Source organism: Bacillus sp. 196mf (genome assembly GCF_003217275.1).
GTDB classification, from domain to species: Bacteria; Bacillota; Bacilli; order Bacillales; family Bacillaceae_G; genus Bacillus_A; species Bacillus_A thuringiensis_S.
In genome coordinates this window covers 1-48,805 of sequence record NZ_QJTG01000029.1, presented here as the reverse complement: position 1 = coordinate 48,805, position 48,805 = coordinate 1, and the positions used below count along the sequence as shown (strand labels likewise).

Below are 48,805 nucleotides of genomic sequence, written 5' to 3'. Positions count from 1 at the left end.
ATCCATAAGTGACAGCCGAAGCCGCCTTTCAATTTCGAACCATGCAGTTCAAAATGTTATCCGGTATTAGCCCCGGTTTCCCGGAGTTATCCCAGTCTTATGGGCAGGTTACCCACGTGTTACTCACCCGTCCGCCGCTAACTTCTTGAGAGCAAGCTCTCAATCCATTCGCTCGACTTGCATGTATTAGGCACGCCGCCAGCGTTCATCCTGAGCCAGGATCAAACTCTCCAATAAAGTTAGTTTGTCTAGCATCTAAAAATAAAAATTGACGTTTCACGTTGTTTGTTTCGTTCAGTTTTCAAAGAACTACGTTTTCGCTCACAAGCGACTTTATCAATATAACATTTTGTTATATTTTCGTCAACAACTTTTTCAATAAGTTGTTTTTCGTTTGTTTTGCTTGTTACCTTTCGTGGCAACGGATATAAATATACCAGTTTAATTATTAAAATGCAATAGTTTTTCTAATAAAATTTTTAACTTAGTAAAAAAGTATAAAAACAGCACATTTCTTCTATATAAATATAATTTCTCGCACCAGCAAGATCTATTATACCCACGCAACTCATACTCAAATAAAAAAAGCTTTGGAGAAATCTCCAAAGCTTAGTCTTGTTTATGACGCATAGCAGGGAATAATAATACATCACGAATAGATGGTGCATTTGTTAATAACATAACTAGACGATCAATACCGATTCCTAATCCACCCGTAGGAGGCATACCGTACTCAAGAGCTTCGATATAATCATCATCCATCATGTGAGCTTCGTCATTACCTTGCTCACGCTCTTTTAATTGAGCTTCAAAACGTTCTTTTTGATCAATTGGATCGTTTAACTCAGTGAATGCATTTGCATGTTCACGTGCAACGATAAATAACTCGAAACGATCTGTGAATCGTGGATCTTCGTCATTCTTTTTCGCAAGTGGCGAAATTTCTACCGGATGACCGTAAATAAATGTTGGTTGAATTAATTTATCTTCTACTTTTTGCTCGAAGAACTCATTAATGATATGACCAACTTCCATTGTATCCTTAATTTCTACATTATGTTCTTTTGCAAGCTCACGCGCTTCTTCTACACTCATCGGAGTCCAGAAATCCGCTCCAGAGTGTTGCTTAATTGCATCTACCATATGAAGACGTGTCCATTCTGGTTCTAGATTAATTTCATAATCACCATATTGGATCGTTGTTGTACCCAATACTTTTTTCGCAATATGAGCAACCATATTTTCTGTTAGTTTCATAATATCATTATAATCAGCGTACGCTTCATATAATTCAATCATCGTAAACTCAGGATTATGACGAGTTGATACACCCTCATTACGGAATACACGGCCGATCTCATAGACTTTTTCTAATCCGCCCACAATAAGACGTTTTAAATGAAGTTCAATTGCGATACGCATATATAATTCCATATCTAACGCATTATGATGCGTAGTGAAAGGACGAGCAGATGCTCCACCCGCAATCGCGTGCATCATAGGCGTTTCTACTTCAAGATAACCGTTGTCATCTAAATATCTTCTCATTTCACGAATGATTTTACTACGAGTAACAAATGTTTCACGACTTTCCATACTTGTAATTAAGTCTAAGTAACGTTGACGGTATCTTTGTTCAACATCTTTTAATCCATGGTATTTATCCGGCAATGGACGAAGAGATTTCGTTAAAAGCGTAAATCCTGTTGCTTTTACTGAAAGTTCTCCAACGTTTGTTTTGAACACTTTACCTTCAATACCTACTAAGTCACCTAAATCTGCTGTCGTAAATAACTCGTACTCTTCATCTCCAACAGTATCTTTACGAACGTAAATTTGAACTTGTCCGTGTAAATCTTGAATGTGTGCGAATCCAGCTTTTCCTTTACCGCGTTTTGTCATAATACGACCAGCGATAGAAACCGTGATTTCCTTCTCTTCTAATTCTTCTTTAGAGAATTCTCCATATAGACTTACTAAGTCGGTTGTTGAATTTGTGCGTTCAAATCGTTTACCGAACGGATCGATTCCTTGCTCACGTAAATTATGTAGCTTTTCACGACGAACAAGCAATTGGTCGTTTAATTCTTCGTGGTTCATGTTATCCATGATATTGATATCACTCCAGCTCTATTAATTTTTACAATATATACAGTATAGCATTTTCTACTCAACTAGAAAAACTGCCAGCAACTAACTGGCAGTTCTTCTTTCTTTCACGTAATTATAGGAAGTGTGTAGAAGAATGTCAATCTTCTCCGTCCTCCTTATTAACCAACGTAAATTGTTTGTTGTTTCGCCTCTACTTCTTCTACAAATGCACCTAATACATTCGCAAGGTCTTCACGCGTGTTGCAAGTATTGATACCATTACGCACACTCGCATTACCACGAACACCTTTTAAATACCAAGCCGCATGCTTTCTCATCTCTCTTACAGCAACATTTTCGTTCTTTAAATCGATAAGACGATCTAGATGCAACATACATACATCAATTTTCTCACGGACTGTTGGTTCCGGCATTAATTCACCTGTCTCTAAATACTTTACCGTACGATAAATCATCCATGGATCCCCAAGAGCTGCACGACCAATCATAACACCATCTACACCAATCTCATCAAGCATACGCTTCGCATCTTGCGGTGTTTCGACATCACCATTTCCGATAACCGGGATATTCACAGCTTGCTTTACTTGTTTAATGATATCCCAATCTGCTTTCCCTTCATACATTTGCACTCGCGTACGTCCGTGAACCGCCACAGCTTGTCCGCCAGCACGCTCAACAGCTCTAGCATTTTCTATTGCGAAAATATGTTCTTCATCCCAACCGATACGCATTTTAGCCGTAACCGGCTTTTCAACAGCATCTACAACCGCTGCTACCATTTCGTATATTTTATTTGGATCTAGAAGCCACCTTGCCCCCGCATCACATTTAACGATTTTCGGTACTGGGCAACCCATATTAATATCAATAATGTCTGCTGTCGTATATTTATCTACGTATTTCGCAGCATCTACAAGCTTTTCTTTCTCTCCACCGAAAATTTGTAAACTTAATGGTTTTTCTCTCTCATCAATATATAACATATCTAATGTTCTTTTGTTATTCAGTAATATTGCCTTATCACTTACCATTTCAGCACAAACTAAACCTGCACCAAATTCTTTAACTGTTAAACGGAATGCAGAGTTACACACTCCCGCCATCGGTGCTAATACAACCGGATTTTTCATCTCAATATTTGCAATCTTTAACAATCAACCTACTCCTTCCCGCACAGTCACTTTGGCATTAATTCATCTATCGAAACATTTAACGCCTTAGCAACTTCTACTACAAAATCTTGAGAAGGCGATCGATTCCCTCTCTCAACTTCACCTAAAACAGATACTGATACCCCTAATTCTTTAGCAAAACCTTCTTGCGTGTAGCCTTTTAGCTTTCGAAAAGCACGAATGCGTCTTCCCCATTTTTCTGCTTCCATACCGTTACTCCCTCTCGCCTTTTCATTTCTTCTACTTGTGAACGTGAAATGTTTTGTTTTATATCCTGATTAATCTCTAACAACGGAACGATAACAAAAGCTCTTTCGAACATCCGCGGATGCGGAACAATAAGATTCTCTGCTTCAATATTCTCTTGATTATAAAGTAAAATGTCAAGGTCGATAGTCCTCGGCCCCCACCTAATTTCCCTTTTTCTTCCTAGGTCATTTTCTACTTTTTGTGTTACTTTCAATAATTCTTGCGGTGATAAATTGGTAGAAATTTTTATAACTAAATTTAAAAAACAACTTTGGTCAGTATAGCCAACTGGATCAGTTTCATACACTGACGAAACATCATCAACTTGAATATACGGACTTTTATTTAAAAACTGAATGGCTTCAGTTAAATACGTATAACGCTCTCCAATATTTGACCCTAATGCAATGTACGCTATATTATTCATGGACGTTCTCTCGTAATTTCTACTGCTACAGCGCGATAATGGCCCGGTATCGGCGGATCTGGTTTAATCACCTTAATTGTACACCGTGAAATACTTTTATATTGCTTTAATATATCTGCAGCAATATTTTCAGCGATACTCTCCACAAGCTTATACTTTCTATCCTCAACAACTTTTCTACATAATTCGAAAAGCTCTCCATAATTGACCGAATGCTCTAAGTCATCACTTTCCCCTGCACGCTTTAAATCCAACTCCACCGTTAAGTCAACTTTAAATCTCTGACCTAATCTATTCTCCTCTGGAAACACACCATGATAACCATAAAATTCCATATCATGGATATAAATTTTATCCAATTACCTTACCCCCTTACCAATCATCGCATCCATCATTTTAGCCATACGCGCCATTTCTTTCACATCATGGACACGAACAAACTCACAGCCCTTTTCAATACCAAGACAAACAGTAGCTCCCGTTCCCTCAAGGCGTTCCTCTACTGGCAAATCTAATACGTGCCCAATAAAGGACTTTCTCGAAGTACCTAAGAGAACCGGATAACCTAGCACATTTAACTGTTCTAAATTACGCATCGCCTCTAAGTTCTGCTCCGGTGTTTTAGCAAAACCGATACCTGGATCTAAAATAATATTCTCATCTCGCACACCAGCATTTTTAGCAATTTTAATACTGTCATACAAATCAGCAATCATATCCGCCATTAAATTACGATAATTCATATTATCACGGTTATGCATTAAAATGATGGGTACATCATAATGGGCTGCGACTTCAGCAATTTTTGGCTCCGCCTTCGCCCCCCAAATATCATTAATAATATGAGCACCAGCCTCAATTGCTTGCTTTGCAACTTCAGCTTTATATGTATCGATAGATATAGGTAATTTTACTTCTTTTGAAACTGCTTGAATCATCGGGACGACTCGCTTTATTTCTTCTTCTACTGATACTTTAGCAAAACCTGGGCGAGTAGATTCGCCACCAATATCAATAATATGAGCACCTTCACCTTGCATTTCTTTTGCGTGACGTACCGCAGCATCTACCTCGTTGTAACTCCCACCATCAGAAAACGAATCTGGTGTTACATTTAAAATCCCCATAATTAATGTCTTTTCATTTAAATTCAATGTATATTCGCCGCAGCGTAAATCATAATCCCACTTCAAACTACACATCTCCTCTTCGTAATTCATTTCTGCTCCATAATTTCTCTCTTTGCATTCCATAAAGGTACATTAAACTTTTTGTAACCACTCCTACTTTACCCGGGAAATCCTGCGCTTCTATACGATAAAGCGGAACAATTTCTTGAATGGAGTTTGTTACGAAGACTTCATCCGCTGAAAGTAGCTCATCTTTTGTAAAGAAACCTTCCTTTACTTCTATATTTAATTCTTCAGCACTCTTTATAATAAACGCACGAGTGATACCATTTAAAATACCTGTCTCTAACGAAGGTGTATATAAAACATCACCTTTCACAAAAAATAGATTCGAAACAATACCCTCTGCAACATAACCTGCTTCAGTAAGGAAAATACCTTCCTTGCTCACAACATTTCCAATTTCACGCTTACCTAAAATATTATTTAAATAGTGATGAGACTTCAGGCGAAATGTCCCTTCCGGTGTATTTCGCACTTGTTTTAAAATAACACCTTCTTTTTCTACTACATCTCCTGGAGCTGTTAAAGGTTTTATAAAAACAATAACCGAAGGCTCTTCGTATATTTCCGTTTGTAATCCTATTTCATCTATACCCGCCGATACATTAAAACGTACATATGCATGCTTCAATTCATTCTTAGCGAGTAAATCTTTCAAAATAAGCATCACATCATTTTTTGTCATTGTCCATTTAATTTGCAATGTATCCAGCGCCTCTATTAAACGGTCATAATGATCATCCAATAAGAAAGGATGACCATTATAAATACGAAACGTTTCAAAAACTCCAAGACCATATAAATAACCATGATCATAAGGAGAAATTCTCGCTTCACTTGCTTCTACATACTGACCATTTACGTAAATTAACATAATGTCGCACTTGGACTGTATTTACGAATGAAATTCTGCAATAACTCTTTCCCATGAGAAGTCATAATAGATTCCGGATGGAATTGCACACCCTCTATCGGCAATGTCTTATGACGAAGTGCCATAATTTCCCCTTCCTCCGTCCAAGATGTTACCTCTAAGCAATCTGGTAACGTCTCTTTCTTAACAATAAGGGAATGATAGCGCGTCGCAGTAAACGGATTAGGAATATCCGAAAAAATCGTCTTTCCATCATGATGCATAAGCGAAGTTTTCCCATGCATTAATCGCTCTGCACGAACAACTTCTCCACCAAACACTTGTGCAATAGATTGATGCCCTAAACAAACTCCAAAAATCGGAATCTTCCCCGCGAAGTATTTAATAACTTCCATACTAATCCCCGCTTCATTAGGACTACATGGACCTGGAGAAATCATTAGAAAATCTGGTTTCATATTCTCGATATCTGAAATCGTCACTTCATCGTTACGTTTAACAACGAGCTCTTGTCCAAGTTCTCCAAGAAACTGCACTAAATTAAATGTAAAAGAATCATAATTATCAATCATTAATATCATTTCTCTCACCTAACCGTTTCTTCGCTACGTTCTTTTGCACGCCATAAAGCAATCGCCTTTTTTAAAGACTCTTTATATTCATTTTCCGGATTTGAATCAATTACAATTCCCGCCCCCGCTTGTACATGAGCTTTTCCATCTTTAGCAAGAAGTGTTCTAATTACAATATTCAATTCTGTATCTCCAGAATAACCAATCCAACCGATTGAACCTGTATAAATCCCTCGGCGAACAGGTTCTAATTCCTCAATAATTTCCATTGTACGTATTTTCGGGGCACCAGTAATTGTTCCACCAGGGAATACAGCCTTCACTAAATCAAAAGCATCTTTATCTTCTTCCACCTCACCACGCACATTAGAAACAATATGCATAACATGTGAGTATTTCTCAATTACCATAAATTCATCTACTTCTACAGTGCCATATTTACAAACACGCCCTAAATCATTTCTTTCTAAATCCACAAGCATTACATGCTCTGCTCTTTCTTTTTCGTTCTCAATTAATTCTCTTGCTAATTCTTCATCCTCTTGCTCATCCGCGCCTCTAGATCTCGTTCCAGCAATTGGTCTTGTACTTACTTCAGTTCCTTGTTTCTTAATTAACAACTCTGGCGATCCACTAACAATTTGAAAATCCCCAAGCTCCAGGTAACCCATATATGGAGATGGATTAATTTCACGAAGACTTGTATAAATTTCTAGTGGATGCGTTTGTAAAGTTCTTTCTTGTCTCGTCGACAAGTTTACTTGGAACACATCACCCGCCCCAATATATTCTTGAATACATTCAACTGCCTTCATAAAGCCTGTTTCTGTAAAGGCAACCGCTTCATTTTTCTTTTTAGGACGTTCAAACGGCATAGTCACTTCAGGCACTTCTGCCACCCAAAGATCCTTCCATTCATTTAAACGTTCTTCTGCTTCTGCATGCTTATCTACATAATGTGTAATAATCCACAATAGCTTTTCTTTTTGATCATAGACAAACACATCGTCAAATAATAAAAAGTATATATCGGGTATATTCAGATCATCCTCTGCAAGAGAAGGGAGTTTTTCGATATAACGGATACAATCATAACTAAAGTAGCCAATTGCACCACCTTGAAAAGGCGGGTACTCTGGATTGTAGTCTGTTTTCCATTTCTCCATATATTCTTGCATTAAATCTAATGAATTCCCTCTTTTTATTGTTTCCTTACCGCTTTCACTTATATGTAACTTTTCACCCTTCCCTTGGATTACCGCTACCGGGTTTAAACCCACTATGTTATAACGACCGCCACGTCCACTTTCCAGCAAAATATGTTGCGGCTTATCCTGAGAAAGAAATTTATATTGCTTAAAGAAATCTAACTGATATGGAATAGAAAGCGCTAAAGATTTTCTTCGTTGCATATCAACACCCCGTCTTCTTTTATCCCACCCTCTTAGATGAACCAGCTCCAACTACATAAGTTATTTATATAGAGATTGATTATACTCGAAGGCTAGTGAAAATAATTTAATTATACTACCTCTTATTTTACATGAAGTTTTCTAGTCATTCACTCTTTTCCTATTTCCAATCCAAAAAGAAAAAGCATCCTTTTTCAAGGATGCTTTTTCAATCGCATTTAATTATGATTCAAATTGATAAAGTGGTGTACTTAAATAACGTTCACCGTTACTCGGGATAATAACAAGTATCTTTTTCCCTTTACCTAACTTTTTCGCAACTTCTGTTGCTGCATAAATAACTGCGCCTGAAGAGATACCAACTAAAATACCTTCCTCTTTAGCCACTCTTCTTGCATATTCAAATGCTTGCTCTGTTTTCACTTGAATAATTTCATCATATACTTCTACATCCAACGTCTCCGGAACAAATCCCGCCCCAATTCCTTGGATTTTATGTGGACCTGGTTTCCCACCAGATAATACTGGTGAATCTGCAGGTTCTACTGCATAAATTTTAATATCTTTATACGCTTCCTTCAGCACTTCACCAGCACCAGTAATCGTTCCACCTGTACCAATACCTGCAATAAACGCATCTAATTGGTCGCCCATTTGTTCAATAATTTCTGGACCTGTTGTTAAACGGTGAATTTCTGGATTTGATTGGTTTTTGAACTGTTGTGGTATAAAGTAGCCATGCTCTTTCGCTAATTCAGTCGCTTTACGAATTGCTCCACCCATCCCTTCAGGACCTGGAGTCAATACTAATTCAGCACCGTAAGCACGTAATAAATTACGACGCTCAATACTCATTGTTTCTGGCATTACTAAAATTGCATTATATCCTTTAGCAGCCGCTACCATCGCTAAACCAATCCCTGTGTTACCACTTGTTGGCTCAATGATTGTATCGCCCTCTTTTAACAATCCCTTTTTTTCAGCATCTTCAATCATCGCTAGTGCAATACGATCTTTAACGCTACTCCCTGGATTCATAAATTCTAGTTTTAAGTATATATCTGCGCTGTCTGATTCTACGATGCGGTTCAACTTAACGATCGGCGTTTTCCCGATTAATTCTGAAACTGATTGTGCCACTCGCATTCCTGTCACTCCTAACACCAAGTATTTTTATTGGTTTTATCTATATTTAGATTTTGTCAGAAAATTCCCTGTTTGTCAATCTATTCGGAGGGTTAATCCCCTTATTACAAATTCTCAATTAAATTTGTAATATCTTCTTTAGAGAACTTGTATCGTTCATTACAGAAATGACAATGAACTTCTGTTTCTTCTTCTTCTTCACGAATTTGCTCTAACTCTGTTTTACCTAAACTAATTAACACACTCTCAATACGTTCACGTGAGCACGTACAATTAAATTGAACATCCATTGTTTCTAATACTTTTACTTTATCTTCTCCAAGGACTGCATATAGTAGCTCTTCTGGAGAAAGACCTTGTTCGATTAATGTTGATACAGGCGGGATTTTTTGCAAACGATCTTCAATGAATGAAATTGTTTCTTCCTGTGCGCCCGGCATAATTTGAAGGATAAATCCACCCGCCGCTAATACGCTGTCATCTCCATTTACAAGTACACCCACACCAACAGAAGAAGGCGTCTGCTCAGAAACTGCGAAATAATACGTGAAATCTTCCCCTAGTTCTCCCGAAACGATTGGAGATTGACCGATAAACGGCTCACGCATACCAATATCTTTAATTACTGTTACAAACCCTTCTGTACCTACCGCTTGATATACACGTAATTTCCCTTGTTCCGTTCCTTCAAAATCAACATGTGGATTCGTTACGTAGCCACGTACATCCCCATTTGCATGAGCATCTACTAAGATAGGGCCAATCGGACCATTACCTTCTACCTTAATCGTTAACTTTTGATCACCTTTTAACATCGCACCCATCATTGTACCTGCAGTTAAAGAACGACCAAGTGCCGCCGAAGCTGTCCTCCATGTATCATGACGTCTTTGTGCCTCACTTACTGTATTCGTTGTACGTACACTATACGCACGTACTTCTCCATCAAACGCTAACGCTTTTACTAAATAATCTTTCATACCTATTTATTCACCTTTCTCATGCTGTAAATTTGCATTACGCTCATATAACATATACAAGCCTTTTAACGTTAAAAATGGATCTACAATATCAATTACATTCGATTCTTCTGAAATTAATTTCGCCAATCCACCTGTTGCAATAACTTTCGGTTCTTGTTTAGCTTCTTCTTTCATACGCTTAACAATACCTTCCACTTGTCCTACATAACCATAAAGAATACCTGATTGCATCGCACTTACTGTATTCTTCCCAACAACACTGCTCGGTTTTGTAATTTCAATACGAGGAAGTTTTGCTGCCCTACTATATAAAGCCTCTGCTGAAATCATAATTCCTGGCGTAATAACTCCACCCATATAATGCTTTTCTTCATTAATATAACAATATGTAGTAGCCGTACCAAAATCAACAATAATAAGTGGACTTCCATACAATTGGATTCCCGCTACTGCATTTACAATTCGATCTGCGCCTACTTCACGTGGATTTTCATATTTAATATTTAGCCCCGTTTTTATTCCAGGCCCTACTACAAGCGGTTTAATTTTAAAATATTTTTCACACATACGTTCTAAAGCGAACATAATTGGTGGTACGACTGAAGACACAATAATACCTTTCACATCTTCAAACGAAAGACCCTCATGATCAAGTAACTGTTTTACAAGCATTCCATATTCATCTTCTGTCTTATGACGATCTGTTTCCATGCGCCAATGCTGACGAAGTTCCCCCTCTTCAAACACGCCTAGTACAGCATTTGTGTTCCCTACATCCAATACAAAAATCATATTCTCACCACTTATCTTATTTAATCTATATTTGTGTAGTATGTATAAAACTTATAAAAACATCATATCACACATACTTATATAATCAGCTTTCCTATCCTCATCATTTTACAAAAAGATTGCTCTCTATTTCAATTTTTAATACTAGTTTTACTTAAATTACTTTATCCACTAAGCCCTTAATAGTAATTAACAAAAATCTTAACAAACAAAAAAGGAGTGACGATAGTCACTCCTTCATTTCTTACTTATCTTCTTTATCTTCATCGTCTTTCTTCATATTGATGTTTACTTTCACATCATCTGAAGATGTTGGACGCTCAGGTAATCTGCCATAATCATATAAATGATTAATTTGCTCTGCGTCTAATGTTTCTACTTCAAGTAACGTTTTCGCGATAATATCAAGCTTATCTCGTTTTTCAGTAAGAATATGTTTCGCACGAGCATAACATTCTTTAATAATTGTTTGCATTTCCACATCAATTTCATGTGCGATTGCATCACTGTAGTTTTGTTCTGAATGGAAGTCTCTTCCTAAGAATACCTGACCACCTTGTGAGCTACCAAATTGCATCGGTCCAAGCTTATCACTCATACCGAATTCCGTAACCATACGTCTTGCAATACCAGTTGCACGTTGGAAATCGTTGTGAGCACCTGTACTTGCTTCACCAAATACAATCTCCTCAGCTACTCGACCACCAAGTAAACCAGTGATTTTATCAAGTAACTCTGGCTTTGTCATGAAGTAACGATCTTCCTTCGGAAGCATTACCGCATATCCACCAGCCTGACCACGAGGGACAATTGTTACTTTATGAACGACATCAGCTTCATCAAGAACAACACCAATTACAGTATGGCCTGCTTCATGGAAAGCAACGATATTACGTTCTTTTTCAGAGATAACACGACTTTTCTTAGCTGGACCTGCAATAACACGATCCGTTGCTTCATCGATATCACTCATGTCAATCTTCTTCTTATCTCGACGTGCAGCTACTAAAGCAGCTTCGTTTAATAAGTTTTCAAGATCCGCACCAGAGAATCCTGGTGTACGAGTCGCAATTGCTCTTAAATTAATATGCTCATCAAGCGGTTTATTACGCGCATGTACTTTCAGTACAGCTTCACGGCCATTTACATCTGGACGATCTACTGTAATTTGACGGTCAAAACGACCTGGACGTAATAACGCTGGGTCAAGAATGTCTGGACGGTTTGTCGCAGCAATGATAATAATACCTTCGTTTGCACCGAATCCATCCATTTCAACAAGTAACTGGTTCAATGTTTGCTCACGCTCATCATGACCACCACCAAGACCTGCGCCACGTTGACGACCTACTGCATCAATTTCATCAATGAAAATGATACAAGGAGCATTTTTCTTTGCATTTTCAAATAAATCACGTACACGTGATGCACCGACACCGACAAACATCTCTACAAAGTCAGAACCACTGATAGAGAAGAATGGAACGCCAGCCTCACCTGCAACAGCACGTGCTAATAAAGTTTTACCTGTACCTGGAGGTCCAACTAATAGGACACCCTTCGGAATACGGGCACCAACTTCAGAAAACTTACGAGGGTCTTTTAAGAATTCAACTACCTCGACAAGTTCTTGTTTCTCTTCATCCGCCCCAGCAACATCTCTGAAACGAACTTTTTTCTTTTCATCATTATATAACTTCGCCTTACTTTTCCCGAAGTTCATAACACGGCTACCGCCGCCTTGAGCCTGGTTTAATAAGAAGAAGAATAAAATGAAGATGATGACAAACGGAATGATTGAAGTAAAGAATGTTACCCAAGCACTTGTTTCTTCTGCTGGTTGATACTTAACTTCGGCACCTTTCGCTTTATCATTGATTTTCTTTTGTAATTCCTCAGTATTTGGTGCATAAGTAACAAATTGTTCTCCTTGGCTAGAGTTATTGAATTGTCCTTTTACCTCAAATACACCATTTTTCGGTTGAAGTTGCACATTACGCACTTCACCGCTTTCTAGTTTAGTAATGAATTTGTCGTAGCTAACTGATGTCGTTTTTTGTGTCGAACCATTAAAATAGCTCACGATTCCAATTACTACTAAGAATATCAGTAAATAAAAGATGGTATTACGGAAGATACGATTCATTCCTAACCTCCTCTCACGGCATAAACACTATAGTAAATCGTAACATAGAAAAACTTTCCTATACAATTGTAAAGCCTGTATTTAATTAATTTGAGTAAACGCTTGGTTTTAATACGCCTACATAAGGAAGATTACGGTACTGCTCTTTATAATCTAATCCATATCCTACTACAAATTCATGTGGAACAGTAAATCCAACATAATCCGCTTTCAGATCAACCTTACGGCCTGTTGGCTTATCTAATAATGTAACAATTTTTACAGACTTCGCTTTACGATATTTGAATAAGTCTACTAAGTAGCTTAGTGTAAGACCACTATCAATAATATCTTCGACGATTAAAATATCGCGACCTTCTACAGAAGTATCAAGATCTTTTAAAATTTTCACTTCGCCTGTTGAAACTGTAGAGTGACCATAACTAGATACAGCCATAAAATCCATTTCAAGATATGTATCTGTTCTCTTTAATAAATCTGCCATAAATGGCATTGCGCCTTTTAATACACCAATTGCAAGAGGTACTGTGTTTTTATAATCCTCTGCAATAACTGCACCTAGTTCGCGCACCTTTTCTTGTATTTGTTCTTCAGAAATTAATACTTTTTCGATATCTTGATTCATCATTTCATTATCCTCCCGGAAGACTCCTTGCTTTTGTAGTGAATAATCATATATTTACCCTTCTTTGCCATCTCTTTCGAAATTGCAAATGCAGATCGCTTCAACAAGGGTACCCAAATAATGTTCCCACTTGCATCACAAACGACCGGCCATTCTTCTCTTTTTTCTTTTGGTACTTTCGCTTCGATAAAAATAGCTTTTATCTTTTTCGTGCCATCCATACCTTGTATTGACATGCGATCTCCATTTTCCCTAGAACGAATACGAAGTGGATATGATATATCATTATACTTAGCAACAAATACTGTTTCATTCATGTTACTTGGTATATCTTCGCTCACCTCTGTTACAAATTCATCCCCGTTCAATAGTGTAATGGTCCCGGGTACTGATAAATCTTGCAAAAAAGGAGAGACAATTTCTTGTTTAAATCTAAAGCTACACTCCTCGTATGTGCGAACAATTTTCAAATCACCTGGAAAATCAAGTGAACCTGAAGGTTGTGTCCGCTTAAAAAACTCAATCACCTTGTCAATATGTATAGAAGAAAGAGAAGATGGAATCTTATATTCATAAAGATAGTTTAATATTAGTTGAATCCCTCTTCTTTGTAAAGGCATAGACATGGATTCAAAGGCAGGAATTGATAAGCTAATTTGTTTATCACTTTTTTTTGTAATTACTTTATTCATTTTCTCAAAAGCTAATTCCTGCAAATAAGCCTCATCCTCTTGCATCTGCACGCTAAATTTTTGGAATTTCTCATGCATTTGTGGATTTTCTTCTTTTAAGTGAGGAAGGACATATTTACGTAATCGATTCCTTGTATATACTTCCTTTTTATTACTCGGATCTATACGTGGAATTAAATTTAGCTTATTACAGTAATCAACAATTTCTTCCTTCGTTACCCCAAGTAACGGCCTAATTAAATATCCATTATGAAAAGGACGCTTCACTGCAATTCCTGCATATCCTTTCGGAGTACTCCCTCTTACAAGACGCATTAAAATTGTCTCGACTTGATCATCTCCATGATGTCCAAGAGCAACATATCTTGCATCATATTTCTTCATTATTCTTTCCAAAAATGCATATCTGCATTCTCTAGCAGCAACCTGTGCATTCATTCCGTATTGCTGTTGATATTGTGATACATTAATCCTTATCGTTTCACAAATAATTCCCAGTTCTTCACAAAGGTCCTGCACAAACTGTAAATCCTCATGAGATTCATCACCTCTAAACATATGATCCACATGAGCTACTACAATTTCCAACTGTTTTTCCGCTCTTTTTTCTAATAAATAATATAAAAGGGCTAACGAGTCAGGACCACCAGAAACTCCCACAACAATTGTTGAATCATTCTTTAATACATCATGCTGCTTTACAAAGTCATCTACTTTTTCAACAAATGTATCTTTCAACTTCGCAATCACCTTTCATTAAACAAGAACAGCAACGTTAGTTACCTTGTCTATAATGGTACAACTTTTACAAACATTGTGCAAAAAAAAGATATACAAAAATTACATTTTTATCTTACATCCTCCGTGTATATTCATAAAATCAATAACATTACCTTTTCCCACAAAAAAACCTAGGTATTCACCTAGGTTTTTAAAATCAAATTATAGATAAACATTCCACTTATATTTTACTGCGCCTGCATTCCTACAATCGGAATCGTAGCCCACTTCGGCATATTTTTCTTCACTTTTGCCACCACAATAGTCATATCATCATTTATATAACCATCACAAGAGCGAATCACTTCTTCCATAATGATATCAGCAATTTCTTGCGGGTCTTCGGTTTGCAATTCTTTAATTTTCCGCTTCATCCATAATTCATGATTCTCTACATGCTGCGCGCCCTCAAAAATCCCATCGCTCATCATAATAAGGATATCGCCCGTTTTTAATTGTTCACCCACCACATCAACTTCAACATCTTCGATGATTCCCATCGGCAAATTACTTGCTTCAATTTTCAAAATATTATTCGCGCGTTTAACAAAACTCGGCGTTGATCCAATCTTTAAAAACCTAGCACTCGCATCCCGCAAATCTACCATAGCTAAATCTAATGTTGTAAACATCTCTTCTGTCGTTCTCAAAGAAAGGATTGAATTGATAGACTTAATAGCTATTTCTTCATCAATACCCGATTGGAGTATTTTTTGTAATAATTTCACCGTTTCCTTACTTTCCATATGAGCTCTTTGCCCATTACCCATACCATCACTAATCGCAAGTGCGTATTTACCAACACTTAAATCCATCATCGCATAAGAGTCACCCGAAACAAACCCACCGCCTTTTGCGGCTGTAGCCAATCCTGTATCAAGAGAATACGTCTTCGCCGAACCAAATGATATTAAACTGTGACCATTCGGATAAGAAGACTTTTCTTCATGTTTAACGACAATATTTTCTTTAAGGATATCCGAAAGCATCGGTGCAACTAACTTTTCACATTCACCATGTTCATTAGATGCAACTGGAATCAACATTTCAATATCAATACTTCCTCTATCTAAACAATAAATATCAACATGCTCTACTTCGACACCAAAATCACGGAACGCTTGCATAATCTGCTCTTCCTGCACTTGATGATTTTCACGCTCTCGTTGTATCTCCTTAGCAAAATCTTCCATAACTTTTGATACACCTAATAGTTGCTCCGCTACTATTCTACGATTTTCCTTCATTTGTTTTCGCAATTTTTGTCCCTCATAGAAGTGATCTAATTCACCCGCTACTAAATCCGTCACTTTTTTCCCTCTCACACAATGCTTGTCCCACTCACGAACTAATTTACGATTATGTTGCAGGGTTCCTTCTTCCGTTTCATTCATTATTTGTTTCATATAATCGTACGTTTTATCGAAATTCACTACCCAGCATTGATCCTTTTTAAAGCACGTTTGACATGTTTTCGCAGTAATTGTACTCAAAAACAAATCTGCTTCTGTCTCTTTATCTTCTTCCTCTACATACCCATATACAGAAAAACTATTAGATAAAGCAGCAAATACATTTGCGAATTGGTTGATTTTGTTCGCTGTAACATCACGCATCCTTCTTAAATATTGTTGTTGATCTTGCGAATGCTCTTGTGTACCTGGCATAAATTTAGCAATACGATCCAAAACAAGCTTTGGCGTTAATAAGAAGATAGCAATCGCTACACCTGACTCAATTAAAGTTGTTACAATATTTGTCTGCTTGTCTACATATAATGTAATTAAGCTTGTCCCTATTAATAAACCTAAACTAACACCTAAACGCTTCCCTTCTTTTAACAACCCACCAAGTAATCCAGAAAAAGCGAGAAGGCTAAGCTGAGACAAACTAGACACATTTGCTAAACTTAATATCAATCCTGTTACGACCCCCACTGTAGATCCTGTAGCAGCACCCGCAATAAATGCAAATACTAGTACTAAATACCTTGTAAAAATATGTTGAATAGAAGCATCATATACAAACCAATCTGTTGTACCCGTTAAAACAGATGCTAGTAATATAATCAAACAAACAATTTCTTCTGTCTCTAAAGCCTGTTGTTTTCCTTTCCTTTCCACTAAAAGTGGGACACTTTGTAAAAATATCATAGTTAATACGAAACTAAGCCCAGCCTCAATGGTACTAACGAGTAAATCGTACATGGTGACAGTTTGTTGCGCAAAATATACAACAACTAAGTGTGCGGTTAATGCGGAGATAAATACTTGAAATGGAACAAGTCCAACGGTTTTACGTGTAAATCTACTAAAGAAGATATTATAAATGAAGAAAGTAAAGATAGATGCAAAAGTAAAAAACAAATTATCTATCGAGACTGAAAGAGCTCCTCCCATTAGAGCTAAAAATGCTAGCGGCATCTTATCCCGCTTCATAACATAAACAGCAGCAAAAAACGGTAGTGCAAACGGTAAAATATTTGTTAATATATATGCTCTTCCCAAAAGAAAACCAATAACAACAATAATAAATCCCCATCTAAAGAAAACTTGTTCGAATTTCATTCGCAACTTACTCGTCCACTTTATTCCTCCAAGCTGACTCTCATTCATTGCCAATGCACTTGTATTCATAGTATTCCTTCCTGCTTTAGGCATATTTTTAACACCACCTGCATAGTTTAATTACTGTCATTATAAAAGATGATTGTTGGGATTTTTGTCAAAACAACAGTTTTCACTTTTATAATCGTTCGACTTTTTATTCGAAATAACTCTACAGATATACACGGTATGTAAGTTATCCTTGATTTTTTAATTAAATATTCAGAAAATATAGGGTGATTTTGTAGAAGTGTTGTATGTCTTAATCCATTTAACAAAAAAAGATCATGCAAATTTGCATGATCTTTTTAGATGACCCGTACGGGATTCGAACCCGTGTTACCGCCGTGAAAGGGCGGTGTCTTAACCACTTGACCAACGGGCCGTTAAAATAAATATAGCGGCGGAGGGGATCGAACCCCCGACCTCACGGGTATGAACCGTACGCTCTAGCCAGCTGAGCTACACCGCCATGTCGTCTTATTTAACGGACAATTAGTATCTTACATCAGATATTATTTAAAGTCAACACATCTTGAAAACTTTTTTAAAATATATTTTCACATATAAAAAAGCACCCTGAGCCATCACTCTGGGTACCTCTCTATATGTTAAAAACTAAACGGCCTTATTATCCGCGACGTGCGCCACGGCCACCACGTTTAGACTCTGTGTTACGCTTTAAAGAAGTTAAACGATCTTCGCTATCCTTTAAGAAGCGTGCCATCTTTTGCTCAAATGTTTCTTTTGGAGCTCGGTCGTTACCGCCACCACGATTATCTCTGTTGAAAGAGCGATTATTACGTTGTGGACGTCCAGAACGTTGTTGATCACCACCGCGTTGGTATTCACCGCGTGGACGATCTCCTTCTGTTTTTTCACGTTCTTTCGCTTTTTTGATAGATAAACCAATCTTTCCATCTTTTTCAACATTAATAACTTTTACTTCTACTTGGTCGCCCACTTTTAAGTGATCGTTAATATCTTTTACATAGTTATCAGCAACTTCACTAATATGAACAAGACCAGTTAAGCCTTCTGGCAGCTCCACAAAAGCCCCAAAATTTGTAATACCTGTTACTTTACCCTGTAACTTGCTGCCTACCTCGATTGACATAAAAAAAATGCTCCTCCTTAGTGGTTAAAAAGTCAAATTTTACTTTATTATATATAATCCTAAAATATAGTGTCAATAAGACATACTCTACTTCGAAACAGGAAAAATTATCTCCCCTTTACCAGAGAAGAAATAATCCCTTCTAGCAATCTTTAATACGTACTCTTCATCATTTAACTTTTGAACTTCGTCTTTTAGACTTTTTTCTTTATTCGTTAATGAATCCAGTTCTTTTTTCATGTCCTTAACTTTTGCTTCTTTTGCTTTAATGGAACTGTTTTGTTGATAAAACGTTACACTAATACTCGCAATAATTGTAAAAGTAAAGACAAGAAAAACCGCTAAACGGCGATAAAGTCGCTTCCTGTTCTCATCCGTTTGTATTATATGCTCTTTAACAGGATTTGGACTCTGTTTTTCGATTGTTCTTTGTCTCAGTTCCCTCATTTCCGAGGTCCCCCTAACTTCTTTTTTATACGCTCCCATATTTGGAAGATATGTCCCTTCAATTTTGCTATATATTGCAGGAACCCTATATGTTTCACTATAAAAAGTTTAACACGATTAGGGAGAAGTTTCCATATGAGCGAAGCAATAAATCGAACAGGCCAGAAAAAAACTTTCCATATGAAAAGTAATATCCAAATCACAATTTTCCATAACACATGTCCAATTGAAAGCAGTATACGAAATAAGAATAATATAAATGCAATAAATAGCTGCGCTATAATAATAACAGGTTTTATCATGAGTAGCTGTATAATTCGAACAAAAAAATATGTTGTTTGCATAAAAATATAGATGAGAAAATTTAACAGCTTCATGTATAGTGCTTTCAGTAAGCTTTGATATGCCGCAAAACCACATAACAATGCCAAAAACACATATATACGTAGTTCAGCTTCATTTACGAGAAGCAATACATAAAAGACGAATAATGCTTGGACAATCCAAAATAATATATCTTGTATAAATACAAGCCAACGTTTACGTTCTTGGCGCTTTAAAAAACGTTGATATGTATCTAAAGACGCTCCAATCCAAGCACCCATTCCAATCATTGAAAGCATTGTATACAACTGAATTGTTAGACTCATTTAAACAACTTACTAAAGAAACCTTTAGTTTTTTCTCCTTGATTTTCATCAATATACAGCATCTCATTAACTTTCCCTTTAATCGACACAATACCTTTTTCTACATCTAAATTTTTCATTTGTAAATTTTGACCACGAATCGTTAAAAAACCCATTACGGTCTCTAGCAAAAACTCTTCGCTATCAAAACTCTCTACCTGCTTCACACCGGTAATATCAATTATACGCCTGCCACGCATAATAATGTCATGTTCTACAGAAACATTTTGTTGATTAGAAGACGTAGGTGAGTAACCATTATTCACGTAAATCCCCCCATAGGTTTTTACTAGCTAATAGTAATGTATGAGGGGATACATGATTTTAGAACAAGCCTTCTTCCGCTTTTACTTTTTCTTCACGAACTAAGCTATACATATTTGCTGCATCTTCTTTTTTAGTTGTTTCTTTCAATTCATTTATTTTTACAGTCACTATTTTTTGACCAAAACGAATTGTTAATTCATCAGCTACTTTCACATCAGAACTCGCTTTTGCCACTTGACCATTAATAGATATTCTTCCTTGATCAGCTACTTCTTTCGCTAATGTTCTTCTTTTAATTAAACGTGACACTTTTAAAAACTTATCTAGACGCATATCAAATCCCCCTATTAACGCTCTGTTTGTTTCGCTTCTTCCCATAAAACATCTAACTGTTCTAATGATAAATCTTCCATCTCTTTATTCATTTCAGCTACTTTTGCCTCCATGTATAAAAAACGACCAGTAAATTTCTCATTAGTTGAACGTAACGCCTCTTCTGGATCTATTTTGTAATGACGGGCTATATTAACAAATGCAAATAGTAAATCACCAAACTCACCTAGCATCTTTTCCTCATCCATGTTTGTAACTTCTTGTTGGAACTCTTGCCATTCTTCCAAAGCTTTCTCTATCATCGGCTGCACATCAACCCAATCAAATCCAACCTTACCAGCTTTCTTCTGAATTTCAAAGGCGCGTAGTAACTGCGGCAAACTTTTAGGAACGCCATTTAAAACAGATTCTTTCACGAATCCTTTTTCTTGTTTTTTAATTTCTTCCCAATTGGCAATCACTTCATCAGCATTGTTTACATCCGTATTTCCAAATACATGTGGATGGCGACGAACCATTTTTTCAGATAGAGTTCGAATGATATCATCTATAGAGAACCAACCTTCATCTTCTCCGATTTGAGCATGAAGCATAACTTGTAATAATATATCACCTAATTCTTCTACTAAGTGATCATCATCCTCTTCATCAATTGCTTCCAACACCTCATAAGCTTCCTCAATTAAATATTTCTTTAATGATTGATGCGTTTGCTTTTTATCCCACGGACAACCATTTGGACCACGCAGGTCTGCAATAATTTCTCTAAGAACATCAAACTGTTGATACAAGGACGCACGCTCCTGAACAGGTGGCACGTACACACTTGTTAAATTATTCAATTCCGTTTCATGATCTAACATGTACAACGGTACCTTCTTTACTTGTTCAAATGAAGTTCCTGCAGCTGTTACGATATACACTTCATAATCATCTGGCAACATCTCCATTAATGTTAATTTCACATCAGATGCAACGAATGCATCATATACTTGGCAAAAGATTAAATGTTGACGTAATTCTAATTGCCCTCTTTCAAATGATGTAGCATCAAGTAATTGAAATCCTTCAATCGGATCAATTTTTAGGCTTGCAAACATAGGATCAAGGAAACTTTGTCCACCCTCAATTCGCACTTCAACATTTGAAACGTCTCCTTTTTCCAACAATAGCTGAACTGTTCTTTCTGCTACAAGTGGATGCCCCGGAACCGCATAGATAATTTCTGTACCTTCAGCTTGTTCTAGTAATTTATTCGCAATTGTTTCATATACAATTTCAAACGTATCATGTGCTTCATATACAGCATCAAAAGCCGTATATTGTATACCTTCTTTCTCCAATTCTTCTATAACCGGATGTTCCTTCGTTCTAACAAACAGATGGTCTGCTTCTTTTATTTTTCGATATACACCCATCGTTAGCTGATCTAATTCACCAGCACCTAAACCTAAAGCAGTAATGATTCCACTCACAACCTGTCACCTCTATCCACTCTTCTTCAATGAACCTTCTTTTTTCTCTTGTTTCATAACAGTTCCTAATTCTTTTTTTGTAAATACACGTAATTTTAAAATAAAAAACATATATGTCAATCCGCCGATGGCTACACCTAACAACGCTTCAAGCGTCGCGCTCGCTCTATGTTCCGTATCAATTACTAATCCAGACATCTGCAACACACGCGTGAACATCATTAATACAAATCCCATACAGATACCACTAATTACTACACCTAACATATTTCGCTTATTGATAAGTGACCCTGATACAGCTCTCATAAGCAACAAACTATTTAGTCCAGAAATTATGATTAACGCACATAAAGTCGCTAAGGCTGCCCCTTTCACACCAAAATAAGGCATGAATATATAATTTAACGCTAACTTTAAGCAACCTCCAAATACAACAAATAATGCTGGCTTAAATGTTTGTCCCAACCCTTGTAAAATAGAAGCCGTCGTAATTGACAATGAACTAAATAAAATAGATAAAGATAAAATAGATAAAACATCTGATCCATCACTATTTTCAAACAACATAATATTCGTAGGTTGAATAATACAAGTTAGTCCAATAGCTGCTGCAAATCCAATAACAAATGTTATTTTCATTGCTAACTTTACCTTTTCTTGAATAAAGGAAAGATCTCCTCTTTCCTTCGCCGCTGTAATAATTGGAATAAGTGATAACGAGAAAGAAGTCGTCACAACAGTACCTAATTGCATTAGCGGAATACTTCTATCATAAACACCCTTTAATACTTTTGCACTTTCAGCCTGTTCTCCCGCACCAATAAGTAAAGTGTACAAGGACATTGAATCAGCCATCTGTATAAAAATAAGCACTAAATTACTAACACAAATCGCTAATCCCTGCCAAAAAAGGATTTTAATTATCTTCCTTTTACCCTTAATTCTCGCTACACGTTTAAAAAATATGGAACGAAAATCTCGACGCATATACAACATAAGTACAATAATCCCAATAAGTCCACCCGCAATTGAGCCTAACATAGCCCCTGCACCAACTGTATATAAATCAAATCCGTGAGCAATTAGGAATAGCGATAAAAATACAATAATAGAAACTCGAATTGTTTGTTCTATTACTTGCGAAACAGCCGTTGGCATCATATTATTGAACCCTTGAAAATACCCTCTTGCTACAGACAAAAACGGCATCAATAAGAACGAAAATGAAATAACACGTACCAACTTATCTAAGTGCATATCGCCCATAGCTATCGCGATTGTTTCGGCCCCAAAAAACAATGTAAAGAAACCTATAAAACCAATTCCTAATAAAAACCAAAAAGATACACAAATAATTTCTTCTGCTTCTCTCTGTTTTCCCCACTCTAGTCGTTCTGCAACCATTTTTGAAATGATAACAGGAAATCCATAAGTAGCTAAAATTAAACAAAATCCATAAAACGGGTAAATTTGTTGGTAAATATAAAAACCAATATCCCCTGCTATATTTTGATATGGAATACGGTAAAAAGCGCTTAATACTTTTGTAACAAAACTTGCAATCGTTAATATAATAGCCCCACGCCAAAAGGCTTGATACTTCTTCGCTTCCATACAAGAAAACTCCTTTTTCTATTCTCACCTCTCGTATTATATCATAAAGAAAAGTACAAACTCCCTTACCACCACGGGTAATACTAGGTCCCTACACGTTAAAAATATTCAATGAAAAAAGGTAGCAAAGCGCTACCTTCATTCAATATACATATATCTCCAAATAATTGATTTCTCAAAAAGAAAGATCATAATTAGGAAAGATTGCTACTTCTAAAATCAATATACCCTTACTGTTCCATTTGTTTCGCTAAGAAACTGGCAGCAGTATTAACCGCTTTATGCTCGATTTCGCTTATAATAGCTTCTTTTGAAAAAATAATGACGGCTCCAATTGGGTCTCCGTTTGCAACAATCGGTCCAACTGTATAAGAATGAACCTTTTCTGTTACACCATCGATAATGGAAATATCACTTTCGTCCGTCATAATAACAGACTTTCTTTCTTCCATCGTTTTTTCGATTAGATCGCCAACACTTTTATTTAAGTATTCTTTTTTCGATACGCCTGATACTGCGATGATAGAATCTCGGTCACAGACAAGCACATTATGTCCTAAGCTGTCATATAAAGCCTCAGCATATTCCTTTGCAAAATCACCTAGTTCACTAATTGGAGAATACTTCTTTAAAATTACTTCTCCATCGCGATCAACAAATATTTCTAGTGGGTCTCCTTCTCGAATACGTAAAGTTCTACGAATTTCCTTTGGGATTACTACCCTGCCTAAATCATCAATTCGACGTACGATTCCAGTTGCTTTCATTCTAATGCTGCCTCACTTTCTACTGATGATCAAAGTGGTGAATTTACCTGTTCATGTAAAAATCACCAACTGTTAGACATAGTATTTTACACATTAGTTCTTCTATGCACGTCGAATTGTATTTTTTTATCTTATTTTAGGCATTTATTACTTCTTTTTTCACATCTGGTAAGCCTTTTAATAAATTTTCAGCAATTGTTAACCACTTCGATGTCTCTAAGCCATTTGTTTTCATAACAATTTTCAATTGTGATCCTTCCATTCCTAGACCGATCATACGCCCAAAACTATTTCCGAGCATGAATAATTTTCCACCATCAATATTTTGACTTGCTTGTTCAGAAAACAGGAATGTTACTTCAAATTTATTCTGCTTAATTAACTCAATTTGTTCTTTCATTGCCAACACTTTAATATTTGCAATTTGTAATAAATAACCAACTTCTTGTGGGTAATCACCGAATCTATCGATCATTTCTTCCTGCAATTCTTCAATATCCTCAATTGCAGAAACACCTCTAAATTGTTTATACATCATAATTTTTTGCTTACTATCTGAAATATAAGCATCTGGTAAGTATGCATCTACCTCTAAGTCAATTTCAACATTAACTGTATTTTCAGCCCCATCTGTTCCTCTTCGCTGTTCAATTGCATCTTTTAACATTTGAGAATACAGATCAAATCCGACAGAATCAATAAACCCATGCTGTTCTGCTCCTAACAAATTACCTGCTCCACGAATAGATAAATCTCTCATCGCAATTTTGAAACCAGATCCAAGTTCTGTGAACTCTTTAATTGCTTGCAGACGCTTCTCTGCAACTTCTGACAGCACTTTGTCACGTTTATAGGCAAAGTATGCATATGCAACACGATTAGAACGTCCAACACGCCCACGAAGCTGGTACAACTGTGATAACCCCATACGATCTGCATCAAATACAATTAACGTATTTACGTTCGGAATATCTACACCCGTCTCAATAATTGTTGTACTTACAAGAACATCATGCTGTCCTTCTAAAAATGATAGCATAACAGACTCTAATTCACTTTCGTTCATTTTCCCATGTGCGTACGTTACGCGAGCATCTGGAACTAACATCGAAATTTCATCTGCTTTTCTTTCAATATCCTCTACACGGTTATATAGGAAGTAAATTTGACCGCCTCTTGCAAGCTCTCGCTCTATCGCCTCTCGCATTAATGCTGGATTATACTCTACTACATACGTTTGGACTGGGAAACGATTTTCTGGCGGTGTCTCAATAACAGATAAGTCGCGCACACCAAGCATAGACATATGAAGCGTCCGCGGAATCGGAGTTGCCGTTAATGTTAATACGTCAACATTCGCCTTCAATTGTTTAATTTTTTCTTTATGCGTCACACCAAATCTTTGTTCTTCATCAATAATAAGAAGCCCTAAATCTTTATAAGTGACATCTTTAGATAAAATACGATGTGTTCCGATTACAATATCTATTGTGCCATCCTTTAAGCCCTTAATCGTTTCATTTTGTTGCTTTCTCGTACGGAATCTACTTAATAATCCTATATTGATTGGATAATCTTGAAAACGCTCTCGAATTGTTTCATAGTGTTGCTGCGCAAGAATCGTTGTCGGTACTAAAATCGCAACTTGTTTTTCATCCATAATTGCTTTAAATGCCGCACGAATAGCCACTTCCGTCTTTCCATACCCTACATCACCACAAAGGAGCCTATCCATCGGGCGTCCGCGTTCCATATCTTTTTTAATCTCGTCAATAGAACGTAACTGATCCTCTGTCTCTTGATATGGGAAAGATGATTCGAACTCTTGTTGTTCTGCCGTATCTGGCGTATATGCATAGCCTTTTGAAGCTTCGCGCTCAGCATATAGTTTAATTAGGTCATCCGCAATGTCTTGTACAGATTTTTCAACTTTCGTTTTAACCTTTTTCCAATCATTTCCGCCTAATTTGTAAACTTTCGGATCCTTACCTTCAGACCCTACATATTTTTGGACTTGATCAATTTGTTCAATTGGAACGTATAACTTATCATTACCTTGATATTTAATATTTAAATAATCTTTATGAACACCATTAATCTCTAATGTCTCAATACCTAAAAATTTACCTATACCATGATTTACGTGAACTACATAATCTCCAACTTTTAATTCCGAATAACTTTTAATACGTTCAGCATTCGATAACTTTTGTTTACGTTGTGATTTTTTAACTTTCTTATGAAAAAGCTCCTTTTCAGTAATGACAACAAGCTTTTGCATCGGCATTTCAAACCCTGCATGTAAATCACCTACAGCAATTTGTAGCCTTCCAGGCAATAAGATATCTGTGCCTTCTACAATATCTGCCTCAATATCATAATCACTTAAAATATGTTGTAATTTCTTCACACGTTCATCATCTGTTCCAAGTACAACAGTCGTAAAATGCCCTTCATTCCATCTATCAATTTCTGTTTTTAACAAATTCATCTGTCCATGGAAATCTTGCATTGTTTTACATGTTACATTTACAATATTTTGCGGATGTGTGTGTGCGATATGACGCAAGAATAACGTTAAATATACAAAACTTCTTTTTTTATGATGAAGAAACCCCTCAAATGCGTGAGAGAAAGATAAATCTTGAATAATTGTTCCTTCACCAAGAAGTGATATATACCATTCCGCCTCTTCTGTTTCAAGATGTGATGCTGTTTCTTGAATACGGGAAATCTCATCTAAAATTACAACACCATCTTCTGGTAAATAATCTATCAGACTAGCAGGTTCTTTATAGAAAATAGATAAGTATTTAAACATCTGTTCTATACTTTGCCCGTTTTTCAACATCTCAATTTCATGACTTACCGTCTCAAGCACTGTAGTCTTTAGTTTATCATCAGAAAGTTTTTGCATCGTCTTAGTCAAACCTTCTTCAAGATGCTGAATTCCTGATTTTAATTCTTCCTGTGAAAATAAAAACTCTGTTGCCGGACCAAACCTAACGCTTTCTTTTTTACCTTGAGAACGCTGTTCATCCACATCAAATAATCGAATAGAATCGACTTCTGTATCAAAAAATTCAATACGAAATGGTAGTTCTTCAGTTAAAGGATAAATATCTAATATTCCCCCGCGTAAACTGAACTCCCCTGGAGCTTCTACCATCGACTTACGTTCATAGCCAATATGATGTAAAGTATGCAAGAGCGCATCTAAATCAATCTCTTGCCCTAGATTGATTTCAACTTGCTTTTGCTTCCACAATTCTTTTATTGGTAAAAATCTACGCAATCCTGCCACTGGCGCTACAATGATTCCATTCTCTCCCGCAGCCAAGCGATTTAACACTTCTATACGTTGCGCCTTCAATTCTGGACTTGCAACCCCAATTTCCGATGCTATCAGTTCATTCACTGGATATAGCCACACATCTTTTTCACCAAGTAACGCCACTAAATCTTCATGTACTTTTTGTGCTTGGTATAAGTTATGTGTAACGATTAATTGTGATTTTTTTGTTTTTTTATATAAAGCCGCCATTAATAATGAACGAGAAGACGTTGCCATCCCTGATATAAGTTGTTCTTTTAACCCATCTTCTAATCCATTAATAACCGATTGTATCTCTTCATTTTTATAAAATTGCTCTAATAAACCTATCATTTTTAAAACTCCTCTCAACATAAAGAGCAAGTCATTCTATTTTATGCAAATATTTTGGAAAAGGAAAACAGAAAAATGCTTTGGACATGCCAAAGCGACAACATTTTATTGCAGAAATTTTTCATACTCATAATACTCAGGATAAGATGCGAGCGTTTCTTGACACGATTCACAAATTGTTTTTATATATATATTTCCATTCTCATGAAAATGAATCATCTCTACTACTTCTTGCTCTGTTAGTTGAAATAAAACGTCGCTATATACTTTTTCTGCGTTAATGGAGCCTACATTACCTCCGCAGTGTCTGCAATAATAATACCCTTCCATACTAGCCTCCTAAAAATTCAATTACTACTAGTATGGGTAAAACAAAAGAGAAATATTCCCAATCTCATTTTTAACTATTGAAAGTATTCATGATTTGGAGAAAAGGCTTATTTAGCCACTCTTCACATGCATCCGCTGCTTTTTCAATAGAATGGTTAACATCCGGAATCTCTTCAGATGTAAAGCGTCCTAATACATAATCGACTACCTTCATTCCATTTTTCGGGCGATCGATTCCCATACGGATACGTTGAAATTCTTGTGTTCCTAGGTGCGAAATCGTTGACTTTACACCATTATGTCCACCAGCACTACCTTTCATGCGAAGACGCAATTTACCTACAGGAATGTCTAAATCGTCGTACATAACAACGAAGTCCTCAACATCAATTTTATAATAATCCATGAGTGGACGAATACTTTCCCCAGATAAATTCATATATGTTAACGGCTTTAATAAGATTACCTTTTCTCCATTAACAAACCCTGCACCAAATACACCTTTAAATTTTTGTTCATTCAAAGAAATGTTCCAACGCTTCGCAAGTTCATCAATGGCCATAAATCCAATATTATGCCTTGTTAATTCATATTCTCTACCTGGGTTCCCAAGTCCTACTATCAATTTCATTCTTGTACCACTACTTTCTTTTTTCGATACGAAAAGACGTAACCAAAATTGGTTACGTCTCATTCTATCCAATTAATTGAATAATACACTCACAGATTCTTCTTCGTATACACGAATGATTGCTTCTCCAATTAATGGAGCAACTGAAAGTTCATGTACTTTGTCGATTTTCTTCTCTTCTGGTAATACGATAGAGTTCGTTACAACTAACTCTTTGATATTTGAATTTTGAATACGCTCAATTGCTGGGCCAGATAATACTGGGTGTGTACAGCAAGCATATACTTCAGAAGCACCGTTCTCAACAAGAGCGTTTGCTGCTAATGTAATTGTACCAGCTGTATCAATGATGTCATCAATTAAAATCGCTGTTTTTCCTTCAATATTACCGATAATGTTCATTACCTCTGATACGTTCGGGCGAGGACGACGCTTATCAATAATAGCGATTGGCGCTTTTAGACGATCTGCCATTTTTCTTGCACGAGTTACACCACCATGATCAGGAGACACGATTACGATATCTTTAAGACCTTTTGTTTCAAAGTAATCAGAAAGAATCGGTACACCCATTAAGTGGTCGATTGGGATATCAAAGAACCCTTGAATTTGTGGAGCATGTAAATCTAGAGTGATTACACGAGTTGCACCTGCTGTTTCAAGCAAGTTTGCTACAAGTTTCGATGTAATTGGTTCACGAGAACGCGCTTTACGGTCTTGACGCGCATAACCATAATAAGGAATAACAATATTAATTGTTTTCGCAGATGCACGTTTTAATGCATCGATCATAATAAGTAATTCCATGATATGTTCGTTTACTGGGAAGCTTGTAGATTGAATAATGAATACATCGCAACCACGGATACTTTCTTCAATGTTAATTTGAACTTCTCCATCACTAAAACGATCAACAGAACATTTTCCTAGTCCTACTCCAATATGCTTTGCAATCTGCTCAGCAAGTTCCTTATTAGAGTTTAAAGAGAATACTTTCAAATTAGAATTTAGATATTGAGTCGACATCTAGATTAACCCTCCACATTATGATTTTTTCTTATTCAGCAATTGATCAACATAGTCTTCTTTGTTAACTTGACGTGCACGTGCTACCGATAATGCTTTTGATGGAACATTCTCTGTAATTGTAGAGCCTGCTGCCACATAAGCACCATCTTCAACTGTTACTGGAGCAACAAGGTTTGAATTACATCCAATAAATACCCCATTACCAATCACAGTTTTGAATTTATTCTTACCGTCATAGTTCACCGTAATTGAACCACAACCAAGATTCACGTCTTCTCCAACTTGTGCATCCCCGATATAACTCAAGTGTGAAGCTTTACTTCTATTACCAAAGACAGTTTTTTTGATTTCCACGAAGTTTCCAACGCGTACTTCGTCTCCAATAACTGAATCTGGGCGAATGTGTGCAAATGGACCAATCGATACTTCTGTACCAAGTTTACTATCATGTACAGTAGATTGACGAATTGTCGTACGATCTCCAATTTCACTATCACGAATTACTGTATGCGGTCCAATTTCACAATCAGAACCAATTACAGTGTTCCCCTCAATAATTGTTCCTGGATGAAGAACTGTATCACTACCGATAATTGCATCAGCAGAAATATAAGTGTTACTTGGATCAATAATTGTAACACCATTTACCATGTTCTTTCGGTTGATACGGTTTTTCATAATAATTTCCGCTTGCGATAGAGCGACTCTGTCGTTAACACCTAACGTTTCATCGAACTGCTCTGTTTGATAAGCTGATACGATATGACCTTCATTTTTTAAAATCTCAATAACATCTGGAAGGTAATATTCACCTTGTACGTTATCATTTGAAACTTTAGAAAGTGAAGCAAATAAAGCCTTATTATCAAAACAATACGTACCTGTATTGATTTCTTTAATAGCTAATTCTTTCTCATTTGCATCTTTATGCTCAACAATCTTTTCAACATGACCATTCTCATTACGAACAATACGGCCATATCCAGCAGGTTCTTCTATGTACGCTGTTAGCACCGTCGCCATTGCTCCTGCTTCTTTATGTTGCTGAAGTAATGCTTCCATCGTTTCAGCAGTTATTAGCGGCGTATCCCCACAAATAACTAAAGTTGTTCCTTCTTCATTTGCAAGTACACTTGCAGCTTGATCTACAGCATGTGCTGTACCAAGTTGTTCTGCTTGTAATGCAAACTCACTTACGTTTCCTAGCTGTTCTTGTACCATTTCAGCACCATGCCCAACAACCGTTACAAGTTTCTGCAATCCTAATTGAGATACTTGATCGACTACGTGTTGTACCATAGGTTTTCCACATACAGGATGCAGCACTTTGTATAGCTTAGACTTCATACGTGTGCCTTTACCTGCAGCTAGAATCACTGCAAATCTGTTTGACATATAGACCCTCCATCGCAACCTATTTATCCATTAAAGATATTATCCTAAATCATCATATATTTCAAGAAACACATTTTAACTATTAAATTTTACCATAATTCTTATAAGATGTTTTACTCTTTAGTATCTTTTTTAAGAAATAAGCTATACTATTTAAAATGATTTTGAAAAAATTAGTAGTTTCTTCTTTTTATGTTAATGAATTATGAAATTTTCAAATATAAAGCAAAAAAAAAAACAAACTCCTGTAAATGCTTACAGGAGTTTGCTACAAAATTATAAGGCTTTTCGTCAAAGCCCTTTTCATTCGAATTTTACGAAGCACCTGCTTCTTCAAACTCAACCTCTTCTAACTCGCCTAAACGATGATACTCTGTTAAAACCGCATCTTGAATTTTAGAGCGTGTACCAGAATTAATCGGATGTGCAATGTCACGGAACTCTCCATCTGGAGTACGTTTACTTGGCATTGCTACAAATAATCCATTATTACCATCAATTACACGAATATCATGAACAACAAATTCATGGTCCAAAGTAATAGAGGCAATTGCTCTCATGCGGCCTTCTGTGTTTACGCGGCGTAATCTTACGTCAGTCACTTCCATCTTGTGTTCACCACCCTTTTCTAAATAAGCGATATATTTGTATAAATTCCACAAATTTTCTATTTTCCCTTTAATTTTTTAAAAATTTTTAAGATAAAAATTTTTAATGTAGTTGAATATAGAGATTAGTGGAGGTTATCGCTTACAAAAGGTTACTTAACTAGGGCGATTACTTCAATTTCAACGGAAACATCTTTCGGTAATTTTGCTACTTGCACACAAGATCGAGCTGGTTTATGAGTAGAGAAATAAGAGCTATATACTTCATTCACAGCATTAAAATCATCCATGTCCTTTAAAAATACTGTTGTTTTTACGACTGTATCAAATGAAGCACCCGCTTCCTCTAATACCGCTTGTAAATTTTGAAATACTTGTTCTGTTTGTACTGTTACATCTCCTGTTACAAGCTCCCCATTTTCCGTTAATGGAATTTGTCCTGAGCTATAAAACATATTATTTACAATAATCCCTTGTGAGTAAGGTCCAATCGCTTGTGGTGCCTTGCTTGTTTGAACAACTTTCATACTTTTCACCCTTTTATTATTTATTTTACTCTTTAAAAATAGTGTACGAAAGGCAGTTTGTCCATCTATTTTATAATCTATAAATAAAATAAAAAAAGATAGAGCTATCTGCTCTACCTTTTATTCAGCCTCTACAAGCCCTTCATCAAATGGTGCAAGAGAATAATTCCCTTTTTCCACTTGAATCGTTTTTTCTTTCACATCAACTTCCGATAGACGAATTAATGATACAAAATTATTAATTAGTCGTTCTTCAATATCTGTGGATTCTACTAATACACCAATACCAACAACATTAGCCTTGAACTCTTCTAACATACTCATCATACCTTGAATCGTTCCGCCAGCTTTCATGAAGTCATCAATAATTAAAACATTCGATCCTTCTGGAAGGCTGCGTTTTGCTAACGTCATTGTTTGAATTCGTTTAGAAGAACCCGACACATAGTTAATACTAACAGTCGGACCTTCTGTTACCTTATTATCTTTCCTTGCAATTACAACTGGTACATCTAAGTAATTTGCCACTGCATAAGCAAGTGGAATCCCTTTCGTTGCCACTGTCATAACCGCATCAATTGATTGCCTAGCAAAAACAGAAGCAAACAAACGACCTGCGCCATTAATATGGCGAGGATTACTCAATAAATCTGTCATGTATAAGTAACCGCCAGGCAAAATACGATCTGGATTTTCAAATAAGCCACAAAGCTCATCAATAATTAGATCTGCCTCTTCTTCACTTATATACGGTATATATTTCACTCCTCCTGCTGCTCCTGGTATCGTTTGCAATGTGCCGACCCCTTGTTGTTCAAACGTTTGCTTAATAATAACTAAATCCTCACTAATGGAAGACTTAGCCGATTGATACCTTTCAGCAAAAAAAGTGAGAGATACTAGCTGACGAGGGTTTTGTAGCAAGTAATAAGTCATATCGACTAATCTTGTACTTCTTCTAATTTTCATACTCTCACCTCAAATCACGAATATTCTAAACAAATCATAACGTATTATACGTCTTTATTCAAGCGTTTCTCGCTCTCCTAATAAACGTACCGCATAGACCTGTTCACAAAATCCTTTTAATCCGTTATAAATGCGATGCATTCGAGAATCATGGTGTACAAGTCCAAATACAGTTGGACCACTTCCACTCATCAATACAGCATCCGCTCCGAATCGCTTCATCTGTGATTTAATACGTGCAACTTCAGGATGCATTCCAAATGTTACATCTTCTAAAACGTTACCAACAGTATCACAAATCCCTTTATAATCTCCAGAATTTATGACATCAACCATTTTATCTACATTTGGATGTGTAACTCGATTTAACTTTAAATTTCCATACACATCAGCAGTAGATACACCTATATGTGGTTTCGCTAAAATAACCCAACAAGAAGGCGGAGTCTTTATATGCTCAATTTTCTCTCCTCTTCCAGTGGCAATTGCTGTGCCGCCATATACACAGAAAGATACATCTGATCCAATTTCTGCGCCAAGCTCTGCTAACTCATCAATTGTAAGCCCTAAATTCCATAATTTATTAAGACCACGTAATGTCGCTGCTGCATCACTACTTCCACCTGCTAATCCAGCTGCTACTGGAATCGTTTTTTCAATAGTAATAGATACACCTTTTTTTACATTAAACTTCTCTTTTAATAATTTCGCTGCCTGATAAGCTAAATTTCGTTGGTCGTCTGGGACATACCGATTATGGGATAAAATTTCAATACGGTCTTCTGCTAATTCCGTTAGTTCTAGACGATCTGCTAAATCAATGGTTGTCATAATCATTTTCACTTCATGATATCCGTCTTGTCTTTTTCCCAGTACATCTAACGACAGATTAATCTTTGCTGGTGCTTTCACTAGTAGCTTCAATCTATTCACCCACTCTATGTACTCAATCTTTTATCGTTTATTTTACCATAAATTTATAGTAAGACGATGACACTTCCCTAATTATAACGAAAAGCATTCAGAATGAAACTACTTATGTAAAATGATGGCACCTTTTAGAGTACAAAAAGCCGAGGAATGTCTCCTCGGCTACCGTAGCATAGAAAGTATCTTACAACTACTGGTTTCGTTTCATTAATTGCTGTTCTGCAATTTCTATAGCACGTTTCACCATGTTACCAGCATCTTTCGCACGAATTCCGCCCCATCCTTCTTTCTGAACAACATCATAAAAGCCAAGCTCTTTTGCTAGCTCTTCTTTAAATTGGTTTGACATGACACCTCTTCGTCTACTCAATGCAGAGTCCCTCCTTATTTTGCTACGGTATAGTTAGTATGCAAAATAATATAGCTTTTCATTTATGGGAATATATGTAATGATATATGGATTATAAAATGACCTCATCATGAGGGTCTCCATAAAATGTTAACTCTACTGTCTCTGTTAAAACATCTGCATAACTATAAGATACACGTTGCAACGCATCTTCTTGTTGATCCAATTGTACAACAAAAACAGAACGGTATGTTTCTGCTAGTACACCTGATTGCTCCACAGTTTTTCTTCTTCCACTATTTGCTTTTAACATAAGTCGCTGTCCAAGATGGTGATCTAATTCGCTTTTAATTTCATCTAAACGTTTTGACATATACTTCGCTACACCTCGCTGTAATTTAGATTGAACACTTAAAACACGATATATCTATCCTAATTATTAACCTCGATTCACAGCTAATATCATCTTGCGTTTGAATAGATAGAAGAAATACTATATTGTAAAAGTATCATTACTTAGTCTGTACGTTCTTGTCTCTTTTTATCCAAATTCATTTAAATCCTTCCATACAAAAAAGCAAGATACATATGTACCCTGCTTACTCCTCGTAATGTTGAAAAGGTAATCCCGTTCGTAAAATCCCTCTCGTTTCAATTCCACCTAGTCCCTTTTCACCAGTAATTGTATTACGTACGACATCCCATACATTGACTCTCTCCATAAATGAAGTAAAACTAATTTTACCAACTACATATACAGGATCTAGTGCATGAATATTAATTCTAGATGGTGAACTAGCGAAATTGGCCCCTGCACGAATTAGTGCCTCAAAGTGCGATTGACATGCCCCAGCAAAAATAACAAGTTGATCCAATGATGGATATTTTTTTCGCACTTCTCGAACAGCCTGTACAAAATGCCTTGAATGCCTATATGCCGCTAAATCTCCCTTCACTCCTTTCGATTTTGTATATGCATCATGCCCCGTAATAACGAGAATGTCTGGGCGAAAGTGATCTATTAAGTCTACTACTTTTTCATGCATCTCCGTTTCTTTACAATGAATACCTTGTACAGGAACGCCAATTTTGTTATATAAGTCTAAGCACTTGCGCAAATATAAAGGGTCTCCATCTATATGCAATACACGTCCCGGCATTTGAAAATAATTCACCTCACTTGTGTATCCACCAGTTGAAGTATGTTCATGCCTTTGTTTCATTAACACATAATCTTGTTGAAACAAACGATACGTGCGCTCCATTGTTTCTTTCTCACGCTTCACCCTTTTTTTATGTTCTCGTTGATCTATACTAATTAAATCTTCAAGTGGCGCATCCGCCACCAGTCTAATTTCCTCTCCAAACAATATAGCTATCTCGCCTTTTATTTCTATAATACGAAAAAGAATATCCCTCTTATGAGAATATCGTTCCACTAATTCTCCAACATGTAAAGCCATTCTCCTACCTCCAAACTCATTAGGCCATCTTACCTGTTTTTAAAATATGAATTTAGAGGGAGAAAGGTGACAAAAGGGACAGTTCAAGTTGAACTGTCCCTTTCATATTCTTATGATAATTTATGAAGAACCAATGCATTACTTAATGTTGCAAACTCTTCAATAGATAGCGTTTCGCCTCTTCGCTTTGGATCAATTCCTACTTCTGTTAAAATTCGATCCAATAATTCCTTATCTTTCGGGAAACCATTTAAATTATTTGATAAATTATTCATCAAAGTTTTACGGCGCTGTGCGAAACTTGCTCGTACTACTTCAAAGAAGAATGTTTCATCTGTCACCTCTACAACCGGTTTCGGACGCTTTAGAAGGCGAATAATTGCAGAATCAACATTTGGCTGTGGTACAAACACTGTACGCGGTACAGTCATAACTGTTTCAACTTCTGTATAATACTGAATAGCAATCGATAAAGAACCATACTCTTTCGTTCCAGGTTTAGCAGCTAAACGATCTCCAACTTCTTTTTGCATCATAACAACAAATCCACGAACTGGTAACTTTTCTTCAAGCAATTTAAATAAAATTGGCGTTGTAATATAGTATGGCAAGTTAGCTACTACCATTACATCTTGCCCTTCTTCAAATTGCTCATTAAATACTTCATGTACATCCGCTTTTAGTACGTCTTTATTAATAACTGTAACGTTACCATATGGTGCTAACGTCTCATCTAAAATTGGTAATAGTCTTTGATCAATTTCAAAAGCCACTACTTTTTTAGCACGCTTCGCTAATTGCTCTGTTAATGCACCGATACCTGGTCCAATTTCAATTGCACCACTTTCTGAACCAATTTCTGCATGATCGACAATACGATTTAATACATTTGTATCAATTAAAAAGTTTTGTCCTAAACTTTTTTTGAATGAAAATCCATACTTTTCAACAATGTCTTTTGTACGATTTGGCGTTGCGATATCCTTCATTTTTTTTCCTCCTGTATTACTTGCTTATAAGCTTCTCCAAATGATTCCTTTGAAACTTGAAACATCTGTAATCGTTTATGTAACTGTTTTGCATTTGTATAACCAATCTTTAATAGCTTACCCATTCTTTCTCTGCGGCTCTTTGCCATTTCTCCGCCCACTAAGCCTGCATCGACTAAATCACTCCAACTAATTTCACTTGTATAAGCTTCCATTTCTTCATGTATATTCTCTAGAGCACGGCGAATCGACTCATTAGAAGCATGTTCGATCCCAACTCCCTTTTTCCTTTTAGCAAGCGCTTCTTCCTTCGGTAAAAAGGCATGCTTACAGCCGGGAACCTTGTCAGAAATAATTTTTCGAATACGCTCTCCAGGATAATCTGGATCTGTGAAAATAATAACGCCCCTTTTTTGCTGCGCTAATTTAACTTGCTCAATAACATGATCACCGATTGCTGAACCGTTCGTTTCAATTGTATCCGCATCAACAGCACGCTTAATCGCAACTGTATCATCTTTACCTTCTACAACGATAATCTCTTTTATTTTCATGCTTGCCTCCACACTCGTTTCGTCTCTACTTAGTAAAACAAAAAAATGACGACTTTTCCATTATTATTTTCCTCATTCTTATATTTTAAAAAATAGAATAGAAAAATCTTTGTTCTCTGTCCTTATTGTAACACTTCATCATTCACATTTATTTTCTTCATCACTTCTACTAGTGTTTTTTCAAAATAAAAAAGAACAGGTTTCCCCATTCTTTTTTATTCAACACCAAATAAAGCTTTTGCATTTTTGGTTGTCATTTCTGCTACTTCCTCATAAGAAACACCTTTTAAATTCGCAATTTCTTCTGCTACGAGTTTTACATAACTCGGTTCATTTCGTTTCCCTCGAAATGGATGCGGCGTTAGATATGGACAATCCGTCTCTATTAACAATTTCTCTAATGGAATCTCCGTAGCAACCTCTTTCGGCTTTTTAGCGTTTTTAAATGTAACTGGTCCGCCTAACGAAATTAGAAAGTTCATATCAACACATCGCTCTGCTACTTCTACGCTGCCGCTAAAACAATGCATAATGCCTCCTACTTCAGCTGCATTCTCTTCTTCTAGAATATCAACAATATCTTGAGTTGCATCGCGATTATGTATAATAATCGGCAATTTCACTTTTTTCGCTAATGCAATTTGTTTACGAAATACTTCTTTCTGTATTTCTTTTGGAGACTTATCCCAATGATAATCTAAACCCATTTCTCCAAGTGCAACGACTTTAGGATGAGAAGCAAGTTCTTCTAACCAAGCTAAATGTTCTTCTGTCATGTCAATTGCATCAACTGGATGCCATCCAACCGCAGCGTAAATAAAATCATAAGCTTCAGCTAATTCCATCGCCTTTTTTATCGTTACTTCATCAAAACCAACAACAACTGTATAAGTAACTCCCGCTTCTTTCATTCGGGCAATAACTTCTTGCAAATCTTCTTCAAATTGCTCTGCATTCAAATGCGAATGTGTATCAAACAACATAATACATAACTCCTTTTATATTGAAATCCAGTTTATTCTACAAAAATAAGTTCTTTAATAACTTAACGATAACAATACTACAATCTTAATGCAAAAATAGAGAATGTAAAAAGAAAAAAGACGCTTCACACATGTTACACGTGAAACATCTCTTTTCTTGTCTTAATTACTTGATTTTTGTACCATTTGGTAGATTTTGGTCAATTGATGCTAATGACAATACGCCATTCTCTTCACCCGCTAAAATCATACCTTGCGATAATTCACCGCGTAATTTTACAGGTTTTAAGTTTGTTACACAAATAACCTTTTTACCTTTTAGGTCTTCTGGCGAATAGAATTTTGCAATTCCAGAAACAACTTGACGCTTTTCTGTGCCTAAGTCTAGTTGGATTTTTAACAACTTGTCTGCTTTTTTCACAGGTTCAGCAGATAGTACTTCAGCTACGCGTAATTCTACTTTAAAGAAATCATCAATTGTAATTTCTTCTGCCTTCGGCTCTTCTTCTTTTTTCTCTTCTACTTTAGGGGCAGAGCTTTTCATTTGTTCTTTAATGTACTCTACTTCCACTTCTATTTCTAAACGAGGGAAAATCGGGTTTCCTTTTTCTACTTTTGTTCCAGCTGGAATACAGCCAATTGTAGATAGACTTTCCCAAGATTTATGAGCCTCATCAGTAAGGCCAAGCTGAGCAAACATCTTGCTTGGTGCTACTGTTAAGAATGGCATAAGCATAATACCTGTTTGACGAAGTACTTCTGCTAAATGAGCCATTACGGAAGCTAACTTTTCACGATCATTCTCATCTTTTGCTAATACCCATGGTTGTGTTTCATCAATATATTTATTCGTACGACTAACCAATTGCCAAATAGATCCTAACGCTACAGAGAACTCCATATTCTCCATTGCTTCTTCTACTTTTTTCAAAGTATCTTGTGCAAACGCTACTAACGTTTCATCAAATTCTGTTACATTTGCTTTAAATGCAGGGATTTCTCCGTTAAAGTACTTATCAATCATAGCTACTGTACGATTTAATAAATTACCTAAGTCATTTGCTAAGTCGAAATTAATACGCTCCACAAATCCTTCTGGTGTAAATACGCCATCAGATCCAAATGGAACTTCACGAAGTAAGTAATAACGTAATGCATCCAATCCATAACGATCGATTAATGTAACTGGATCTACTACGTTTCCTTTTGACTTACTCATCTTTCCATCCTTCATTAAAATCCAGCCATGAGCAAAGACTTTCTTTGGAAGAGGTAAATCTAATGCCATTAAAATTATCGGCCAATAAATTGTATGGAAACGAACGATTTCTTTCCCAACTAAATGCACATCTGCAGGCCAGAATTTTTTATATTTCTCTTCATTTGCTGTTCCATAACCTAACGCCGTAATATAGTTAGATAATGCGTCAACCCATACGTAAATAACGTGTTTTGGGTTACCAGGAACACGAACTCCCCAGTCAAATGAAGTACGAGAAACTGCTAAATCTTCTAATCCTGGTTTAATAAAATTATTAATCATTTCATTTTTACGAGACTCCGGCTGAATGAAATGTGGATTATCTTCATAGAACTTTAATAGTCTGTCGACATATTTACCCATTCTAAAGAAATAAGATTCTTCACGAACAAGTTCTACATCATGACCACTATCTGGGCTTTTCCCTCCAACTACTTTGTCACCTTCCATAATTGGATCTACTAATTGATGCTCTGTATAGAACGTCTCATCTTGTACAGAATACCAACCTTCATATTCATCAAGATAAATGTCACCTTGATCTACTAATTGCTTAAAGATTTTTTCGACAACATCTTTATGACGATCTTCAGTTGTACGAATAAAATCATCATAAGAAATATCCATCTTCTCCCAAAGCTCTTTAATTCCTGCAACAATATTATCAACATATGCCTGTGGCGTAATATTTAACTCTTCTGCTTTCTTTTGGATCTTCTGTCCATGCTCATCAGTTCCTGTTAAATAATGCACATTATATCCTTGCATACGCTTATATCGTGCCATCGCATCTCCTGCTACTGTCGTATAAGCATGTCCAATGTGTAATTTTCCACTTGGATAATAAATTGGGGTAGTAATATAAAAGGACTTATTTTCCTCTGTCATTGTTTTGGACCTCCCGAATAACCTCATATGTATTTATAAACAGTATATCAAAAACTCATATATAAAGTGAAACTTTAATCAGTGGGGTTTTTCTTCATCCCCACTGATTATTAGCCCACATCAATCGGGCTTTTACGAGCAGCCCGAATCTCACTTATCTTCTTTAAGCCAACCTAATTTTGAATTCTGGGTCTTAATGCTCGATATCTTTATCATCTATTGCTCATATTTCAAAAAAATATACAATCTCCACTTGAAATTTGTTATTTTTTTCTGAAAATATTGTGAATAATTGTGGAATTTCCTCTCAATCTATTATATATAAGAAATAAGAAATCTATAAATCTTTTTAAAAAATATAGAATTTAAGAATTGACGGAAATGTAAATGATTGGTATCATATGTCCATAGGGTATTTTGTCGAAAAATGACGAATCTAAAAATAGACTCGAAACTTATAAACTATTTATTTAGGAGGAAAAAAATTATGAAATCTACTGGTATTGTTCGTAAAGTTGATGAATTAGGTCGTGTAGTAATTCCAATCGAATTACGCCGTACTTTAGGTATTGCAGAAAAGGACGCTCTTGAAATCTATGTTGATGACGAAAAAATCATCTTAAAGAAATATAAACCAAACATGACTTGCCAAGTAACTGGTGAAGTATCTGACGGTAACCTTTCTTTAGCTGAAGGTAAAATCATCTTAAGCAAAGAAGGCGCTGAGCAAATCTTAAACGAACTTCAAGATTATATCGAAACAGCAAAATAAGCTTCTCAATTATGAGAAGCTTATTTTTTATCGACATGATAGATTTGATATACATCTCTTTTCGACAAATCTCGATCTTTAGCGACTGTTTTAATCGCTTCTTTTGAATTCATACCTTTTTCATTTATATAGTGTTCAATATGATCATATACTGAAAGAGATTCCCACCATTGTTCTTCTGGAGCAGGTTCTTCTGTTGAACCAGCTACTAAAATACAAAACTCACCACGTACTTCATTTTGCTTCGTCCACTCAATTGCTTCTTGAATTGTCCCTCGAATAAATTCCTCAAATTTTTTCGTTAACTCTCGACACAATACAATCTCTCTATTTCCCAACACTTCCTGCATCGAAATTAAAGTATCATCTAAACGATGAGGCGCTTCATAAAACATCATTGTAGTTTGTACATAACGAAGCTTTTCTAACTCCATCTTCCGTTCCTTTTTGTTTCTCTGCAAGAAACCATAGAAATAAAACTGCTTTGTTTCAAGACCGGATGCAATTAATGCTGTAAGGGCTGCATTTGCTCCAGGAAGCGGAATTACATGATATTGCTCAGCTACTGCCTCAACAACAATATCGTAACCCGGATCAGAAATACACGGCATACCAGCGTCACTAACAAGTGCTACATTCTTTCCATCCTCTAACTTCTCTAATATTCTCTTTCCACTTACTTCTTTATTATGCTCATGATAACTCGTGACAGGTGTTTCAATTTCAAAATAATTACAAAGTTTTTTCGTTTGTCTCGTATCTTCAGCAGCAATTAAATCAACTTCTTTTAAAATTCGGATTGCACGAAATGTCATATCTTCTAAATTTCCAATAGGAGTTGGTACTAAATATAAAACTCCCTTTTCATTTTGTTGAAAGCTTTTTTGTTGCCACATAGCGTTCTCCTTTTTGCATATATGCCTCTTTTTGTTTTCTCGTTAATTGCTTAAAGTAATACTCCGCTTGCATAGCTGTACGCTTATCATCATGGGTCTCTACATATTTTAAAACGACAGGAAGCCTGACGCGTGTATACTTAGCTCCTTTGCCGCTATTATGAGTCTGTATTCGTTTTTCTATATGGTTTGTATATCCAGCATAATAACTTCCATCAGAGCACTCTACCACATAAAAAAAATGCTTATTCTTCTCCATATAAAATTGAACGTATCTCCTTTGTATATTCGTTATTGTTCTCATATACAACGAGAGGTGGTAAAATTTTTAAATCTGCATTTCCATCCTTAATTCCTTCAATTAACAATGTATTTGCTTCTTTTCCAACCTTAGGATAAACAAATCGCACACGCTTTGGTTCAATTTTATATTTACGCATTAATGTGACAATGTCGAGTAATCGCCCTGGACGATGTACAAACGCCACTTTCCCACCTTGTTTTACTAACTGACTACTTGCAGATACAACATCTTCTAATGTACACATAATTTCATGACGAGCTATCGCTAAATGTTCATTCATATTTTTCTCTGAAGTTTGAGGTGTTTGAAAATATGGTGGATTACATGTAACAACATCATATTGATGACGTCCGAGTTTCTCTGGCATATCTTTCAAATCTCCATGTATGAGGTGAATTCTTTCTTCCAGCCCATTATATTGAACACTTCTTACTCCCATATCATATAAGCGTTCTTGAATTTCCACACCAGTAATCTTTCCTTTTGTTCTTGTACTTAATAGAAGGGGGACAACTGCGTTACCTGTACACAAATCAAGTAAATTCCCCTTTTGAATTGGTACCCATGCAAAATCTGCCAGTAAAACAGCATCTAAAGAAAAATTAAATACTGATGGGCTTTGTATAATCTTCATGTCTTGCGCTAATAAGTAATCTAAACGTTCATCTTCATATAAATTCATATACTGCTCCTTTTCTTACCCTTAACCTACCCTATTTCATGTATAAAAAATTACCTTTCCAATTATAATTGGAAAGGTAATTTCACTTTTTATTTAAGAATGACAGACAGAACAAACAATCTCCCTCTTTACGTACACTTCCATAATGTAGATTGCAAATATGAAAACCTTCTTGATACAGTCTCGCTAAATTGTCATAGCCTTCACCAATATCTGTTTTCGGCTTCACTTCTTTACGCTTTTGAGTTTTTTGTTTTTCTTTATTCTGCACTTCTTCAAAACGGTGTCGCAAATTGTTATTTTCCATTTTTATATGCTGGTTTTCTTCCAACAACTCTGCAAGATGCTGTTTTAACTCTCCCAACTGTTTATATAAATGTCCAATTTGCTCTTCCATACTAGAAACCGATTCAAAAATATCTTTTTTCTCCACAAGCACCCACCTCATTAATCTGTGGTTTGACTCGAAACGACCCCTTTATTCACTAACTCATCTAACGTATATTCTACTATCCGTTCCTTGTCTACTAGTTCCACTTGAATTAATCTTTCTAAAATATTTAATCCGATCACACGGCCAGTACCATGCGGGGTTTGTATACGTTGATCTAAATCAGGAAGTTGTTCCTTTGCTGCCTCATATTCATCATTCTCATATTTTAAGCAACACATTAAGCGACCACATAAACCAGAGATTTTTGCAGGATTTAATGATAAATTTTGATCCTTTGCCATTTTAATGGATACAGGTTCAAAATCTCCTAAAAAAGTAGAACAACAAAGCATACGACCACATGGACCAATACCACCTAGCATCTTCGCTTCATCACGAACACCAATTTGTCTTAGTTCAATTCTTGTTCTAAAAATTGCCGCTAAGTCCTTCACTAGTTCGCGGAAATCAATCCGACCATCCGCAGTAAAATAGAAAATAATCTTATTACGATCGAATGTATACTCTACATCTACAAGTTTCATATCAAGATTATGCTCTACTACCTTTTGCTGACAGACTTGATATGCTTCTTTTGCAGCATGTTTGTTCTCTTCAACAATGGTACGATCATTTTCATTTGCAATACGAATAACCTTTTTTAGCGGTAATACAACGTCGTTTTCATCAACTTGCTTTTTGGTAATAACTACTTTTCCGTATTCAATACCTCTTACCGTTTCTACAATAACAAACTCATTTTCAGAGATATCGAACTGATTTGGATCAAAGTAATATACCTTTCCGGCCTTCTTAAAGCGAACACCTACTACATCATACAAAACGGTCATCCCTCCTGCAACCGCAACACTAACTGTTCGAACACAAGCTGCGCATTTACATTAGCGTTGATTCTATTTTTTGCCTCTAATATATTAAAGAGAGCTGATACAATGCGCTTCTGAGCATAGGAAAACGATTCAAACATCTCTTTCTGCTCATGAAAAACAAGACGATCTTCTTCTCCAAGTTGAACATATAGTAAATCCTTATAAATAAGGAGTAACATATCTAACCCTTGCTGTAATTGTTCTTTCTCTCCAAAGTGTTTTCCCCATTTTTCTTGTACAAAAAAAATAGAGGTTTTATCTTTTTCGAGCGCTTCACATAATTTTATCACTAAAGCTCGTGCTTGTGCAAACCATTCATCACTACATAAAGCTAAAGCTTCATCAAAACTATTTGTGAGTTGAGCAGCAAGTGTCGATAAAGATGCTGTAATACCTTCTTCCTGTAATCTTCTAATTAAAGATTCTGTAGGTAACGGTCTAAACGTAACAACTTGGCAACGAGATAAAATCGTATTTAAAATTTGATGACTTTGTTCAGTAAGTAAAATAGCGGTTGTATCACTACTTGGTTCTTCTAAAAATTTCAAAAGTGTATTTGCCGCATTTGCCGTCATACGATCTGCGTGCTCAATAATATATAATTTTTTATTTGCCTCTAATCCTGTTTTTGAAAACTCTTCTTGTAAATCATGAATTTGCTGCTTCTTAATAGATAATCCGTCTGGTTTTACAATATGTAAGTTAGGGTGGTTACCTGAATCAATTCGCTTACAATTTGTGCATACATGACAGGGCTCTACTCCATTCCGCTGAGAACAGAGGAAACTCTTTGCCATTTGAATTGCTGTCGCAAACTTTCCCGTACCTTTCCCTCCCTCTAACAAGTAAGCGTGGGATATACGCTCTTTTGCAATGCTATTCATCAACATTTTTACACCGATGGGTTGTATAGCAGAAAGCTGCTCCCACGTCTTCATCATAATGCATACCTCACTTATTTCATTCTTTCCTTCTATTATAACAATTTATCTTCTATAATCTGAACAACTTCTTCTATAAGTTTTTCCATCGGCTGATCAGCATTTACCAATACAATACGCTCCGAGAAACGTTCTACAACTTGTAAATACCCTTCGCGCACACGTTTATGGAAAGAGATATCTTCCATATCTAGTCGATTTACTTCACGTCCTGCATCTTTTTCAATCCGAGCCAAGCCAACCTCAGGCTCAATGTCTAGATAAATTGTTAAACTAGGCATACAGTCCTCTGTTGCGAAACGATTTATTTCAAATACCTTATCCATACCCAATCCTCTTGCATAGCCTTGATATGCTAAAGAACTATCTATAAAACGATCACATAACACGAGATAGTTCTCATTAAGTGCTGGCATAACTTTTTCTACTAAATGTTGTCTGCGCGCAGCAGCATAAAGAAGCGCTTCTGTACGTGCTTCCATCATCGTATATTCTTGTTTATGTAAAATCGTCCTAATGTCCTCAGAAATTGCAATACCACCTGGTTCCCTTGTCGCCATTACCTTTTGTGCTTTTTGTTCAAAATATGGCAATAAGCTTTTAATTAACGTTGTTTTACCTGAACCTTCTGGGCCTTCAATTGTTACAAATAATCCCTTCATCCTAAAACCTACTTTCTATATCATACACTTTCATATATTTCGTATTACCTTGAAAACGAGCTCCTGCTCTCTCTAAATACATAATTTGCTCTTTATGCTCTGAAGTAATTCTCTCTCCATACATAACCAATGGAATCCCAGGTGGATACGGAATCACCATTTCCGCCGCTATCATTCCAACAGCTTCTTCTATAGATACTATCCTTGTTCCATATCTTTCTAGTTGTTTATACGTATACGGCAACGGAGAGAATTCACCTTTATAAGTATAACGAATAGATTCCCTCTTGTCTTTCACGTCATAATGTTGCAATGCTACTCGGATCATCTCTATAACCTTCATATACCCCTCATTTGCTTGCAGGGGTAAAATAAATAGGACATTGTACGGATCAGCCATCTCTGTATATATACCGACCTTTTCAAATACGGACTGTAATTCGTACCCTGATAACTGACAACGAGTTTGTACGGTAACCTTTAACTCGTCTTGCAACGGATATTCTAAAATGGCGATTTGGGGAATAGAACGTAACCGTTCCTTAAATCTCCGTAAAAACTCAACAATTTCACCATGACCTTCTTCTTTTATACGCGCCATTGTAAAGCGTGCTATATCCAAGGAAGCCATAATTGGATACGATGGACTACTAGATTGTAGCATACTTAAATAAGTAGTAACCTTCTCTTCGTCTACTAAGTAACTATTTATATGTAAATAGGAACCCATTGTCATTGCGGGTAATGTCTTATGTGCAGAATGCACTACAATATCTGCACCATATGTTAACGCTGATTTCGGGAATGGTTCTCCTAAACAAAGATGTGCCCCATGTGCCTCATCTATTAAAACAGGGATTTCATGTGCATGTGCAAAAGCGATGCTTGCCTCTAAATCCATGCCCATACCATAATAATTAGGATGCGTTAGAATGAGTGCTTTCGCATTTGGATATTTTCCAATTGCTTTCTTAATAATTTCATTACGAACTCCCACTGGTACGTTATAAGTTTCATCAATCCATGGATCTAAAAAAATGGGATTTGCTCCCGCTAGTTTTAAACCATTAATAATTGATTTATGACAATTTCTTTGTACAAGAACAATATCATGTTCCCCACAACAAGACAAAATCATCGCTAAGTTCCCGACTGTTGAACCATTAATTAAAAAATAACTTCTCTTTGTATCATACACTTCAGCCAATAATTGTTGTGCCTCATCTATACATTCAAACGGACTATGCAAATCATCTAGTCCTGCTAACTCAGTTACATCAATAGATAGAATATCTTTAAACTCTCTTATTGCCTTCTGAGGGAAGTTTAAACCATTCTTATGACCTGGGACATGAAAGGATAACGGCCCTCTTTCTTTAAACTCGATTAACGCCTCATATAAAGGCATATGATTTTGATTCATCTACATCTCTTCCTTATTATTCATTCTCCATCTATTATACAGAACAAAAAAAATAATAGGCATATGCCTATTTAAAAATATGATACTTCTAATTTTCGAAGTTGCTTTAAATAATGTATATATTTCGGATCATCTGTCTCTGTATTCACCATATCCTTTTCACATTCATAACATATTAAATTATTATAAACATATATACCTTCTTTTCTTTTTGTCTCACAAACAATACAAACTTCACTTTGTAATTTCATAACCTTCCCTCCCTATTTAAGTGAACCTATTTTATACTTCTAATCCTTAACAATTTCCAGAAAAATATACACCCATCTCTTATATAATATGATTAACTCTTGGGCAACGTGTTTGTATTACCATTACTTCTTTCCCATTCTTTTTAACAATACAAAAAAACACAAGTCAAAAGACTTGTGTTTTTAGTTGCTTGGCGACGTCCTACTCTCACAGGGACAAGGTCCCAACTACCATCGGCGCTAGAGAGCTTAACTTCCGTGTTCGGTATGGGAACGGGTGTGACCTCTCTGCCATCATCACCAAACTATGAAGGCATATTCCTTCAAAACTAGATAACATTTGCTACATATTATATGGTTAAGTCCTCGATCTATTAGTATTCGTCAGCTCCACATGTCACCATGCTTCCACCTCGAACCTATCAACCTGATCATCTTTCAGGGATCTTACTAGCTTACGCTATGGGAAATCTCATCTTGAGGGG

50 protein-coding genes, 2 tRNA genes and 3 rRNA genes are annotated in these 48,805 nt (G+C 36.2%); 1 reads left to right on the top strand and 54 read right to left on the bottom strand.

Translation table 11 applies throughout. The annotated features are described in order from the left end of the window. From ATL10_RS25800 to metG, 43 genes are all read right to left on the bottom strand, one after another. A 16S ribosomal RNA gene (locus ATL10_RS25800) occupies window positions 1–237 on the bottom strand; the annotation flags it as partial. 372 nt (window positions 238–609) lie between these two features. After that, entirely contained in the window at window positions 610–2,109 is a 1,500-nt protein-coding gene (lysS, locus tag ATL10_RS25795; RefSeq protein ID WP_000369686.1) for a lysine--tRNA ligase, read from the bottom strand. 161 nt (window positions 2,110–2,270) lie between these two features. After that, window positions 2,271–3,269 carry a tRNA dihydrouridine synthase DusB gene (gene dusB / locus ATL10_RS25790; RefSeq protein WP_110497805.1) on the bottom strand — a complete coding sequence of 333 codons (999 nt, stop codon included), beginning with the start codon at window positions 3,267–3,269 and terminating at the stop codon, window positions 2,271–2,273. Between the two features lie 23 nt (window positions 3,270–3,292). Beyond that, window positions 3,293–3,496 (bottom strand): helix-turn-helix domain-containing protein, encoded by a 204-nt coding sequence (locus tag ATL10_RS25785; protein ID WP_000387030.1) that lies wholly within the window; start codon window positions 3,494–3,496, stop codon window positions 3,293–3,295. Continuing rightward, the gene (gene folK / locus ATL10_RS25780) at window positions 3,448–3,963 is read right to left on the bottom strand and encodes a 2-amino-4-hydroxy-6-hydroxymethyldihydropteridine diphosphokinase (RefSeq protein ID WP_001059456.1); all 516 of its coding nucleotides are present in this window, start codon (window positions 3,961–3,963) and stop codon (window positions 3,448–3,450) included. Before folK ends, ATL10_RS25785 begins: the two co-directional genes overlap by 49 nt. After that, entirely contained in the window at window positions 3,960–4,322 is a 363-nt protein-coding gene (folB, locus tag ATL10_RS25775) for a dihydroneopterin aldolase (RefSeq protein ID WP_000358070.1), read from the bottom strand. Before folB ends, folK begins: the two co-directional genes overlap by 4 nt. After that, window positions 4,323–5,183 (bottom strand): dihydropteroate synthase, encoded by an 861-nt coding sequence (gene folP, locus ATL10_RS25770; protein ID WP_002103948.1) that lies wholly within the window; start codon window positions 5,181–5,183, stop codon window positions 4,323–4,325. Next, window positions 5,158–6,030 (bottom strand): aminodeoxychorismate lyase, encoded by an 873-nt coding sequence (gene pabC / locus ATL10_RS25765; protein WP_016513295.1) that lies wholly within the window; start codon window positions 6,028–6,030, stop codon window positions 5,158–5,160. The genes folP and pabC overlap by 26 nt, the downstream gene beginning before the upstream one ends. Beyond that, window positions 6,024–6,611, bottom strand: a complete 588-nt coding sequence (pabA, locus tag ATL10_RS25760; RefSeq protein WP_000602297.1) for an aminodeoxychorismate/anthranilate synthase component II — start codon at window positions 6,609–6,611, stop codon at window positions 6,024–6,026. The genes pabC and pabA overlap by 7 nt, the downstream gene beginning before the upstream one ends. 5 nt (window positions 6,612–6,616) lie before the next feature. After that, window positions 6,617–8,014, bottom strand: a complete 1,398-nt coding sequence (gene pabB, locus ATL10_RS25755) for an aminodeoxychorismate synthase component I (RefSeq protein ID WP_090978610.1) — start codon at window positions 8,012–8,014, stop codon at window positions 6,617–6,619. 222 nt (window positions 8,015–8,236) lie between these two features. Next, entirely contained in the window at window positions 8,237–9,160 is a 924-nt protein-coding gene (gene cysK, locus ATL10_RS25750) for a cysteine synthase A (RefSeq protein WP_069354737.1), read from the bottom strand. A 104-nt stretch (window positions 9,161–9,264) separates the two neighbouring features. Then, a complete protein-coding gene (hslO, locus tag ATL10_RS25745; RefSeq protein WP_000656367.1) occupies window positions 9,265–10,140 on the bottom strand; it encodes a redox-regulated molecular chaperone HslO in 876 nt (291 codons plus the stop codon). A gap of 6 nt (window positions 10,141–10,146) precedes the next feature. Further along, complete coding sequence (locus ATL10_RS25740; protein WP_000578365.1) at window positions 10,147–10,935, bottom strand: type III pantothenate kinase; 789 nt, start codon at window positions 10,933–10,935, stop codon at window positions 10,147–10,149. Window positions 10,936–11,179: 244 nt separating this feature from the next. After that, window positions 11,180–13,081 carry an ATP-dependent zinc metalloprotease FtsH gene (gene ftsH, locus ATL10_RS25735; RefSeq protein ID WP_001079669.1) on the bottom strand — a complete coding sequence of 634 codons (1,902 nt, stop codon included), beginning with the start codon at window positions 13,079–13,081 and terminating at the stop codon, window positions 11,180–11,182. Between the two features lie 85 nt (window positions 13,082–13,166). Further along, window positions 13,167–13,709 (bottom strand): hypoxanthine phosphoribosyltransferase, encoded by a 543-nt coding sequence (gene hpt, locus ATL10_RS25730; protein ID WP_000981846.1) that lies wholly within the window; start codon window positions 13,707–13,709, stop codon window positions 13,167–13,169. Beyond that, complete coding sequence (gene tilS, locus ATL10_RS25725; protein WP_000655457.1) at window positions 13,706–15,136, bottom strand: tRNA lysidine(34) synthetase TilS; 1,431 nt, start codon at window positions 15,134–15,136, stop codon at window positions 13,706–13,708. The genes hpt and tilS overlap by 4 nt, the downstream gene beginning before the upstream one ends. 230 nt (window positions 15,137–15,366) lie before the next feature. Beyond that, complete coding sequence (gene spoIIE, locus ATL10_RS25720; protein ID WP_001123550.1) at window positions 15,367–17,838, bottom strand: stage II sporulation protein E; 2,472 nt, start codon at window positions 17,836–17,838, stop codon at window positions 15,367–15,369. A 259-nt stretch (window positions 17,839–18,097) separates the two neighbouring features. Next, window positions 18,098–18,169, bottom strand: a tRNA-Glu gene (locus tag ATL10_RS25715). 13 nt (window positions 18,170–18,182) lie between these two features. Then, window positions 18,183–18,256 (bottom strand) — tRNA-Met (locus tag ATL10_RS25710). Window positions 18,257–18,415: 159 nt separating this feature from the next. After that, window positions 18,416–18,901, bottom strand: coding sequence for a S1 domain-containing RNA-binding protein (locus tag ATL10_RS25705; RefSeq protein WP_000021451.1), 486 nt, complete (start codon window positions 18,899–18,901; stop codon window positions 18,416–18,418). Between the two features lie 87 nt (window positions 18,902–18,988). After that, a complete protein-coding gene (gene divIC, locus ATL10_RS25700) occupies window positions 18,989–19,348 on the bottom strand; it encodes a cell division protein DivIC (RefSeq protein ID WP_001208739.1) in 360 nt (119 codons plus the stop codon). Beyond that, window positions 19,345–19,998, bottom strand: a complete 654-nt coding sequence (yabQ, locus tag ATL10_RS25695; RefSeq protein ID WP_000059781.1) for a spore cortex biosynthesis protein YabQ — start codon at window positions 19,996–19,998, stop codon at window positions 19,345–19,347. Before yabQ ends, divIC begins: the two co-directional genes overlap by 4 nt. Then, entirely contained in the window at window positions 19,995–20,303 is a 309-nt protein-coding gene (gene yabP / locus ATL10_RS25690; RefSeq protein WP_001059104.1) for a sporulation protein YabP, read from the bottom strand. The genes yabQ and yabP overlap by 4 nt, the downstream gene beginning before the upstream one ends. 58 nt (window positions 20,304–20,361) lie before the next feature. Further along, window positions 20,362–20,637 (bottom strand): RNA-binding S4 domain-containing protein, encoded by a 276-nt coding sequence (locus ATL10_RS25685; protein ID WP_001234876.1) that lies wholly within the window; start codon window positions 20,635–20,637, stop codon window positions 20,362–20,364. Window positions 20,638–20,651: 14 nt separating this feature from the next. After that, the gene (gene yabN, locus ATL10_RS25680; RefSeq protein WP_110497803.1) at window positions 20,652–22,112 is read right to left on the bottom strand and encodes a bifunctional methyltransferase/pyrophosphohydrolase YabN; all 1,461 of its coding nucleotides are present in this window, start codon (window positions 22,110–22,112) and stop codon (window positions 20,652–20,654) included. Window positions 22,113–22,124: 12 nt separating this feature from the next. Next, on the bottom strand, window positions 22,125–23,726 hold the full coding sequence (locus tag ATL10_RS25675) for a putative polysaccharide biosynthesis protein (protein ID WP_090978608.1): 1,602 nt from the start codon (window positions 23,724–23,726) through the stop codon (window positions 22,125–22,127). A 230-nt stretch (window positions 23,727–23,956) separates the two neighbouring features. Then, entirely contained in the window at window positions 23,957–24,493 is a 537-nt protein-coding gene (gene spoVT, locus ATL10_RS25670) for a stage V sporulation protein T (RefSeq protein WP_000648306.1), read from the bottom strand. A 136-nt stretch (window positions 24,494–24,629) separates the two neighbouring features. After that, on the bottom strand, window positions 24,630–28,160 hold the full coding sequence (gene mfd / locus ATL10_RS25665) for a transcription-repair coupling factor (protein WP_000579684.1): 3,531 nt from the start codon (window positions 28,158–28,160) through the stop codon (window positions 24,630–24,632). Window positions 28,161–28,265: 105 nt separating this feature from the next. Then, complete coding sequence (locus ATL10_RS25660) at window positions 28,266–28,490, bottom strand: anti-sigma-F factor Fin family protein (protein WP_000399438.1); 225 nt, start codon at window positions 28,488–28,490, stop codon at window positions 28,266–28,268. Between the two features lie 70 nt (window positions 28,491–28,560). Continuing rightward, a complete protein-coding gene (gene pth / locus ATL10_RS25655; protein ID WP_000767702.1) occupies window positions 28,561–29,121 on the bottom strand; it encodes an aminoacyl-tRNA hydrolase in 561 nt (186 codons plus the stop codon). Window positions 29,122–29,193: 72 nt separating this feature from the next. Then, window positions 29,194–30,147: a ribose-phosphate diphosphokinase gene (locus ATL10_RS25650; RefSeq protein ID WP_000107420.1), complete on the bottom strand. Its 954-nt coding sequence runs from the start codon at window positions 30,145–30,147 to the stop codon at window positions 29,194–29,196. Window positions 30,148–30,165: 18 nt separating this feature from the next. Beyond that, entirely contained in the window at window positions 30,166–31,545 is a 1,380-nt protein-coding gene (gene glmU, locus ATL10_RS25645; RefSeq protein ID WP_053563253.1) for a bifunctional UDP-N-acetylglucosamine diphosphorylase/glucosamine-1-phosphate N-acetyltransferase GlmU, read from the bottom strand. 314 nt (window positions 31,546–31,859) lie between these two features. Then, window positions 31,860–32,153: a septation regulator SpoVG gene (spoVG, locus tag ATL10_RS25640; RefSeq protein ID WP_000454041.1), complete on the bottom strand. Its 294-nt coding sequence runs from the start codon at window positions 32,151–32,153 to the stop codon at window positions 31,860–31,862. Window positions 32,154–32,305: 152 nt separating this feature from the next. Next, on the bottom strand, window positions 32,306–32,680 hold the full coding sequence (locus ATL10_RS25635) for a RidA family protein (protein ID WP_000869823.1): 375 nt from the start codon (window positions 32,678–32,680) through the stop codon (window positions 32,306–32,308). 120 nt (window positions 32,681–32,800) lie between these two features. Beyond that, a complete protein-coding gene (gene purR / locus ATL10_RS25630; protein WP_000702467.1) occupies window positions 32,801–33,649 on the bottom strand; it encodes a pur operon repressor in 849 nt (282 codons plus the stop codon). Between the two features lie 54 nt (window positions 33,650–33,703). Then, window positions 33,704–34,573 carry a 4-(cytidine 5'-diphospho)-2-C-methyl-D-erythritol kinase gene (gene ispE, locus ATL10_RS25625; protein ID WP_000772104.1) on the bottom strand — a complete coding sequence of 290 codons (870 nt, stop codon included), beginning with the start codon at window positions 34,571–34,573 and terminating at the stop codon, window positions 33,704–33,706. A 196-nt stretch (window positions 34,574–34,769) separates the two neighbouring features. After that, entirely contained in the window at window positions 34,770–34,949 is a 180-nt protein-coding gene (gene sspF, locus ATL10_RS25620; protein WP_002094215.1) for an acid-soluble spore protein SspF, read from the bottom strand. A gap of 91 nt (window positions 34,950–35,040) precedes the next feature. Next, window positions 35,041–35,301 carry a biofilm formation stimulator Veg gene (gene veg / locus ATL10_RS25615; protein WP_000044346.1) on the bottom strand — a complete coding sequence of 87 codons (261 nt, stop codon included), beginning with the start codon at window positions 35,299–35,301 and terminating at the stop codon, window positions 35,041–35,043. Between the two features lie 226 nt (window positions 35,302–35,527). Then, complete coding sequence (yabG, locus tag ATL10_RS25610; RefSeq protein WP_001173734.1) at window positions 35,528–36,391, bottom strand: sporulation peptidase YabG; 864 nt, start codon at window positions 36,389–36,391, stop codon at window positions 35,528–35,530. A 110-nt stretch (window positions 36,392–36,501) separates the two neighbouring features. After that, window positions 36,502–37,380: a 16S rRNA (adenine(1518)-N(6)/adenine(1519)-N(6))-dimethyltransferase RsmA gene (rsmA, locus tag ATL10_RS25605; protein WP_000651548.1), complete on the bottom strand. Its 879-nt coding sequence runs from the start codon at window positions 37,378–37,380 to the stop codon at window positions 36,502–36,504. Continuing rightward, window positions 37,377–37,934, bottom strand: a complete 558-nt coding sequence (gene rnmV / locus ATL10_RS25600; RefSeq protein ID WP_000692837.1) for a ribonuclease M5 — start codon at window positions 37,932–37,934, stop codon at window positions 37,377–37,379. Before rnmV ends, rsmA begins: the two co-directional genes overlap by 4 nt. 215 nt (window positions 37,935–38,149) lie before the next feature. Then, window positions 38,150–38,917 carry a TatD family hydrolase gene (locus tag ATL10_RS25595; RefSeq protein ID WP_000895840.1) on the bottom strand — a complete coding sequence of 256 codons (768 nt, stop codon included), beginning with the start codon at window positions 38,915–38,917 and terminating at the stop codon, window positions 38,150–38,152. Between the two features lie 166 nt (window positions 38,918–39,083). Further along, on the bottom strand, window positions 39,084–41,066 hold the full coding sequence (gene metG, locus ATL10_RS25590; RefSeq protein ID WP_000134131.1) for a methionine--tRNA ligase: 1,983 nt from the start codon (window positions 41,064–41,066) through the stop codon (window positions 39,084–39,086). Window positions 41,067–41,553: 487 nt separating this feature from the next. Here metG and ATL10_RS25585 point away from each other — a divergent pair, with 487 nt between their 5' ends. Next, window positions 41,554–41,838, top strand: coding sequence for an AbrB/MazE/SpoVT family DNA-binding domain-containing protein (locus ATL10_RS25585; protein WP_000843036.1), 285 nt, complete (start codon window positions 41,554–41,556; stop codon window positions 41,836–41,838). Between the two features lie 20 nt (window positions 41,839–41,858). On the opposite strand, the gene rsmI is transcribed toward ATL10_RS25585, so the two are convergent. The 11 genes from rsmI to ATL10_RS25530 all read right to left on the bottom strand — a co-directional run. Further along, on the bottom strand, window positions 41,859–42,734 hold the full coding sequence (gene rsmI / locus ATL10_RS25580; protein WP_000267824.1) for a 16S rRNA (cytidine(1402)-2'-O)-methyltransferase: 876 nt from the start codon (window positions 42,732–42,734) through the stop codon (window positions 41,859–41,861). Beyond that, window positions 42,703–42,993 (bottom strand): GIY-YIG nuclease family protein, encoded by a 291-nt coding sequence (locus ATL10_RS25575; protein WP_000414350.1) that lies wholly within the window; start codon window positions 42,991–42,993, stop codon window positions 42,703–42,705. The genes rsmI and ATL10_RS25575 overlap by 32 nt, the downstream gene beginning before the upstream one ends. Beyond that, window positions 42,980–43,720, bottom strand: a complete 741-nt coding sequence (locus ATL10_RS25570; protein WP_001055355.1) for a tRNA1(Val) (adenine(37)-N6)-methyltransferase — start codon at window positions 43,718–43,720, stop codon at window positions 42,980–42,982. The genes ATL10_RS25575 and ATL10_RS25570 overlap by 14 nt, the downstream gene beginning before the upstream one ends. An 82-nt stretch (window positions 43,721–43,802) precedes the next feature. Then, window positions 43,803–44,153 (bottom strand): DNA replication initiation control protein YabA, encoded by a 351-nt coding sequence (gene yabA / locus ATL10_RS25565; protein WP_000412063.1) that lies wholly within the window; start codon window positions 44,151–44,153, stop codon window positions 43,803–43,805. A 14-nt stretch (window positions 44,154–44,167) separates the two neighbouring features. Next, window positions 44,168–44,995 carry a PSP1 domain-containing protein gene (locus ATL10_RS25560; RefSeq protein ID WP_000272429.1) on the bottom strand — a complete coding sequence of 276 codons (828 nt, stop codon included), beginning with the start codon at window positions 44,993–44,995 and terminating at the stop codon, window positions 44,168–44,170. A 5-nt stretch (window positions 44,996–45,000) separates the two neighbouring features. Next, a complete protein-coding gene (gene holB, locus ATL10_RS25555) occupies window positions 45,001–45,984 on the bottom strand; it encodes a DNA polymerase III subunit delta' (RefSeq protein WP_000978578.1) in 984 nt (327 codons plus the stop codon). 35 nt (window positions 45,985–46,019) lie between these two features. Beyond that, on the bottom strand, window positions 46,020–46,646 hold the full coding sequence (tmk, locus tag ATL10_RS25550) for a dTMP kinase (protein ID WP_000677220.1): 627 nt from the start codon (window positions 46,644–46,646) through the stop codon (window positions 46,020–46,022). Between the two features lies 1 nt (window position 46,647). Further along, on the bottom strand, window positions 46,648–48,069 hold the full coding sequence (locus tag ATL10_RS25545) for an aminotransferase class I/II-fold pyridoxal phosphate-dependent enzyme (protein ID WP_064531870.1): 1,422 nt from the start codon (window positions 48,067–48,069) through the stop codon (window positions 46,648–46,650). Window positions 48,070–48,140: 71 nt separating this feature from the next. Next, window positions 48,141–48,320 carry a sigma factor G inhibitor Gin gene (locus ATL10_RS25540; protein ID WP_000776279.1) on the bottom strand — a complete coding sequence of 60 codons (180 nt, stop codon included), beginning with the start codon at window positions 48,318–48,320 and terminating at the stop codon, window positions 48,141–48,143. Between the two features lie 189 nt (window positions 48,321–48,509). After that, window positions 48,510–48,625: ribosomal RNA gene (rrf, locus tag ATL10_RS25535) — 5S ribosomal RNA — on the bottom strand. Window positions 48,626–48,674: 49 nt separating this feature from the next. Next, a 23S ribosomal RNA gene (locus tag ATL10_RS25530) occupies window positions 48,675–48,805 on the bottom strand; the annotation flags it as partial.

Excerpts from the sequence above, each read along its gene's own strand:
- lysS (WP_000369686.1), bottom strand. The coding sequence starts at position 2,109 with ATGGATAACATGAACCACGAAGAATTAAACGACCAATTGCTTGTTCGT.
- ATL10_RS25785 (WP_000387030.1), bottom strand. The coding sequence starts at position 3,496 with ATGGAAGCAGAAAAATGGGGAAGACGCATTCGTGCTTTTCGAAAGCTA.
- folK (WP_001059456.1), bottom strand. The coding sequence starts at position 3,963 with ATGAATAATATAGCGTACATTGCATTAGGGTCAAATATTGGAGAGCGT.
- folP (WP_002103948.1), bottom strand. The coding sequence starts at position 5,183 with ATGAATTACGAAGAGGAGATGTGTAGTTTGAAGTGGGATTATGATTTA.
- pabC (WP_016513295.1), bottom strand. The coding sequence starts at position 6,030 with ATGTTAATTTACGTAAATGGTCAGTATGTAGAAGCAAGTGAAGCGAGA.
- pabA (WP_000602297.1), bottom strand. The coding sequence starts at position 6,611 with ATGATATTAATGATTGATAATTATGATTCTTTTACATTTAATTTAGTG.
- pabB (WP_090978610.1), bottom strand. The coding sequence starts at position 8,014 with ATGCAACGAAGAAAATCTTTAGCGCTTTCTATTCCATATCAGTTAGAT.
- cysK (WP_069354737.1), bottom strand. The coding sequence starts at position 9,160 with ATGCGAGTGGCACAATCAGTTTCAGAATTAATCGGGAAAACGCCGATC.
- hslO (WP_000656367.1), bottom strand. The coding sequence starts at position 10,140 with ATGAAAGATTATTTAGTAAAAGCGTTAGCGTTTGATGGAGAAGTACGT.
- ATL10_RS25740 (WP_000578365.1), bottom strand. The coding sequence starts at position 10,935 with ATGATTTTTGTATTGGATGTAGGGAACACAAATGCTGTACTAGGCGTG.
- ftsH (WP_001079669.1), bottom strand. The coding sequence starts at position 13,081 with ATGAATCGTATCTTCCGTAATACCATCTTTTATTTACTGATATTCTTA.
- hpt (WP_000981846.1), bottom strand. The coding sequence starts at position 13,709 with ATGATGAATCAAGATATCGAAAAAGTATTAATTTCTGAAGAACAAATA.
- spoIIE (WP_001123550.1), bottom strand. The coding sequence starts at position 17,838 with ATGCCTAAAGCAGGAAGGAATACTATGAATACAAGTGCATTGGCAATG.
- ATL10_RS25705 (WP_000021451.1), bottom strand. The coding sequence starts at position 18,901 with ATGTCAATCGAGGTAGGCAGCAAGTTACAGGGTAAAGTAACAGGTATT.
- divIC (WP_001208739.1), bottom strand. The coding sequence starts at position 19,348 with ATGAGGGAACTGAGACAAAGAACAATCGAAAAACAGAGTCCAAATCCT.
- yabQ (WP_000059781.1), bottom strand. The coding sequence starts at position 19,998 with ATGAGTCTAACAATTCAGTTGTATACAATGCTTTCAATGATTGGAATG.
- ATL10_RS25685 (WP_001234876.1), bottom strand. The coding sequence starts at position 20,637 with ATGCGTCTAGATAAGTTTTTAAAAGTGTCACGTTTAATTAAAAGAAGA.
- ATL10_RS25675 (WP_090978608.1), bottom strand. The coding sequence starts at position 23,726 with ATGGAAGCGAAGAAGTATCAAGCCTTTTGGCGTGGGGCTATTATATTA.
- spoVT (WP_000648306.1), bottom strand. The coding sequence starts at position 24,493 with ATGAAAGCAACTGGAATCGTACGTCGAATTGATGATTTAGGCAGGGTA.
- mfd (WP_000579684.1), bottom strand. The coding sequence starts at position 28,160 with ATGATAGGTTTATTAGAGCAATTTTATAAAAATGAAGAGATACAATCG.
- ATL10_RS25660 (WP_000399438.1), bottom strand. The coding sequence starts at position 28,490 with ATGGAAGGGTATTATTATTGCAGACACTGCGGAGGTAATGTAGGCTCC.
- pth (WP_000767702.1), bottom strand. The coding sequence starts at position 29,121 with ATGAAATTGATAGTAGGACTTGGGAACCCAGGTAGAGAATATGAATTA.
- ATL10_RS25650 (WP_000107420.1), bottom strand. The coding sequence starts at position 30,147 with ATGTCGACTCAATATCTAAATTCTAATTTGAAAGTATTCTCTTTAAAC.
- glmU (WP_053563253.1), bottom strand. The coding sequence starts at position 31,545 with ATGTCAAACAGATTTGCAGTGATTCTAGCTGCAGGTAAAGGCACACGT.
- spoVG (WP_000454041.1), bottom strand. The coding sequence starts at position 32,153 with ATGGAAGTGACTGACGTAAGATTACGCCGCGTAAACACAGAAGGCCGC.
- ATL10_RS25635 (WP_000869823.1), bottom strand. The coding sequence starts at position 32,680 with ATGAAAGTTGTTCAAACAAGCAAGGCACCACAAGCGATTGGACCTTAC.
- purR (WP_000702467.1), bottom strand. The coding sequence starts at position 33,649 with ATGAAAATTAGAAGAAGTACAAGATTAGTCGATATGACTTATTACTTG.
- veg (WP_000044346.1), bottom strand. The coding sequence starts at position 35,301 with ATGTCAAAACGTTTAGATGAAATTAAAAGCGAATTAGATCACCATCTT.
- yabG (WP_001173734.1), bottom strand. The coding sequence starts at position 36,391 with ATGGCTTTACATGTTGGAGAATTAGTGGAACGATATTCTCATAAGAGG.
- rsmA (WP_000651548.1), bottom strand. The coding sequence starts at position 37,380 with ATGAAGGATATCGCAACGCCAAATCGTACAAAAGACATTGTTGAAAAG.
- rnmV (WP_000692837.1), bottom strand. The coding sequence starts at position 37,934 with ATGAAAATAAAAGAGATTATCGTTGTAGAAGGTAAAGATGATACAGTT.
- ATL10_RS25595 (WP_000895840.1), bottom strand. The coding sequence starts at position 38,917 with ATGTTGTTTGATACACATTCGCATTTGAATGCAGAGCAATTTGAAGAA.
- metG (WP_000134131.1), bottom strand. The coding sequence starts at position 41,066 with ATGACAGAGGAAAATAAGTCCTTTTATATTACTACCCCAATTTATTAT.
- ATL10_RS25585 (WP_000843036.1), top strand. The coding sequence starts at position 41,554 with ATGAAATCTACTGGTATTGTTCGTAAAGTTGATGAATTAGGTCGTGTA.
- rsmI (WP_000267824.1), bottom strand. The coding sequence starts at position 42,734 with ATGTGGCAACAAAAAAGCTTTCAACAAAATGAAAAGGGAGTTTTATAT.
- ATL10_RS25575 (WP_000414350.1), bottom strand. The coding sequence starts at position 42,993 with ATGGAGAAGAATAAGCATTTTTTTTATGTGGTAGAGTGCTCTGATGGA.
- ATL10_RS25570 (WP_001055355.1), bottom strand. The coding sequence starts at position 43,720 with ATGAATTTATATGAAGATGAACGTTTAGATTACTTATTAGCGCAAGAC.
- holB (WP_000978578.1), bottom strand. The coding sequence starts at position 45,984 with ATGATGAAGACGTGGGAGCAGCTTTCTGCTATACAACCCATCGGTGTA.
- tmk (WP_000677220.1), bottom strand. The coding sequence starts at position 46,646 with ATGAAGGGATTATTTGTAACAATTGAAGGCCCAGAAGGTTCAGGTAAA.
- ATL10_RS25545 (WP_064531870.1), bottom strand. The coding sequence starts at position 48,069 with ATGAATCAAAATCATATGCCTTTATATGAGGCGTTAATCGAGTTTAAA.
- ATL10_RS25540 (WP_000776279.1), bottom strand. The coding sequence starts at position 48,320 with ATGAAATTACAAAGTGAAGTTTGTATTGTTTGTGAGACAAAAAGAAAA.